At 62.0% G+C, this 57,671-nt stretch carries 42 protein-coding genes (1 of these 42 running past the window's edge); 15 read left to right on the top strand and 27 right to left on the bottom strand.

From position 1 onward, the window contains the following. Both sufB and HMPREF2944_RS06865 read right to left on the bottom strand, forming a co-directional pair. Positions 1-1,080 carry the 5' portion of a Fe-S cluster assembly protein SufB gene (gene sufB, locus HMPREF2944_RS06870; RefSeq protein WP_049342817.1) on the bottom strand. The gene continues 378 nt to the left of window position 1, outside the view, so only the first 1,080 of its 1,458 coding nucleotides appear in the window; its start codon is at positions 1,078-1,080; its stop codon lies beyond the left edge, outside the window. Positions 1,081-1,164: 84 nt separating this feature from the next. Next, a complete protein-coding gene (locus HMPREF2944_RS06865) occupies positions 1,165-2,064 on the bottom strand; it encodes a helix-turn-helix transcriptional regulator (RefSeq protein WP_070681827.1) in 900 nt (299 codons plus the stop codon). A 166-nt stretch (positions 2,065-2,230) separates the two neighbouring features. On the opposite strand from HMPREF2944_RS06865, the gene HMPREF2944_RS06860 reads away from it, so the two are divergent. From HMPREF2944_RS06860 to HMPREF2944_RS06825, 9 genes are all read left to right on the top strand, one after another. Continuing rightward, positions 2,231-3,319 (top strand): ABC transporter ATP-binding protein, encoded by a 1,089-nt coding sequence (locus HMPREF2944_RS06860; RefSeq protein ID WP_070484629.1) that lies wholly within the window; start codon positions 2,231-2,233, stop codon positions 3,317-3,319. Further along, entirely contained in the window at positions 3,316-4,173 is an 858-nt protein-coding gene (locus tag HMPREF2944_RS06855; protein WP_070681824.1) for an ABC transporter permease, read from the top strand. Before HMPREF2944_RS06860 ends, HMPREF2944_RS06855 begins: the two co-directional genes overlap by 4 nt. Positions 4,174-4,898: 725 nt before the next feature. Next, entirely contained in the window at positions 4,899-7,001 is a 2,103-nt protein-coding gene (gene tkt, locus HMPREF2944_RS06850; protein WP_070681821.1) for a transketolase, read from the top strand. Positions 7,002-7,147: 146 nt separating this feature from the next. Beyond that, positions 7,148-8,251 (top strand): transaldolase, encoded by a 1,104-nt coding sequence (gene tal / locus HMPREF2944_RS06845; protein WP_070681818.1) that lies wholly within the window; start codon positions 7,148-7,150, stop codon positions 8,249-8,251. 225 nt (positions 8,252-8,476) lie between these two features. Then, the gene (zwf, locus tag HMPREF2944_RS06840) at positions 8,477-10,024 is read left to right on the top strand and encodes a glucose-6-phosphate dehydrogenase (protein ID WP_070681815.1); all 1,548 of its coding nucleotides are present in this window, start codon (positions 8,477-8,479) and stop codon (positions 10,022-10,024) included. Continuing rightward, positions 10,021-11,007, top strand: coding sequence for a glucose-6-phosphate dehydrogenase assembly protein OpcA (locus tag HMPREF2944_RS06835; RefSeq protein WP_070681812.1), 987 nt, complete (start codon positions 10,021-10,023; stop codon positions 11,005-11,007). Before zwf ends, HMPREF2944_RS06835 begins: the two co-directional genes overlap by 4 nt. Beyond that, positions 11,000-12,091 (top strand): 6-phosphogluconolactonase, encoded by a 1,092-nt coding sequence (locus tag HMPREF2944_RS06830; protein ID WP_070681809.1) that lies wholly within the window; start codon positions 11,000-11,002, stop codon positions 12,089-12,091. The genes HMPREF2944_RS06835 and HMPREF2944_RS06830 overlap by 8 nt, the downstream gene beginning before the upstream one ends. A 130-nt stretch (positions 12,092-12,221) precedes the next feature. Next, positions 12,222-12,473 carry a toxin HicA gene (locus tag HMPREF2944_RS09040; protein ID WP_083313100.1) on the top strand — a complete coding sequence of 84 codons (252 nt, stop codon included), beginning with the start codon at positions 12,222-12,224 and terminating at the stop codon, positions 12,471-12,473. Continuing rightward, positions 12,466-12,810 carry a type II toxin-antitoxin system HicB family antitoxin gene (locus HMPREF2944_RS06825; RefSeq protein WP_070604265.1) on the top strand — a complete coding sequence of 115 codons (345 nt, stop codon included), beginning with the start codon at positions 12,466-12,468 and terminating at the stop codon, positions 12,808-12,810. Before HMPREF2944_RS09040 ends, HMPREF2944_RS06825 begins: the two co-directional genes overlap by 8 nt. Positions 12,811-12,924: 114 nt before the next feature. On the opposite strand, the gene HMPREF2944_RS06820 is transcribed toward HMPREF2944_RS06825, so the two are convergent. The 18 genes from HMPREF2944_RS06820 to leuS form a co-directional block, all read right to left on the bottom strand. Next, a complete protein-coding gene (locus tag HMPREF2944_RS06820) occupies positions 12,925-15,567 on the bottom strand; it encodes a hypothetical protein (RefSeq protein ID WP_070681806.1) in 2,643 nt (880 codons plus the stop codon). A gap of 421 nt (positions 15,568-15,988) precedes the next feature. Then, a complete protein-coding gene (locus HMPREF2944_RS06815) occupies positions 15,989-18,928 on the bottom strand; it encodes an endonuclease (protein WP_070681803.1) in 2,940 nt (979 codons plus the stop codon). A 78-nt stretch (positions 18,929-19,006) separates the two neighbouring features. Further along, positions 19,007-21,778, bottom strand: a complete 2,772-nt coding sequence (locus HMPREF2944_RS06810) for a DUF6493 family protein (protein WP_070681800.1) — start codon at positions 21,776-21,778, stop codon at positions 19,007-19,009. A gap of 69 nt (positions 21,779-21,847) precedes the next feature. Continuing rightward, positions 21,848-23,257: an SWIM zinc finger family protein gene (locus HMPREF2944_RS06805; RefSeq protein WP_070681797.1), complete on the bottom strand. Its 1,410-nt coding sequence runs from the start codon at positions 23,255-23,257 to the stop codon at positions 21,848-21,850. 191 nt (positions 23,258-23,448) lie between these two features. Further along, positions 23,449-23,706: a preprotein translocase subunit SecG gene (gene secG / locus HMPREF2944_RS06800; protein WP_005506130.1), complete on the bottom strand. Its 258-nt coding sequence runs from the start codon at positions 23,704-23,706 to the stop codon at positions 23,449-23,451. 108 nt (positions 23,707-23,814) lie between these two features. Continuing rightward, entirely contained in the window at positions 23,815-24,279 is a 465-nt protein-coding gene (locus HMPREF2944_RS06795) for a hypothetical protein (protein ID WP_070681794.1), read from the bottom strand. A 279-nt stretch (positions 24,280-24,558) separates the two neighbouring features. Further along, positions 24,559-25,335 carry a triose-phosphate isomerase gene (gene tpiA / locus HMPREF2944_RS06790; protein ID WP_070649467.1) on the bottom strand — a complete coding sequence of 259 codons (777 nt, stop codon included), beginning with the start codon at positions 25,333-25,335 and terminating at the stop codon, positions 24,559-24,561. A gap of 257 nt (positions 25,336-25,592) precedes the next feature. Next, positions 25,593-26,372, bottom strand: coding sequence for a DUF6318 family protein (locus HMPREF2944_RS06785; RefSeq protein ID WP_246826283.1), 780 nt, complete (start codon positions 26,370-26,372; stop codon positions 25,593-25,595). Positions 26,373-26,460: 88 nt separating this feature from the next. Continuing rightward, positions 26,461-27,051, bottom strand: coding sequence for a DUF6318 family protein (locus HMPREF2944_RS06780; RefSeq protein ID WP_070681788.1), 591 nt, complete (start codon positions 27,049-27,051; stop codon positions 26,461-26,463). Positions 27,052-27,534: 483 nt separating this feature from the next. Then, the gene (locus HMPREF2944_RS06775; protein WP_141755747.1) at positions 27,535-28,368 is read right to left on the bottom strand and encodes a DUF6318 family protein; all 834 of its coding nucleotides are present in this window, start codon (positions 28,366-28,368) and stop codon (positions 27,535-27,537) included. A gap of 10 nt (positions 28,369-28,378) precedes the next feature. Then, on the bottom strand, positions 28,379-28,984 hold the full coding sequence (locus HMPREF2944_RS06770) for a DUF6318 family protein (protein WP_070681782.1): 606 nt from the start codon (positions 28,982-28,984) through the stop codon (positions 28,379-28,381). Between the two features lie 358 nt (positions 28,985-29,342). Next, the gene (locus tag HMPREF2944_RS06765) at positions 29,343-30,218 is read right to left on the bottom strand and encodes a DUF6318 family protein (protein ID WP_141755746.1); all 876 of its coding nucleotides are present in this window, start codon (positions 30,216-30,218) and stop codon (positions 29,343-29,345) included. Continuing rightward, positions 30,215-30,802: a DUF6318 family protein gene (locus tag HMPREF2944_RS06760; protein ID WP_246826282.1), complete on the bottom strand. Its 588-nt coding sequence runs from the start codon at positions 30,800-30,802 to the stop codon at positions 30,215-30,217. The genes HMPREF2944_RS06765 and HMPREF2944_RS06760 overlap by 4 nt, the downstream gene beginning before the upstream one ends. Positions 30,803-30,885: 83 nt before the next feature. Further along, positions 30,886-31,785: a DUF6318 family protein gene (locus HMPREF2944_RS06755; RefSeq protein ID WP_070681773.1), complete on the bottom strand. Its 900-nt coding sequence runs from the start codon at positions 31,783-31,785 to the stop codon at positions 30,886-30,888. A 334-nt stretch (positions 31,786-32,119) separates the two neighbouring features. Continuing rightward, complete coding sequence (gene pgk, locus HMPREF2944_RS06750) at positions 32,120-33,343, bottom strand: phosphoglycerate kinase (RefSeq protein WP_070681770.1); 1,224 nt, start codon at positions 33,341-33,343, stop codon at positions 32,120-32,122. Positions 33,344-33,684: 341 nt separating this feature from the next. Beyond that, entirely contained in the window at positions 33,685-34,689 is a 1,005-nt protein-coding gene (gene gap / locus HMPREF2944_RS06745; protein ID WP_070681766.1) for a type I glyceraldehyde-3-phosphate dehydrogenase, read from the bottom strand. 353 nt (positions 34,690-35,042) lie between these two features. After that, a complete protein-coding gene (locus HMPREF2944_RS06740) occupies positions 35,043-36,065 on the bottom strand; it encodes a DegV family protein (protein WP_070681763.1) in 1,023 nt (340 codons plus the stop codon). A 177-nt stretch (positions 36,066-36,242) separates the two neighbouring features. Then, the gene (gene leuS, locus HMPREF2944_RS06735) at positions 36,243-38,738 is read right to left on the bottom strand and encodes a leucine--tRNA ligase (protein ID WP_070681760.1); all 2,496 of its coding nucleotides are present in this window, start codon (positions 38,736-38,738) and stop codon (positions 36,243-36,245) included. Positions 38,739-38,957: 219 nt separating this feature from the next. On the opposite strand from leuS, the gene HMPREF2944_RS06730 reads away from it, so the two are divergent. After that, the gene (locus HMPREF2944_RS06730) at positions 38,958-39,968 is read left to right on the top strand and encodes an alpha/beta fold hydrolase (RefSeq protein WP_070681757.1); all 1,011 of its coding nucleotides are present in this window, start codon (positions 38,958-38,960) and stop codon (positions 39,966-39,968) included. A 24-nt stretch (positions 39,969-39,992) separates the two neighbouring features. Further along, entirely contained in the window at positions 39,993-41,120 is a 1,128-nt protein-coding gene (locus tag HMPREF2944_RS06725) for a glycosyltransferase family 4 protein (protein WP_070681754.1), read from the top strand. Between the two features lie 267 nt (positions 41,121-41,387). On the opposite strand, the gene HMPREF2944_RS06720 is transcribed toward HMPREF2944_RS06725, so the two are convergent. The 7 genes from HMPREF2944_RS06720 to HMPREF2944_RS06690 form a co-directional block, all read right to left on the bottom strand. After that, on the bottom strand, positions 41,388-41,630 hold the full coding sequence (locus HMPREF2944_RS06720; RefSeq protein ID WP_049334121.1) for a hypothetical protein: 243 nt from the start codon (positions 41,628-41,630) through the stop codon (positions 41,388-41,390). A gap of 334 nt (positions 41,631-41,964) precedes the next feature. Further along, positions 41,965-42,216: a DNA mismatch repair protein gene (locus HMPREF2944_RS06715; RefSeq protein WP_070649616.1), complete on the bottom strand. Its 252-nt coding sequence runs from the start codon at positions 42,214-42,216 to the stop codon at positions 41,965-41,967. A gap of 225 nt (positions 42,217-42,441) precedes the next feature. After that, positions 42,442-44,817, bottom strand: a complete 2,376-nt coding sequence (locus HMPREF2944_RS06710) for an aconitase (RefSeq protein WP_141754235.1) — start codon at positions 44,815-44,817, stop codon at positions 42,442-42,444. 63 nt (positions 44,818-44,880) lie between these two features. Then, the gene (locus HMPREF2944_RS06705) at positions 44,881-47,289 is read right to left on the bottom strand and encodes a primosomal protein N' family DNA-binding protein (RefSeq protein WP_070681751.1); all 2,409 of its coding nucleotides are present in this window, start codon (positions 47,287-47,289) and stop codon (positions 44,881-44,883) included. A 34-nt stretch (positions 47,290-47,323) separates the two neighbouring features. Continuing rightward, positions 47,324-48,529, bottom strand: a complete 1,206-nt coding sequence (gene metK / locus HMPREF2944_RS06700; protein ID WP_070649609.1) for a methionine adenosyltransferase — start codon at positions 48,527-48,529, stop codon at positions 47,324-47,326. Positions 48,530-48,717: 188 nt separating this feature from the next. Further along, on the bottom strand, positions 48,718-50,661 hold the full coding sequence (gene uvrC / locus HMPREF2944_RS06695; RefSeq protein ID WP_070681748.1) for an excinuclease ABC subunit UvrC: 1,944 nt from the start codon (positions 50,659-50,661) through the stop codon (positions 48,718-48,720). A 122-nt stretch (positions 50,662-50,783) separates the two neighbouring features. Beyond that, complete coding sequence (locus HMPREF2944_RS06690) at positions 50,784-51,464, bottom strand: lysophospholipid acyltransferase family protein (RefSeq protein ID WP_049334117.1); 681 nt, start codon at positions 51,462-51,464, stop codon at positions 50,784-50,786. 610 nt (positions 51,465-52,074) lie between these two features. On the opposite strand from HMPREF2944_RS06690, the gene HMPREF2944_RS06685 reads away from it, so the two are divergent. The 4 genes from HMPREF2944_RS06685 to HMPREF2944_RS06670 all read left to right on the top strand — a co-directional run bounded on the left by HMPREF2944_RS06685 (position 52,075) and on the right by HMPREF2944_RS06670 (position 57,282). After that, positions 52,075-54,486: a nitric-oxide reductase large subunit gene (locus tag HMPREF2944_RS06685; protein ID WP_070681746.1), complete on the top strand. Its 2,412-nt coding sequence runs from the start codon at positions 52,075-52,077 to the stop codon at positions 54,484-54,486. 2 nt (positions 54,487-54,488) lie between these two features. After that, on the top strand, positions 54,489-55,319 hold the full coding sequence (locus tag HMPREF2944_RS06680) for a transposase (RefSeq protein ID WP_049334115.1): 831 nt from the start codon (positions 54,489-54,491) through the stop codon (positions 55,317-55,319). Positions 55,320-55,534: 215 nt separating this feature from the next. Then, complete coding sequence (locus tag HMPREF2944_RS06675; RefSeq protein WP_049334114.1) at positions 55,535-56,308, top strand: slipin family protein; 774 nt, start codon at positions 55,535-55,537, stop codon at positions 56,306-56,308. Between the two features lie 200 nt (positions 56,309-56,508). Next, the gene (locus HMPREF2944_RS06670) at positions 56,509-57,282 is read left to right on the top strand and encodes a YoaK family protein (RefSeq protein ID WP_070681743.1); all 774 of its coding nucleotides are present in this window, start codon (positions 56,509-56,511) and stop codon (positions 57,280-57,282) included. The last annotated feature ends 389 nt before the right edge of the window (positions 57,283-57,671 follow it).

Here is a 57,671-nt window from a genome sequence, read left to right as displayed (position 1 = left end):
CGAGGAGGTGTTCGGGGCGATGTGAACCATCTTCGAACCGGTGTCCTGGTGCTGACCCTCGCCAGCGAACGCGATGGACAGGGTCTCACCCTTGGCGTGCTCGCCAACCATGTAGACGGCGGGGTACTTCTGGGTGACCTTCGAACCGATGTTGCCGTCCACCCATTCCATGGTGGCACCCTCGTGCGCAACCGCACGCTTGGTCACCAGGTTGTAGACGTTGTTCGACCAGTTCTGAATCGTGGTGTAGCGAACGCGGGCGTTCTTCTTCAGCACAATCTCAACCACTGCGGAGTGCAGGGAGTCGGACTTGTACACGGGGGCGGTGCAGCCCTCGATGTAGTGAACGTAAGAGCCCTCGTCAGCAATGATCAGGGTGCGCTCGAACTGGCCCATGTTCTCGGTGTTAATACGGAAGTAGGCCTGCAGCGGAATCTCAACGTGAACTCCCGGGGGAACGTACACGAAGGAACCACCGGACCACACTGCGGTGTTCAGCGCGGAGAACTTGTTGTCACCAATCGGGATGATGGAGCCGAAGTACTCCTTGAACAGCTCGGGGTACTCGCGCAGACCGGTGTCGGTGTCGACGAAGATCACGCCCTGCTTCTCCAGGTCCTCGCGAATCTGGTGGTACACGACCTCGGACTCGTACTGTGCAGCCACACCCGCGACCAGCGAGTTACGCTCCGCCTCGGGAATACCCAGGCGCTCGTAGGTGGTGCGGATATCCTCGGGCAGTTCCTCCCAGGAGCCGGCCTGACCCTCGGTCGAACGCACGAAGTACTTGATGTTGTCGAAGTCGATTTCGGAAAGATCCGCGCCCCAGGTGGGCATGGGCTTACGCTCGAAGAACTTCAGCGCCTTCAGACGCATGTCCAGCATCCACTGGGGTTCGTTCTTCTTCGCGGAGATGTCACGCACGACGTCCTCGTCCAGGCCGCGCTTTGCTACCTGGCCTGCTTCGTCGGAGTCTGCCCAACCGTACTCGTAGTTACCAATGCCCTCGAGTTCGGGGTTCATCTCCAGGATCTCTGAAATGACGGTATCGTTGGCGTTCTGCCCAACTTTCTCAGTCATTACGGCCTTTCTTCGATGGTTATTACATTCTCTCCGCCACCTGCCGGATGCAGGCGCGGTAGTCCTTGGGGTTCGAGCCGCCGGCTAGACGCTCGGCTTCTCAGCCGGCGTGCCGTCATCGGGCTCGGTCAGCGTGGCTGGTTTCGTCGACTTCGCGTTCTCCGCCACGGTCTCTCGGTTCAGCGGCACGTGCGTGGTGCACACGTGCGCGCCCGAGGCCATCGTGGAGAGCCTGCGAACATCAACGCCCAGAAGATCAGAAATAATCCCGGTCTCCTGCTCGCAGAAGACCTGGAAGTCTTCGGCCAGGTCGCGAACCGGGCAGTGGCCCTGGCACAGCTGGATACTCGCGAGGAAGTGCTCCGGCACGCTACGACCCACGGGAGGCTCGGTTACCTGCGCGGTGGCCACGAAACCGTCCCTGCTCATGGCCTCGGCGAGCGCCTTAGCTCGGGCGGCCACATTGTCTCCGGCGGCTTCCACCACCGGGCGGTAACGCGCCTCCATCTCGGCCGCGCGGGCGGAGGCGAAGGCCTCCAGCGCCCCGTCGCCGACGGTATCGCGCAGCATCTGCAGGGCGTTACGCGCGATGAGCAGGTAGTCGTTGCCGAGCCGCTCGTGCCCCTGCGGGGCAATCACGTAGCGGCGGGCCGGGCGTCCGGCACCCGCGCCGTGCTTCTTAATGGGGGCGACCTCGATCATGTTGCTTGATTCGAGGGCATCCAGGTGACGGCGGACCGCGGCGGGGGTCAGGCTGAGCAGCTCCCCCAGGCTTGCAGCGGATACCGGTCCGTGGTTAAGAACGCCGCGGAGCACGCGGTCTCGGGTGCGTTCCTCAGCCTCGGCCTTACGCTTGGATGTGCGTGCCGCGGAGGACTTTTTGGTGGAAGCACTACAAGAGCCCGACGCTGCACCTCGGGTGCCGCCTCGGGTCTGTGCCTCACGCTCGGAGGAGCGCTGAGATGTCTTGTTCACGGAATACACAAATAAAGTATGTCCTAATTGTTTTTTCTTTGGCTAGTTAGGTCTTCCTACTTGATGACTTTTTTACCCGAAGCTGAATGTTGATCGTCTTAAAAATGTGTTGAGCACGTGAGGTAGTGCATAGAATATAGGGGTATATCACGCGAATAAATCGAAAGTTATGCCCATGGAGACCACCACCGCACGCGCGGACCGCTCAGAGGAGACAGCCTCCTCCCCCACGGCGCGCAGGCTCACCGTCGCCGAAGAACCGGCACTGAGCGTCAAGGACCTCATTAAAGAGTTCAAGCCCTCCCGAGCGTTCCGCAATAAGCACCCCGAACGACTCACCGCAAGCGGCTACTACCGCGCCGTCAACCGGGTGAATTTGCGTGTCTTCCCCGGCGAAGTGGTGGTTCTTCTCGGCGCGAACGGCGCAGGTAAAACTACGACCCTCGCCTGCGCCCAGGGCCTGCTCAAGCCCACCCGCGGTACCGTGCGCCTGCTCGGCGAGAACCCCCTCCTGGCAGACCCCGAGCTGCGCGCCAAGGTCGGCATTATGCTTCAGGATGGCGGCCTGCCCAACGCCATGCACCCCATCCCGCTGCTCGAGCACATCGCAAGCATGTACACCGACCCCTACCCGGTTGAAGAGCTCGCGCACCGCCTGGGCATTGATGCGTTCAACGGCACCACGATTCGGCGCCTCTCGGGCGGTCAGAAGCAACGTGTGGCGCTCGCGGCGGCCCTCATCGGCAAGCCGGACGTGCTCTTCCTCGACGAGCCCTCCGCGGGCTTGGACCCGCAATCGCGCAACGTCGTGTTCGAAATTATTCGCGAACAGCGCGAGCGCGGCGTGGCCATCGTGCTCACCACGCACCTGATTGACGATGCACAGAAGCTCGCCGATTACGTGTACATCATCGAGGACGGCACCACCGTGCAGGAGGGCACCGTTCCCGAGCTGATCGCTAACGACGGCACGAACCGCCTACGCTACACCCTGGATGCCCCCACCCCCAGCCGCGAGGAGCTGCTCCCGGCACACCTGCGGGCCGGCGTGAAACTCATCGAGACGGTCCCCTACGTTCCCGCCTCGGAGGAGCACCCGGCCGTGACCGGCGAGTACGAGCTCGTCGGTCCCCTGCGCGCGGAGCACCTGGCGGCCTTCACCGCGGCGCTGGCCGAACGCTACCTCATGCCAATTTCTCTCAAGATGGAACCGAAGACCCTCGAGGACGTCTTCCTCGATATTTCAGGACGTGATATTCGATGAGCCCCACCGCTTCTACCGACCGCGAGCAGAGCACGAGCGCTGCGGCGGATACCTCAGCCCGGGGCGTCGCCATCGACGAGGACGAGGAGTACATCCCGCCCCGCGCGAACTACCCGCTCGTGCGCGTGATTGAGCAGGGTCGTTACGAGACGATGGCGATGCTCCGCAACGGCGAGCAGCTGATGCTGAACATCATCTTCCCCGTCATGGCGCTTCTGGGCCTGCGCTTTACGGGCCTAATTGATGACTACGCCCATTCGGTGGGGGTTTCGCGTATGGATGCGGCGGTCCCCGGCGTGCTGGCCCTCTGCGTCATCTCCACGGCGCTGTCGGGCCAGGGCATCGCGACTGGTTTTGACCGCCGCTACGGCGTGCTTCGCTTTCTGGCGACCACTCCCCTGGGCCGCAACGGCCTGATTCTGGGCAAGTGCATCGCCGTGGTGGTCGTGCTGATCATCCAGTTCGTGCTCGTGGGCGTGGTCGGGTACGGCCTGGGTTGGCGTCCGGACGCCATCGCCCTCTCGCGAGCCTTCCTCACCCTGCTGCTGGGCGCGGCGGCCTTTACGGCGCTGGGCCTGCTGATTGCCGGTACGGTGCGCGCGGAGGCGACCCTCGCGATTGTGAACATCGCCTGGGTGGTTCTGGCCGGCGCGGGCGGTGTGCTGTTCCCGCTCAGTTCCTTCCCCGATTGGTACGGCGCGATCGTATCCTGGTTCCCCTCGGCGGCTCTGGGCGAGGCTCTGCGCGGCAATTTCATTCACCACCAGTGGATGGCGGACCCGCACTGGGTTCTGACGGTTTGGACCGTCATTCTCGGCCTGATTACCTCGCGCAAGTTCAAGTGGTCCGACTAGTCTGACTGCGCCCCTTAGACCTGCGCTTCATGGCTGGTGCTTCACGACCGGTACTTCACCCGATGCCCCGCGGCTTTCGAATACTTCGAAAGCCGCGGGGCATTGCCGTGTCCGGGTGCGGCTGTCAACGAGGGGTCGCTGGCAAGCCCGCTAGCGGGTAGAGGCAAACCGAGGAACAGGCGCGGGGCAGGTGGGGGTGTTCAGAGGCGCCCGCGCGGCCAAACCCGATAGCCGACGTTCGGGGTTAAATTCGGGGTTAAAAAGAAAGCCCCCTCCTGCCGAACCACGAGTCCAACCACCACAGTTGGACTCCATCACGTTCATGTTCGGAGGAGGGGCTTTAATCACCGAGGGGCGGACCGACCCAACCACTGTCTCGGTCCGCAACCTTCCCGCTCAACCTTAACATGAGCTTTACCACCCCTCAAAATCTCTTACAGCTGAAGGCAGCCCGCACCACGCCGGTTTCGCACCGATTCGGCACCGCCCCAACGGCGCTCCCGGGCGGGCGGCGTTCCATCCTGTGAATGTACACACCCTCACATCAGATAGTGCGGCGGAGTGAACTATCCTTGTTAAACGAAAAGGACGCAACCAGCCTCCGGGGCACCCGCCGGAACGCACCGCGCGGAATAAACACCCCCGGGGTACCGTTACGCCCCATGGACAGGGCGTCAGCACCTAGCCGCTGGCGCATCCACTCACCCTTGCGAAAGGACACCCACGTGGCAGAAAACCTCCAGTGGACAGAAACCGATCAGCGAGCCGTTGACACCGCCCGCATCCTTGCCGCCGACGCCGTAGAGAAGGTCGGCTCCGGCCACCCCGGCACCGCGATGAGCCTGGCCCCGGTCGCCTACCTGCTGTTCCAGAAGGTCATGAACCAGGACCCGGCCGACGACCGTTGGGAAGGCCGCGACCGCTTCATCCTCTCCCCCGGCCACACCTCCCTGACCCTGTACACCCAGCTCTTCCTCGGCGGCTACGGCCTCGAGATGAAGGACCTGGAGGAGCTGCGCACCTGGGGCGCCCTCACCCCCGGCCACCCCGAGTACAAGCACACCAAGGGCGTTGAGATCACCACCGGTCCGCTCGGCCAGGGCCTGGCCTCCGCCGTTGGTTTCGCCTACGCACAGCGCCGTATGCGCGGCATGTTCGACCCCGAAGCAGCACCGGGCACCTCCCCGTTCGACCACCACATCTACGTCATCGCCTCCGAGGGTGACGTGCAGGAAGGCGTCACCGCCGAAGCCAGCGCGCTTGCGGGCCACCAGGAGCTCGGCAACCTGATTGTCGTCTGGGACCGCAACCACATCTCCATTGAGGAAGACACCGACGTCGCCTTCACCGAGGACGTGGCCAAGCGCTACGAGTCCTACGGCTGGGACGTTCAGCGCGTGGACTGGACCCGCACCGGCGAGTACGTCGAGGACGTCGCAGAACTGTACGCCGCTATTGAGCGCGCGAAGGCCGTCACCGACAAGCCCTCGTTCATCGAGCTGCGCACCATCATCGGCTACCCCGCACCGCACAAGCAGAACACCGGCGCAGTGCACGGCTCCAAGCTCGGTGCCGAGGAAGTTGCCGCCACCAAGGAGGTGCTCGGCTTCGACCCCGCCAAGAGCTTCTTCATCGAGGAGAACGTGCTCGAGCACACCCGTCAGCTGCGCGAGCGCGGTGCCGCCGCCCACAAGGCCTGGGACGAGAAGTTCGAGGCCTGGGCCAAGGCTAACCCCGAGCGCGCCGCACTGTACAAGCGCCTGGTCGCGGGCGAGCTGCCCGCCGACTACAAGGCCGCCTTCCCCGTGTTCGAGGCCGGCACCTCCGTGGCAACCCGCGCGGCATCCGGCACCGTCATTAACGCTATCGCCGAGACCTTCCCCGAGCTGTGGGGCGGCTCCGCCGACCTGGCCGGTTCGAACCTGACCACCATCAAGGGCGCGGATTCCTTCAACCCGGCATCGCGCAGCACCGAAGACTGGACCGCGAACCCCTACGGTCGCGTGCTGCACTTCGGTATTCGCGAGCAGGCCGCCGCAGCGATTGTGAACGGCATCGTGCTCTCCTCGCCGACCCGCGCGTTCTCGGGCACCTTCTTCGTGTTCTCCGACTACCAGCGTCCGGCGGTTCGCCTCTCGGCCCTGATGGGTGTTCCCTCGCTGTACGTGTGGACCCACGACTCCATCGGTGTGGGCGAGGATGGCCCGACCCATCAGCCCATCGAGCACCTCTCCTCCCTGCGCGCTATCCCCGGCTTCGACGTGGTTCGTCCCGCGGACGCTAACGAAACCGCCGTCGCATGGCGCACCATCATGGAGAAGACGGACCGCCCCGCAGGTATCGTGCTCTCCCGCCAGAACCTGCCCGTTTGGGCTCGTGAGGACGTGCACCCCGACGCCGAGGGTGAGAAGTTCGCCTCCGCAGAGGGCACCGCACGCGGCGGCTACATCATGGCTGACACCGAGGGCACCCCGGACGTCATCCTGATTGCTACCGGCTCCGAGGTTGAGCTGGCCGTCCAGGCTCGCGCAACCCTCGCCGAGCAGGGCATCGCGGCTCGCGTGGTTTCTATGCCTTCGCGCGAGTGGTTCGCTGAGCAGAGCGAGGAGTACCGCGAGTCGGTTCTGCCCTCCTCCGTGGCAGCGCGTGTCTCCGTCGAGGCCGGCCTGGCCATGAGCTGGTACGACCTGCTCGGTTCCGCGGGCCGCGCCGTGTCCATCGAGCACTTCGGTGCATCCGCCGATGCGAAGACCCTGTACCGCGAATTTGGTATCACCGCCGAGGCCGTCGTGGAGGCCGCTAAGGCATCCATCGCCGCCGCCAAGTAAGCGATACTCGTGCCCTCGGAACGCAACGGTTCCGGGAGGCGCGACGCGAACAATCCGGGCGCCCCGCTACGAGGGGCGCCCGGGCCCGCTATCGCGTCCCTCCAATACTTTTTCATTTCCTCATTCAAGAATCGAAGGTTTTATCCATGTCTGAGTCCACTCAGAAGCTTTCCGACGCCGGTGTCTCCATCTGGCTTGACGACCTCTCCCGCGAGCGCCTGACCAGCGGCAACCTCGCCGAGCTCATCAAGACCCACAACGTGGTCGGCGTGACCACCAACCCCACCATCTTCGCGGGCGCGCTCTCCAAGGGCGCCGCATACGCCGAGCAGATGCGTGAGCTGGCCGCCGCCGGTGCCGACGTCGAGGAAGCCGTCTTCGCGGCAACCTGCGACGACGTGCGCAACGCCTGCGACGTGTTCGAACCCATCTACAAGTCCACCAACGGTTTTGACGGTCGCGTCTCCATCGAGGTTGACCCCCGCCTGGCACGTGACGCCGAGGGCACCGCAAAGATGGCGCGCGAGCTCTACGAGCGTGTGGGCCGCGAAAACGTCATGATTAAGATCCCCGCAACCAAGGAAGGTCTGCGCCCCATCGCAGAGACCCTGGCTGCAGGCATCAGCGTGAACGTGACCCTGATTTTCTCCCTGACCCGCTACCGCGAGGTCATCAACGCCTACATGCTCGGCCTGGAGCAGGCGCTGGAGAACGGTAAGGACCTGTCCACCATCCACTCCGTCGCTTCCTTCTTCGTCTCCCGCGTGGACACCGAGGTTGACGGCCGCCTGGAGGCTATCGGCGGCGACGCCCTTGAGCTGAAGGGCCAGGCAGGTCTGGCCAACGCACGCCTCGCCTACGAGGTCTTCGAGGAAATGTTCTCCACCGAGCGTTGGGCTCGCCTGCAGGCACACGGCGCGAACGTGCAGCGTCCGCTGTGGGCCTCCACCGGCGTGAAGGACCCCTCGCTGCCCGATACCCTCTACGTGACCGGCCTGGTGGCACCGAACACCGTGAACACTATGCCCGAGGCAACCCTAAACGCCGTTGCCGACCACGGCGAGATCACCGGCAACACCATCGTTCCGAACTACTCCGAGTCGAACAAGGTTCTGGACGCCATCGCCGAGCGCGGCATCTCCTACGCCGAGGTCGTCGAGAAGCTCGAGACCGAGGGCCTGTCCAAGTTCGATGTCTCCTGGGAAGAGCTGCTGCAGACCGTCCGCGAGGCACTCGACAACGCTCGCTAAGACGTTGGTCGTCTCCTTCGTGAGGCGACCGGATGTGCTCCCCTAATCCGCCGGGTTCCGCCGGGTCTCGCTGTTGGGCCCGACGGATTAGGGCGGCCCCCAGCTGACGAACCCAAAACGGTACAATACTGGGTACACACCTTCCACGATGCGGCATCGCCTCCGCGCGATATGGTACGAACCGCGCGCCGCACGAACCAACCAAGGCAATCAAAGGAATATATTGTGACTTTCGGTCATGAAGCGAACCCCCTGCGGGACCCTCGCGACCGCCGCATCACCCGCATTGCGGGGCCGTCCGCGCTCGTCTTCTTTGGCGTAACCGGCGACCTGGCCCGCAAGAAGCTGCTTCCGGCAGTGTATGACCTCATGAACCGCGGTTTGCTCCCGCCGAGCTTCGGCCTGGTCGGCTTTGGCCGCCGCCCCTGGAGCGACGACGACTTCCGCAACTACGTGCGTGAGTCCGTTGAGGCAAACGCCCGCACCCCCTTCCGCGAGGACGTTTGGAACCAGTTCCAGCAGGGTATGCGATTCGTCGAGGGCGCCTTTGATGACGACGCCGCCTTCGAGAAACTCAAGAGCACCCTCGCCGAGCTCGACGAGCGTGGCGCACACGGCAACCACGCCTTCTACCTCTCCATCCCCCCGAAGGCCTTCGAGCAGGTCCTCACCAAGCTCGCCGAGCACGGCCTGGCATCGCGCGACGACGACACCGTCAACCCCGTCGACGGTTGGCGCCGCGTGGTCATCGAGAAGCCCTTCGGCCACGATCTGAAGAGCGCGCGCGAGCTGAACTCCATCGTGGAGGCGGTCTTCCCGCCCGACGCCGTGTTCCGCATCGACCACTACCTGGGTAAGGAAACCGTTCAGAACATCCTGGCGATGCGTTTCTCCAACCAGATGTTCGAGCCGCTCTGGAACTCCCACTACGTGGACCACGTGCAGATCACCATGGCCGAGGACATCGGCATCGGCTCCCGCGCAGGCTACTACGACGGCGTGGGCGCGGCCCGCGACGTCATCCAGAACCACCTGCTGCAGCTGCTCGCCCTCACCGCCATGGAAGAGCCCCTCAGCCTGGACGCCAAGCACCTGCGCGCTGAGAAGGCGAAGGTCCTCGAAGCAGTCCGCATCGACGACCTGCCGAACTCTTTCGCGGTCGGACAGTACTCCGCAGGCTACCAGGGCGGCGAGCACGTCAACGGCTTCTTCGACGAGAAGGACATTCCCGCCGACTCCCGCACCGAAACCTTCGCCGCGCTGAAGCTCTCCATCGCCAACCGCCGCTGGGAAGGCACCCCCTTCTACCTGCGCGCCGGCAAGCGCCTGGGCCGCCGAGTCACCGAAATCGCCGTGATCTTCAAGAAGTCCTCCGACCGCCTCTTCGGCGAACGCGAGAACCCGCAGGTCGGCCAGAACGCCATCGTCATCCGCGTGCAGCCCGACGAAGGCATGACCATCCGCTTCTCCGCGAAGGTGCCCGGCACCCAGATGGAAATCCGCGACGTCAACATGGACTTCGGGTACGGCCACTCCTTCACCGAGGAATCCCCCGAAGCATACGAGCGCCTCATCCTGGACGTTCTGCTCGGCGAGCCGCCGCTGTTCCCCCGCCACGAAGAAGTTGAGCTCTCCTGGAAGATCCTCGACCCCTTCGAAGAGTACTGGGAAGAACACCACATTAAGCCCGAACCCTACGAGTCCGGTTCGTGGGGTCCGCGTTCGGCACACGAAATGCTCGAACGCGACAACCGCGCTTGGAGGCGCCCGTGATTTCGCATCTGCACCACACCACCGTTTCCGCCATCAACAAGGAACTGAGCCAGCTGCGCGCCAACAACGGCAGCCTCAGCAGCGGACGTGTGCTCACCCTCGTCGTGCTCGCCGAGAAGGGCCACTCCCGCGAGGCTATGCGCGCGGCGATTCGCGCCTCCCACGAGCATCCGAGCCGCATCATCGTGCACATTTCGCATGACCCGCTCGACCCCGACCAGCTGGATGCAGAAATCCACCTCGGCGGCGACACCGGCGCATCCGAGATGATTGTTCTGCGCGGCTGGGGTAGCGCATCCCGCCCGACCGAGGCACTGATTTCTGGCCTGCTGCTGCCGGACTCCCCCATCGTGGTCTGGTGGCCGCACTCGGTACCCGAGAACCCGGCACAGCACTCCATCGGTCGCATCGCGCAGCGCCGCATCACCGATTCTGCGCGTGCGGCGGACCCGAAGGCCACCCTGACTCACCTGGCCGAGGTGTACCGCGCCGGCGACACCGACCTGGCCTGGACCCGCCTCACCCTGTGGCGTACTCAGCTGGCCGCGCTCCTGGAGCAGATGCCCGCCTCCCCCGTGCGCCGTGTAGTCGTGTGGGGTTCGGGCAAGTCTCCGTCCGTGGTTCTGCTCGGTACCTGGCTCGGTTGGATGCTCAACGCACCCGTGCACCTGGCCACCATCGGTGCGGCAAACCGCGGCCTGTACCGCGTCAGCATTGAGCGCGAGGACGGTTCGGTGACCATGTTCCGCCCCGGCGTGTCCGTGGCGACCATTTCCACCCCGTACGCTCCGGATCAGCAGATTGCCCTGCCGGTACGCACCCTGGCGGAGTGCATCTCTGAGGAGCTGCGCCGCCTCGACCCGGACGACACCTACGGTGACGTGCTGAAGCAGGCGCTGCGCACCGTCACCCTCGTCGATGACACCTGCCAGCCTGAAGACACGCTGGACCTCGAAGAATACCCGGAGGTTTTCGATGCCTAAGATCCAGAACATGGGTTCCTCCACCCCCGTCCTGGTGGCGCACCCGACCCGCGAGGCCCTCGCCGCGGACGCGGTGACCCGCATCCTCGACATCATTGAGCATGTGCTCTCTGAGCGCACGATCGCCCACATTTCGCTGACCGGCGGCACCATGGGTATCGCCACCCTGAAGGCGTGGGCCGAGAACGAGCGTGTGAAGGATATCGACTGGTCGCGCGTGCACTTCTGGTTCTCGGACGAGCGTTTCGTGCCCGAGCGTAGCCCCGAACGTAATGACGGCCAGGCTATTGAGGCGCTGCTCGCTCCCCTGCTGTCGCACGGCCTGGTTGTGGGCAATGTGCACCGCATGGGTCCATCCGATATTTTCACCGGCCTTGAGGCTGCGGCTGAGCACTACGCTTTTGAGATGCGTGATTACGCCGGTTCTGCACCGGCTGTGAGCGTACAGATGCCCGAGGGCGCAACCGAACTGCCGCTGGCTGGCGGTCACGGTGGCGGCGCAGGTCATGAACACGGCGGCTGTGGTTGTGGTGGCGGCGGTTGCGGTTCTTCCGCACCCGAGCAGTCCCTCGAAGAGACCACTCTCGAAGACTTTGACGCTGCCGCTGAGGCTGCCGAGTCCGCCGGTGGTTGCGGATGCGGCGGCGGTGGTTGCTGCGGTGGTGGCGGTGGCCAGTGGCCCGCACCGGTCTTCGACATCACCCTGCTGGGCATGGGCCCGGACGGCCACATCGCTTCCCTGTTCCCGGGCCGCAAGCAGGTTCTGCTGGGTACCGGTCTACCGGAGGATCCGGTTGAGGGCGGTAAGGCCGTGACCGTGATGGTTTCTGACTCGCCGAAGCCGCCGGCTGAGCGCGTGTCGGTGACCCTGCCGATTATTAACAACTCCCGCAACGTCTTCTTCCTCATCACCGGTGAGGATAAGCAGGATGCGACCAGCCGCCTTCTGGCTGGCGCTAAGCTGGACGCTGAGGACCTGAACGCGGAGCTGCTGTTGGAGACCCCGGCGGTGGGTGCGCGCGGTAAGAAGCAGACCCTGATTTTTGCAACTGAGGAGTCGCTGGCTCCCGAGAACCGCCCGTAAGGTTCGGTTCTGGTTCGGTTCTGAACTGCATGAGATAAAGAGTGGAGCCCCGGATAGTTTCGGCTATCCGGGGCTTTTCTCTATGGTTTTAAACCACCCCGAAATGGTACTAGAAGTGGTACTATGAAGTATGCCGAGTATTGAAGATTTAGTTGCGAAGATGGCCTCCAGCCCTCAAAACGTTACTTTCACTCAACTTCAAAAGGTATGCACCCATTTCTTTGGAGCGCCGCGTATCCGCGGATCTCACCACTACTACAGCACCCCCTGGCGTGGTGACCCTATTGTCAACATTCAACAGGGAAACTCCGGTAAAGCAAAGAAATACCAAGTCAAGCAGGTTCTAACTGCCATTCGAAAACTGGAGAATAACGATGACTAGTACTCTCCCCCGCCAAGAGCTCTACACCTACCGCGTCGAGTGGTCTGAAGACGACCAGGAATTTGTCGGAACCGTAGCCGAATTTCCCAGCCTCTCATACCTGGCTCCGACCTCGACCGAGGCATTCGCAGGTATCCGAGAAGTCGTCGCCGACACCCTCGAAATTCTTGAAGAAGACGGCCGCGAGGCACCCGAACCGTTCTCTCTGCGTTCCTTCTCAGGACGATTCAACTTGCGTGTTTCACCGCAATTGCATCGTCGTCTGGTTCAGCAGGCAGCGCTTTCTCACCAGAGCCTGAACCAGTACGTGAGCCAACAGCTCGAAGCAGTCGCCTAAGTAAGCCAGTACATCTTCATCATCCGACGAAGATTCCAAAATGTTATGACATGACAAAAGAGTGGAGCCCCGGATAGTTTCGACTATCCGGGACTCCACTCTTGCTACGCCCGCTTACTTTTCAGCGGCGGCATGATTCTGCGGCTCTTGCTCCTCCGAAGATTCCTCCCTCTCGAAGCCCACGTACAGTGCCGCCAGCGACGGAACCGTCGCCTCCAGCACCTCCTGCGCCTCCTCGGGGCTCGCCGCAAGCTTCGCGCCGGTCAGCTGCAGGTACTCGCGCACCGTCATGGGCTGCGCCCAGTCAAAGTGCTCACGCACGGCGGTGATGTTCGCGCCAGACTGCAACACGTTAATACCGTGGGCAAGACCGATATCCGTCACCTTCACGATAGCGTCAGTCTCATCAGGAATGTCGTACGGGTCGCGGTTCTGCAGGTTCACGATAAACGGCAGCACGCCGCGGCTCTCAGCGCGCAAGGTGAACTTGGTGTGCACCTGGCTCACCTCGTGCACCTCACCCACGCCCACGGCGGGCACCAGCATGAAGCCCGCCTGCAGATCGTTCACCGCGGCCAGGGTGTGCGCCTCCCCGAAACCGGAGTACAGCTGCACCACCGGCACGAGGTAGCACACCTCCGCCTTGAGCGCCTTGCGAGCCTCAATGTCGATGTACTCCCAGGCGCCGCCGGTACCGTCCGTAATGTCGCCGGAGTGGTGCGCGTAAATGGCGCCCTGGCTGTTCTTCACGGTCTGCGACCAGTAGCTGATCTTGTCCATGTAGTTGCCTTCGGCGTCGAATATCATCAGCGACAGGTCAATGTCCACGCCCTCATCCCAGAAGCAGAAGAGGCGAATCACGCCGGTGGGCGGCAGGTGCACCGTGGAGGTGTTGTAGCGGCCCATGCCGTCCAGGGAGGGGCGGGTACTGCGGGGGTTCAACGGCATGACCATATCGCCCACCTGCTCGGGCAGGTAGATGCTGGTCTCGGCAAGGCGGCCGGACAGGCCAATCTCGACCAGGCGTTCCAGCAGGTCCAGCACCGCCGGGCTGTACTCGCGCGCCGGAATCATGGTGGCGATACCGGTCTTGGACAGGTTCATGCGCCGCGGCGCGGCAGGCTCAGCCTTCTGAGCGGAAGCCGCGCGGCGCTCCTCACGCTGGCTCGTAGAGGGGTCGGAACCGACCGGAATGGAAGGTAGCGGGTTCTCCGGGCCGGAATTATCCCCAAAGAACGAACCCAGCGGATTCGGAATGCCCGCGTTCTGTATGCTGTTCTGAACCCTGGCGACGCCCTCCGGGTTGCGGCGCGCATAGTCAGCCATCTCCCGATCCTCCTGCACCGCCACGGGGTTGGTGGGGCGTTCCTTCGGCGGATTCGCGAGCGCGTTACGCTGCAGGGTCACCAGGTTGCGAATTTGCACCAGGATGGGCGCGGAAACGCGCGGCGCCACGGCGGCAAACGAATCAAAGATGACCTGCTGGCCGGGGCTCGGTGCGGTGTCGATGCCGTAGCGCGGCACCTCAAACGCAGTCAGGGCGCGCACCAGCTGGCGCGCGAACACGCCCGGGCGCGTGGACAGCAGACGTGCCACGCTCTGCGCATCCCGGGTTGCGTAGGCGCGGTCCACCAGCGACTCGAAGCTGTACACCTCACCGCGGTACAGGTCGTCAGCCCAGCGGCTCAGCGCGGTCAGCGACGGGTAGTCGCCGGGGTGAATCGCCTTGACGAGGCGCTTGTACATTTCGGCGCCGGGCGCGCTGTCGTAGCGGGCACCGACCGGGTCAGCCTCAATGATGCGGTTGAGCAGGTGTGCGATGCGGGTGCGTTCGCTACGGCGCAGCTTCAGGCGCGGCGCGATGCTCAGGCTCAGGTCCCCCACCGTGCCGTTGAAACGCAGGCGCGAGTATGCGGCGGCGAGGGCGAGCGCCTCCTTCATGGTACGCAGGTGCTCAGCGTCTTCGGGGTGCAGGCAGGCGGCAATGAACACGCGGTTTTCGCGGCTGGTGTTCTCAGGTCGGTCACCCGGCAGGGCGTCATGCTGGGCGATGAAACGGCGCAGCGCCACAAGGTCGCGCTGGTCGGTCTGGTTGTACGCCTGCTGCTGGCCGAGTAGCTGCCGGTAGAGGGCGTCCGCCATGATCAGGGCGTTCTGAACGCCGCTGACCATCTGCAGGGGTCGGCGGTTGCGTTCCATACTGGTGAAGTTGGAGCGGCTCATCGGCTGCTGCCACTCGTAGGGCACATAGTTCTCGGGCAGGCCACCCACGATGCGTTCGGTACCGTCCGGGTTGTAGTACGGGTTGGAGAGGTAGTGCATGATCTGCTCGGTGTAGCGCTGCTCGTCGGTGAGCGTCAGGGCGCGCAGATCAAAGTCGCGGCGGAACACGCGGCCGGGACGGTACCCGTACTCGTAGGACCAGATGGTCAAGAACAGGGCAAATTCGTTGGCGCTGACCTTCAGCGCCTGGGCGAGGGATTCCTCGCTGAGGGTCAGACCGCAATTGCTCAGGACGGATACTCGCCCCAGGTCGGTGTCGAATACGCCGGCCTGGTGCCGCTCATTAATGCTCGAGTAGTTCGAGCGATAGGAGGGGTCGTACAGGTCGGTGAAGACGTACACGCCGTAGCGGCGCATCAGGATGAGGCGCACGAGGGGGCTGAGGCCTTCGGGGGCTTCACCCTGAAGGTAGGCGGACTCGTTGAGGTAGGGTGATTCCTGCAGGTAGGGGGATGCGTCGTAGGGGGTAGTCACGGGTCGTCCTTTCCGTTGGTCTCACCCGGCTGTCACCGTCGGTGGTGTGTCTATGTTCTTATCGTAGCGGCGTGGGCGCGGGTTGTCGCTGGGGTTGGTCATCGGTGACCTGCGGGGGTGTGTATTCGCGGGGAGCAGCCGGCCGTTACGTCATTCCGTGCGGGGCTCGCTAGTCATCTGCGCCCCGTCATCGCGGTAGGAACGGCGCTTAAAAGAAAAATGGCGGGAAGCGAAGAATCCGACAAATATAAGAAAAGATATTTCAGAAAGTAGGACTCTTCATGATCCGCCATTACCTATAGAGTACTCCCACCCCGCAACGACGGTCAAGCCGTTTCGTCACGGGGCGGTGAGTGGGGTTGGGTGCACGGGGTTGGGTGCACGGGGTTGCGCGCATAGGGGCGCAGTACGGGGTGCTCCCCTATGACTCCCCTGCCGTGAGCTGCCCTTCAGCGCCAGCCGGTGAGGTGCCTCCACCCGAGGTGTTCCCACCCAGTAGCGCGAGCGCGGCTTCGCGGGCGGCAAGTGCCTCCTCCGTCTCGCGGGCAGGCACGGCAGCCAGGGCACGTAGGCTCTTCGCCAGCACCGTGGAGCCCTTCATCTTCGGCTCCAGGACGGCGGGGACCTCAACCGGCGTGCCGTACAGTTCGGCAAGCTCCACGGCAAGGCGCACATAGTCACCGCCCTTCGTCAGCCCACCAATCATCGGCAGTAGCAGACGCAGAACCTGCAGCACACGCCAACCCGCCAGAACACCGATACCCGACACCTCACGCAGGGTCGCCACCAGACGGTTCGGAAGGACCATCCCGTCCTCCAGAGCCCACTTCAGGGTCTCCGCGAAGGTTCCTGTATCCAGCAGGCCCGCCTCAAAGAGTGCCGCAATGGCCTCCGCCGCCGCCAGACGGTACTCGGGGTTCTTCGCGCTCGCCACATAACCGAGCAGAGTGCAGGTCGGGGCGCCCACCTGCACGGTGGATTCCCTCAGCGCGCGCATCAGCACGGGGACGGGGGTTATGGTCTTCTCCTCAACGCACTGCGAAGCGGCAAACAGGAAGTATGCAGAGAGCAGGTCCGGGTTGTTCTGAAGCAGCCAGGACGACCACTCGGTGAGCGCCGGGAGGAAGTCACCCAGCCAGCTGTCAACCCTGCCGAGATTCAGCAGATATACGAAGGGAATAAACGCCGTGTTAAGAGCCTCGTAGGCGATGGACTCCTCGGGGCTCATACCGGCGGTTGCACGGCTCAGTGCCTCGCGCGCCTCATTCGCTGTATCCACGATGTCGTTCTTGACCTGCCACATGGGCTGGTACTCTACGAACTCCTCGGCGTCGAAGTTTTCGAAGCCTGCCTCGCGAAGACGACCTTCCTGGCTGGCTTGCCGGTATTCCTCAATTCGATCAAAATCGAGACCGCGGTTGTAGCCACTCCAGGGGATGTCCAGGCTGGAGACCATACGGTACGTCCAGTCGCTATAGGTAAGCTGACGGGCGGGTAGTGGGGCGCTCAGCAGACGCACCGTGCGTCCTTCCGTGTGGTACTCTCCCCCGGTGGCGACGGCACGCATCTGTTCCCGGAAAATCTCGTGGAGGTCGCGGTATCCCTTCAACGGCTTGTAGTCAGCATTCCAGAGATGGTGTTTATTCTGAATAGTCAGACGTATCATCTCTTCCTTGCTCAGGAGCGCGTTACTCGGGCAGGCTCGTGCAACCATCTCACTACGGTCGGAATACTGCAGGAGCGGCGTGAGCTCGGGTAGCTCCCATGACTCGTATCCTGCGGCCTCGGCGTTAGCTACCAGCACGGCGCACAGCGCAGGCATGTACGCGACGTTGTTGTAGTAATATTCGCTGGCAATCTTGCGCAGGGTGCGAAGCTGCTGCTGTTCCACTGGTGCCAGCTTGTCGGTCGCGGCAAAGTGGTAAAGACGCGACAGGTTCTCTCCCCGGGTGCTGGGAGATTCGTCCTCGGTAATTCGACCCGAGGTGGTGTTCGACTCTTCCGTCAGCAGAGTGCAGAACTCTTCCAAATTTGCGATGGATGCAACAGGTTCTCGATGCTCAACGCCGGGCAACAGCACCGGCGGCACCTCTACGGAGGCGCCCGCCGCCTCCGCCTCTTCCTGCTGGGGTAGGCGGTCTTCGGGCAGGCAGGCTTCCGCGGCGCCGCGCAGTTCCAGGGGTAGCACCTCGTAGGCTTCGAGGACGCGCTCAGCAATGTAGTTGGCGAGCGCCAGCTGCTCGGCGGTTTGCGCCTTCTTGCGCTTGGCCTTGCTCACGCCGGCGTACTGGGTGGCGATGAGCTTGAGCAGGCGCAGGGCGCCGCGCTGAATCTTCTTTTCGGTGCGGTAGAGGTTCGCGCCGAGTGCGTCGATGAGCTGTTCCAGGTCGATCTGTTCGAGGGGCTGCAGGTCGGGGGTCTTCTGCAGAGCGGCGGGTGCGCAGGCTTTGAGGACGTTCTGCAGCATGGTCTGCGCGAACCCGACGGAGGCGCTGGGCTCCGCAGTGAGAACAGCCATGAGCTGCCCGAATCGTGCCCGATTTTCTGCGTCGGTGGGTTGCAGGTCCGTGTAGACGGAGTGGAACGCAGCCGAGTTGAAGGCACTGAAATCGCTGGTCAGGCCGCGTAGCAGGGCGTCCAGAATCTCGTCACGAATATCGAAGTATTCGCCCATGAGGCGGCAGAGTTCCGCGCTTTCGCCCATGTGGTTGCCGTAGCCCTTGAAGAGTACCCCCTCGGTGCGGAAGACCGCCCAGAATTCCTGGTCGAGCAGGGTCATGTCGCGGGTGAAGAAGGTCTTGAGCTGGGCGTGGTTGCTGGCGCTTCCCTTCTTCACGCAGGGCAGGGCCTCGTGCAGGAAAAGAACCAGGTATTCGGGGGCCTCGCAGCTCAGGTTGCGGGCGCGAAGCAGCGTATAGCAGGTTTCCCAAATTTTCTTCGAGCGCGCCCAGGAGTTGGGCAACCCCTCAATGAAACGCAGAATCCACTCGTCGGGTCGTTCGGTGGCGCCGAGCAGGAACGCATCAATCAGCTGCTGATCCGGGCGCCCCTCCCAGAGCAGGGTGCGCATGGCGCGACCGGCGGAACGGTGATATTCCCACGGGTCGCCGTCGGGGGTGCGCACGAGCGCCCCGGCAACGTACGCGGCGAGCGGGGTGCGGTTAATATGGTCGCTACCGATGACGCTCCTGGGGGTGAGGGTTCGGGCGAGGGAGGCGCGTTCCTCCTCGGTGGTGCCGGTGATGACGGCGTGGTATTCCTGCACGTCAGTTGATTCTGCCGCCATGAGGGCCTTGAGGGCGGTGCGGCGCTCTTCGAGGGTGCGCTCGCTGGGGTTATGCGGCTGGGCGGTATCAGTCATTGGTACCTGCTTTCGGAGTTGATGGTGAATGGTTGTGAAGAGTTGAACGGAAGCGTTGAACGGGTGCGGGCGGGGCGGTTAGCCCTGCACCTGCTTGAGGATATTCCGGGCGTACCGCGCCTTCTGCGAAGAACCGGTCAGCGTACCCAACCAGGCACGCAGCGGCTCATCCACGAGCTGCGCACGGGTGGCAGGGTCGAGGGTCGCCAACGCCTGGCTGAAAGCGCCCAGCAGCTTACCGAGTGAGTTCGCACCGGTATCCAGGTGCGGTATGAGGCGCGCGAAGAAGCGCACCGCCGCCCGCGCATCCAGCTGGGCGAAGTCGGTGAGGGCGAGCGCCCAACGGTTCAGCATCGCCAGCGGCACAAAGTTCACGAACCCTGCGGTGGCATCCTCGAGGCTGAGCTGGTCATCCAGCACGCGGTGCATGATTTCCACGGCGAGGGAACGAATCTCGACGCGCTGCTCCGAGAATCCCGCGGCAAACACGAAGGCGCATGCGGGACCCCACACGCCGGGGTGCGCCGCCAACGCCAAATACAGGCTCCGGTCGAAGGCGCTGTGATCCAAGATGTACCAGTTGCTGCTAGCGCAGTAGTACGCCAGCGGTTCTGCCTGTGAGGGGTAGAGCAGGGCGTACTGTCCTTCTTCGTCGTGGTGGGCGGTGGCGAGGCCCCGGAAAGCATTCAGCTCGGGGGTGGATGCGCCGTGCGCCACTCCGTTCAGCTGAAGGCCCCAGCTTTTCTCCCTCTGGGATACCGTGATGGATTCCAGGTAGGGGTTGATGCGCCCGGTGGCGAGGGTGCCGTCGAGGGCGGAGCGGAGCACGCGGATCTGTGTAGGGGCAGAGCGCGGAGCGTCCTCCTGAGCGTTCTTCACATATTGGTCTTCGAGGCTTCCAAGCAGGGTCAGCGCCTCGGCACGGCGGCTCTGTGCGTCCTGCCGCTGCTCGTTGGTAACGTACGGAGGCAGCACCTCCGGCACGCGCACACGCAGTAGCGCCGCCGTGAAATCATGGCGCAGGATAGTGGCTCCATCAGCCAGGTTCTTGGCGTACCGACGCACCAGGGTATCCGGATGCACCCACCCGCCGAACAGTTCAGGGGTGGCGAGCGGGGTGTAGCTCTGCCTGCTCTGCAGCACGCCGAGGGCGTCCTTGAATCCGGTGCTGAAGAACGCGGCGTGGCGGGAGTACATGGTGTGCAGGTTCGGTACCGTACCGGGGTCTTCCTTCGGGGTCATCTCCGATGCCTTCGGGCGCTCACGCAGCTTCCCGACGGCGGCAAGAACCGTCAAGTGCGCGCGCATGTCGAACCATTCCAAACCCCAGTGGTTCAGCTTTTTCAGGCAGATAGGAACCAGCTGTTCGAGCAGGTTCGGACTCTGCGCGGTGCCGTCGGCGCTGAGCAGGTAGGCGGTGAGCAGTTCCAGCTCCAGCTCGCACCCGGCGTGCGTTTCGGGTTGGTCTGCTTCGCTGAGAGTGTCGGGGGTGGCGCAGGGCGCAACCTGGTGGTGCAGGAGCGCGCGGGCGCGTTCTTGCACGTCAGATGCGGTAACGGGGCGCACGGGGGTGTCCCAGTACCGGTGGATTACGGCGCGGGAGGCGGCGAGCGCCTCCGCGGCGGCGGCCTCAATGTCAGCAGCTTCAGTGAGGGCGGTGCTGTCCTCGCCGCTCCCCCGGCTATTCTCCGGGCTGTACCCATCTTCAAGCAGCGGCGAGCCCTCTTCCTGAATCTGCGCCACAACCAGCGGATCGAGCTGGGAACGGTAGTCGCGGTAGAGTTCGCGGGCACGCTCGGCAAACACAACAGCGTCGGCGCTCGCATCGTCTGCGGCGCCCGCCTGCACCCATTCTTCGAGGTGTTTGAGGGCGGCGGCTTGAACCTGCGCGTGGGTGTGGCTGAGCGCCATGACTACAGCGTCTTCGCAGGCGGCAGCATCGAGGGTGCCCTCCCGGTACAGCGCCTGGAGCATGGTCAGGATTTTGAGCGCGTTTGCTTTGGTTCCGGCGCATACGGCGGGTGCCGCGTAGGCGAAGGCGGTAGCATCCAGCGCCTGCGGGTTTTTGCTCCAGAGGCGGTGAATATGCTGCACACCAAGGGTTACGCTCGGGCCGATGGGCGAGGAGAACAGCGTCAGAAATTCGCTCTGACGTGCCGCAATTTCTTCGGCGGTGAGTTTGAGTCCGGTGACCAGGCGTGAGAACCAGCCGACCCGGTACGCCGGGAAGTCGCTCATGAGGGAGCTCAGGAGCGCGTCAATGAGGCGGTCACGGCTAATCAGCCCGGTTTCGGTGGCTTCGATGAGGGCGCAGGACCAGCCGGGGTTGTTGTCCTTCTGCCCGGGCTTGTAGGAATCGCGCTGGGTGAGGGATACGTCCCGGTTACCTTCGACGGCGAGCATACCCCAGATGAGTTCTTCACGGAGCTGTTCGTCCTCGCGCAGCAACGGAAGAATCAGGTCGGACTCACAGTTGATGAGGGCGGTGTAGTAGTCCTCGTCGTGCTCAAGGACCGTGCCGTCGTAGAGTTCGGCAAGCCGCATGGAGGCAGCGCCCGAGAACCAACCTGTCTCAATATAAGCTTTGACGCGGTCCTGGGTGACGGTTCCGGGCTTATTTTTGCCGACCTCGGAGCCGAACGGGGTGGTGACAATGTCGAAGTACTGCCAGCGGCGGTAAATCTGTTCGAAGGTACCGCCGACCGCCAGGATGTTGGCGAGGTTGCGGTTGAAGTGCATGATGTCGCTCCAGGTTTTCTGTTGCCTGCGGAGCGGGTAAATGACTTCACCGGGGAGCGGCTCGGTGATGACCCCTTCGGGGAAGGTGTGCGTTTCGGGGCGTTTGCTCATGGTGGTCTTTCGGAAGGAAGCTGAGGCGAGCTTTTGGGGCGTCGTCTTTTAGTGCGGTGCGTGGTGTGTCTAGCCGGCGGCGTGTTCGCGGTAGAGAATACTGACCGCCAGCGCGTGCTTGCAGGGGCCACGCGTACCGCGGTACTTCAACCACCAGGGGCAGGAGCAGAGGTACCCCTCCACGGCGTACGGGTCGGCGGACAGCACCACGGTGTACGTGTTCTCACCGCTGCGCACACTGTACTCGCCGGTGCCGTGCTCCCCCGCCCCGACCCGCTCAATAGCGCCGGAGTCGGCAAGCTTTTTCGCGCCGACCAGGCGCGGGTGCATGGCGGTCAGCGCATCCGGATGCACCGGCAGCGGGCGGTGGAAATACTCGCCGGCATGCGCGTCAAAACCAACTTGACCGGAGGAAGCCAGCAGGGCGAGCGCGTCGCGGGTTGCCGCCTCGTCCAGGCCGGCACGGGCAGACATGACGGGCACGTCAATGCGCGGCTCGAAGGAAAGCAGCACGCTGAGCATGTCAGCGTTCTGGGCGGTGTTCGGGTTAGACAGCGCCTGCAGCACGGATCCCTCACCGGAGAATCCGCGTGACTTTTCGGGGCTCAGACCGATGCTCAGGCGTGCGCCTGGCAGGTGCGCCACCCACACGCTGGGAACGGGCGCGTTACCGGCGCTCACGGGCTCACTGTACGCGTCCAGGCGCTGAATGTGGCGGATGAGCGGCTCAAGCACGCGCAGACGCTCGGGGCCCGCCACGCATACAGATCCGGCGGTGGCGCGGGTGGCGAGACGCAGCGAACGCACGGCGCGGGTCGCCCACAGGACCGCCTTAGTGCTGGAGTTACGCGGCAGGGAGTGGATAAAGGTTCGGGCGGCGGCAGCGTCCAGGCTGTGCACCGGGCTCATGCGGGATGAGAGCATCTGTGTTTCTGCAAAACCCTTGAGCCAGCGGATGGGCAGCGGCACTTTTTCTTCCATGACGGAGCCGTCAAGGGTGGTGGTAAGCAGCCCGTCGTCGCCGACGTTCAGGTGGATGGGTTCCCCTGCCATGAGGGAGGCGAGCGCGGCACGCAGAGGCGGGTTGACGTCTACATTGGTGACGCCTACGGCGCTGTGGCTGGCGTCGAGCGCGCTGGAGTCAACGTCGAGGCGCGCGTACACTCCGCAGCAGGCGCTGAAGGATTCGAAGCGCAGGCCTTCGGCAGTGCTGGTGACGACGGGGTCTGCGGCGCGTAGGGCTCCGGCGAGGGAGCTGGGCGGCACGTAGAAGCGGGTGCGGGCGACCCTGGCGACGACCAATAGTGCAGTGGCGTAGACGTCTGCTCGTTCGAGGAACCCGGAGAAGAAGTACGGGTGGGAGGCGGCACCTTCGGGGGTGCTGCCGCCGCTGGTGGCGAGGCTGAGCGCGCGGGAGTCGGCGCCGTCGATGAGGGCTGACGGGGCGGTGTACGTGTAGTCGAGGGTGTAGGCGCTCATGGCTTCTTTGCCTTTCGTATGTGGTGTATACGTCCTATCATGCCGTAAAGATTCGCGTCCCGCTACCGCTTTCGTCATTGCCGTTTGGTGCATAAAAAATCCCCGGCATTCTCGGTTGAGAAGTGCCGGGGAGAAGCTCTATTCGGCTCACCCTCGGTGGGGTGGGCGTGGGCTCTGACGAGAGGCTCTGACTAGACGACGATCTGGCCGTTGAAGCGCATTGCCAGGCCGTACAGGACCACTGCGATAACCCAGATAACGATCACGGTGACGGTCAGGCGGATCAGGTTCTTGGACGCCATACCGGAGGAGTTCAGGGAGTTGGTCATACCGCCGCCGAACATGTCGGAGAGGCCGCCGCCCTGACCGCGGTTGAGCAGCACAAGCATCACTGCGATCACGCTGGTGATGGCGATGATGACCATGAGTACGTTCATGATGACGTCCATGGGGACCTTCCTTCGTTGTCTTCTGGTGGGGTGCCTGGGCTGCGGGGCGCAGACAGACGAGTTTAACTATACGCTACAGCCGCCATTCGGTCACGTTGAGGCGGCTTTTTACGCGGCGCGGTTGCTGCGGCGCTGGTACTCGCTGGGGGTCAGCTGCAGGGCAGCGGGCCGGTCGGTGAGCACACGCTGGGAGGTGAGCTCATCGCCCTCAGTGTCGTAGGCGCGCACGTACCCGCCGTCGATGAGGTAGTAGGTGAACTGCTGCGCGGCCGCCCAGTAGGCGCCTCCTCCGGCGTAGAAGCCCTGGTCTACCCAGTCGCGCAGGGTGAGGGTGACGGGGATTTCGGGCGAGGAAGTGCGGCTGTAGAGCCGGTCGAGGAACTCGTCGCGGCGGCTCTCGAAGTACTGGTATTCGGGTGAGGGCTCCCTGTACTCTTCGCTGCCCGCGTAGCCGAGGTTGCCGCCGTCATTGCCGGGTAGGCGCGGGGCGCTGACCCTGCGGTTGCGGATGTAGAGGAAGAGCATCGTGCCGATGAGGCCTGCGATGATAAGGGAGAATCCGAAGCTGAACATGCCGTTAAGTGTACGGGGTGAACCGTGCGGCGGGCACGTTCCGGGCGGGTTTTGCGGCGAGGGGCGAACGGGCCCCGGCGTATCGTCCACCGGCCGCGCATCGCCGGTTAGCGGGACTCCCCTTAGCCCAACTCCCCCACCACTTTGCTGCCGAAGCTCACGGACTTACGGAGGTGCACCCGTGAAGAAGCGCGGTTAAGTTAAAAGGCGCGGCGCCCGGTCAGGTGGGTACCCGGCCGAGCGCCGTAACACTATGAAACGCCGTGATGCGTCGAAGCTTTATGCGTCGAAGCGTGCGATTGCTGCGAACTCTTCAGCCTGCAGGGATGCACCGCCGACGAGCACGCCGTCCACGTCTTCCTTGCCCATGATGGAGGGTGCGGAGGAGGACTTGACGGAGCCGCCGTAGAGAACGCGGACCTTCTCGGCAACGTCTGCGGAGTAGAGCTTAACGATCTCTGCGCGGATAGCTGCGGACATCTCCTGCGCGTCGTCTGCGGTTGCGACCTTGCCGGTGCCGATGGCCCAGACGGGCTCGTAGGCGACGACCAGGGTCTCTGCCTGCTCTGCGGTCAGACCAGCGATGGAGCCGCGCAGCTGCTCGAGGGTGTACTCGACGTGGGTGCCTGCCTCGCGGACCTCGAGGGGCTCACCGACGCAGAGGACGGGGGTCAGGCCGTGCTTGTAGGCTGCCTGGACCTTTGCTGCGCACAGCTCGTCGCTTTCGTGGTGGTAGGTGCGGCGCTCGGAGTGGCCGACGAGCACGAAGGTTGCGCCGAGCTTGGAGAGGAATGCGCCGGAGATTTCGCCGGTGTATGCGCCGGAGTCGTGGACGGAGAGGTCCTGGCCACCGTAGAGGATGTCCAGCTTGTCGCCCTCGACGAGGGTCTGCACGGAGCGGATGTCGGTGAAGGGCGGGAAGACGGCAACTTCGGTTGCGGAGAAGTCAAAGTTTGCGTCGTCGAGGGTCCATGCGAGCTTCTGGACGAGGGTGACTGCCTCTGCGTGGTTGAGGTTCATCTTCCAGTTGCCTGCGATGAGGGGCTTACGCGACATAGTTCGCTCCTTAGCTGTCCCGCGCGGTATGCCGTGCGGGGTTGTTGTTCGGAATTTTCCTTTCCCATTTTAGAGGGTTGGCGGCATATTTTCACTGGTTCGGCGCGGTTTTATGCTTCACGTTGACTATTCTCACCCCGCACTCATCGGTTTCTTTTAGCCCTCGCCGTTTTACGGGTTCTGGAGCCGTTTAAGCGAGCGCAGGGAAGCCTTATAGCAGCTTCCCTGCGGATGCGTGCCCTCGTTCTTGTCTCAGGCTATAGATTGCCAAAGCCCTTCGGGTAGATTGGTTCGTAGGTGTTACGGTTGCTGTAGCCGTCGCGGTCCACCACAATCACCCACTGCCCGCGCAGATGCTCCACAGCCAGCGAGAAACGCCCCAGGTACCTCAAATATTTGTGGATATCCTGCTTCTCACCCGTCTCAGTCACGTAAAACGCCAGGTCCGTAGCCTTAGTCGTGTACAGGGTGCTCACCAAAATATTTCGGCTCGTATTTTTAGCCTTTTCACCCGCAACAAGATCGTCAACAACGTTGGCGCTCAGCACATTCTTGTCAGCCGAAATAACCCACCCGCGCTTCTCCCTGTACAGGCGAAGAATATCGGGGTGTAGCACCTTTTCGGGGTCCGTGACCTTAGAAAGAGGCTCCGTGTCGCCCGTGTGGTAGAAGTAGTTCATCGACGCAAAGAAGTACGCCAAGAATGCGTACAAGCCGGCGCGGTCGTAGTTATCCATTCCGGGCTGCTGAATCGGGTACGGCACGTTTTGCGCCGCCTGCGCCTCGGTGGCAGGAATGAAGCGGCCCTTACGCTCAAACGCCGTGTAGACGAGCGGCCCGGAGGAAGGCCCCAAGCTGCGGAGCTCATCGTACTTCTCCGTGGGTTCCAGGCGCACAAATTCCTGGTCCCGCTTCTTATCGGCTTGGGAATCCGAGCTCATCGTATTGAGCAGGTTGACACCCCAGCCAAAAGCCACCGCGACGAGGGCGGCACCGGCGAATACGCCAGCCCGTATAAACTTGGCGCGAGAAAGCATAGACCTCATGTACGCACGTTGCTCGTTGTATCCGGGTCCGCCGTATCCGGGTCCACCAAAGTTATTCGTCATGTTGCTCTCCCCTCCCCTAGCTCAAACTATTTTCTAGGATGAATTGGACGGGCCTCCACTCATTCGTGAATTGTGTGCGTAGAGTCCCGTGTATCGCGCCGTCACGAATCAGGCCGCGCGTATCAAAATCGGTGATGGGATACACCTGATTAGTGTCCTTGCGGTACACCTGAACTTCGGGCAGGATATCGAACCGTACGTTCCATTCCACAATTTTTAGCGTCTCGTCGATGAGGCGCGGTTGCCCTTCCAGCAGGTTCATGGTCAGAATCTGAGGGTTGGGTGTGATGGCCCAGCCTTTACCCTCTTCGTAGAGGTCCTGAATGGTGGGGAAGAACATTTCCTCGCTGATATTGTCCATTCTCAGAACCGCAGGTTCCGAGGCGAGAATCATGTAATTCTGGCAGGCGTAGTAGTAGCCCAGGTAGGGGCGCAGGTTCCTCGCCGCATAGTGCCTCGGCCTGTACCTTACCCCCGGCGCCGGCGCCGAGTAGGCGGGGTGGTCCCGGTTTGCGGGCGTGTAGGGCCCAATCACGCCATCGGCAACGTACGGGTATGTTCCGGTGTAGTCTTTTTCGTCAAAGAGCGCTTGAGCGTCTACTGTCATTCTTTCCCTCCTTGGATTCGATGTTCACTAGTTGCCGTTTTCACGAGCTGCCGAGGTGGTTCTGGGCTGCTCGAGGCGGTTGGGTTCAGCACCTGGGCGTCTTCGCCCGCCTGTATTTGCTTGCCTGTATTTGTTTGCCTGTGGAGGTGCGTGCGCTCCCTGCTTCGCTCCCCCGCGGCAACTGTATGGGTACCGGGTGAGCGCAGGGAACCTGTACATTTCCAGTCTAGTAAAGCTGCTCTGTCCCTCTCGGATACAGGCCGCACATCTAGGGAATCCACAGCATATAGCCAGGAAACAGCCCCGCCCCCCCCCTGCCCGCGCAGGATTATCCGGGCATGAGCGGGCATGCAGAAACCTCCGTCGGAACGGTACCGAAATACCGCCCCGACGGGGGTTCCTGTTCTAAAACCATGTACTAATGCTACGCACTAAAGCTACGGAGTCAGGTGAGATGCACCCACATCAGGCACCCCGCACCTTTCATTCAGCCAAATCAGGGGCTTCAATGGGCTCAAACCCTGGCGGATACATAGGGGTATATTTACCTATTTCATACTTAACAAAGACCCAACGGCCGCGCAGGTGTTCTACGTGGAAATATGAGACATCCGAAAAAGGTATATTGATGGGGATTTTCTCTCCAGTATCCCGAATATAAAACACCTTATCTTTTGCTCCACGAAAATCTAAGTCGACTACAAAGATATTGCGCTTTGTATCTTTTTCAGAATCATATGTAAGTAATCTTTGCCTGACACTCGCACCGAGGATATCCTCTTTCGAAGATATAACCCACCCGCGCTTTTCTTGATAGAGCCGGAGCAACTCGGGGGTTAGCTTGTCATTCGGATTCACAACCTTAGAAAGCGGTTCAGTGTCCCCCGTATGATAAAAATAGTTCACCGCAGAACAAAAGTAAGCTATAAATATGTACAGACCACCCCTGTTGTAAGCATCAATTCCGGGTTGCATAACGGGGTATGGAACGTTTTGAGCTGGCTGTTCTTCAGTTGCGGGGATAAATCGTCCCTTACGCTCGTAGGCAGTATAAATAAGCGGACCGTACGAGGGCCCTAGAGAAAGAAGGGCATCGTATTTTTCTGCGGGTTCAAGACGAATGAATGGTTGATCTCGTTCTTCCTGAATTTTCTTCTTTCGTTTCTCGGTCCTCGTTTCGTCCGAATCAAACAGACCAACGCTCTGTCCAACAATCACCCCGGCAGCGCCCACGCTAAGCGTGGCTACTGTGCGGCGGGACATAAGAGGTGCTCTGCCTGCAGAATTCTCGGTTGTCTGCTCATCGTGGTTACTCATGGTCGTCTCCCTAGTTCTTAGTGTTTTCCGGGATAAATCGATGTTCGTCCTGCTCGTGCTTGCTACTCGCTGGGCGGGAACGGAATGTACCGTAAATTGCTCCGTCTCGGATAAGCCCACGCGTATCAAAATCACTGATGGGATAAAGCTGTCCGGTATCTTTTCGATACACTTTGGCTTCCGGAATAATGTCGAACCGAACGTTCCACTCCGTGATTCTTTCTTCCTGATTAATCATGCGCGGCTGAGGTTCAAGAAAATACATATTCAGAATCTGCTGGTTTGGGGTAATAACCCACCCTTTACTCTCTTCAAAAAGGTCCTGGATAGCCGGAAAGAACATATCCTGAATTACCGCCTCTTCTTTCAAGAAACGTGTTTCCGATGAAAGAAGTAAATAATTCTGACAGGAATAGTAGTATCTATACTGTTGCAATAGTTCCGCAGAGGTATAACGGTTAGTGACGAAGAGAAACCCACGATTTGGAGCGGGTGGCGAATAAGCGGGGTGATCGCGATTAGCCGGGGTATATAACCCGGTGACACAGTTAGCGATATAGGGACATTGTCCCGAGTAGTCTTCACCGTCAAAGAATTCTTTGTCATGCCTAGCCATTCTTTCCCTCCTGGCTTCTACCTAAGACCAGCTGCTGTATTCCTGGGCAGCTGGGCTGGATATACTCCTTCGCATATCCACGATGTAATTTTTAAGGGTTTACCCGCCCCGCGCTTAGCAACGCTGACGCCGCCAGCTATGGGAGCCTCTACGTTTCCAGTCTATTGGAAGCCATCCACACCGGCCTCAAGACGACCCTCCAAACCACAGAATCCACAGGATATAGTCAGGCGTGCACTCAGCGATGAGAAATCCCGCTGGAGCGGTACCGAAGTACCGCTCCAGCTGGGGTCTCTATCCAGCTCCATGCACTTGGGCTACCCTTAGATGGATTGTTCGGCGACTCCCACCCATCGATTTAGTATCTTATTTTATGAAAACCGGGAGGATATAGAGGCATCAAATCCTTTCCATTATTAATAAAAACCCATCGCCCTTTTAAATTTTCTACATACAAACCGGGAGAAGTTTCTTCCACCGGCTTATAATTTTCAAGATTAAACCTTTCACCTGTCTCAGGAACAAAGAAATACGGCATCTTAGACTTGTAAGCATCCGTAATACTGAATTCAAAAATATTTCGCTTGGTGGACTCGAATTCCACATTCGGATAGAAACTGCCTCTACTTATTGAGAGATTTTCATATACGTCACCATCAGCAACAAGCCATCCGCGTTTTTCTTGATAAAGTCGGAGAATTTCAGGTTCAATAACGTCTTCTGGCTTCACAATTTTAGAAAGAGGCTCAGTGTCCCCAGTGGCGTAAAAGTAATTCAGAGACGCATAATAGTAAGCGATAAAAACGTATAACCCAGACCTAGTGTACTTATTCATACCCGGGTGTAATACCGGGTAGGGAACATTCTGCGCCGCGCGCTTTTCCGTTGCAGGAACATACCGCCCATTACGCTCATACGCCGTGTAGATGAGCGATTCACTAGTTTTTCCGAGCTCCTCCTGATAGTCGTATTGCTGCTTCGGCTCCATGTCGATATATCTTTGGTGTTGAAGCCGTCGACGTGCTTCCCATTGCTCCTCGTACGTTCCCAGCACACCAGCACGATACCCGGCAGAAACAAGCAACCCAGCACCCAGAACGCCTACGCCCACTCTGCCTAAAAAGACACGGCGGTTAACGGGACGACCTTTCCAAGGTTCAGGCTGATAATTGGACCGGGAATATGGGTCGGAATACGAGGTAGGATACGGGTTAGGACCGCTGTTGATACTCATGATGCCTTCTCCTCTGACGCATTGTTGGTACCTTCTGGGATAAAACTGATTATTGGATTTTCTCCTTTTGTACTCACCGTTTTCATCGTGCCGTGTATTGATCCGTCACGAAGCAGATTTCGCGTATCAAATTCAGCGATGGGATGCATCTCTCCGGTATCTTTTCGATACACTTTTGCCTCGGGGTGAATATCAAATCGCACCTTCCACTCAGTCACCTCTTGTTCCGAATTCGTGATGCGCGGTCGACCCTCGAGAACGTGCAGGCTGAGAATCCTAGTATCAGGTGTAACTACCCAACCTTTACCCTCTTCGAAGAGATCTAGGATAGCTGGGAAAAAGATCTCGTCCTCACTCCACGGGTCTTTTAAACCCCGTATATCAGACGCTAAAAGCACGTAATTCTGGCAGGAGTAATAATAGATGTAATTGAAAAGCTCCCGCACAAAGCCAGTTACTGAATCATATAAGTAAGCGTAATCTGGGATAGGTGCAGAATATGCTGGATGATTCTGATCAGCTGGAATATACTCGCCAGTTAAACGAGTGGTTGCTAACGAATACTCGCCAGAGAAATCATCCATGTATATAAATTCCTTAGGCAATTTTTTACTGTCTATCATTGTCTTCTTCCTTACACTCATCTTTGGATGTTTAGAACCGAATCTTAGGATTCACCGGTATGGGAACCATCTGCGGGGTACATCGGTGTCCAGTCCTCGTCCTTCTTCAACAGGGTCCACCTGCCGTTCAGATGCTCAGCTTCCATCCACTCTCCATCGTCGTACGATGATTCTCGCCCCAGAGGACTCCGATATTTGTAGAGAGATAATTTTTCGCCGATGCTCGGAATATAGAAATACCCTCTATAGGATTCCTCAGATACCCCCAACAAGCACGACATGATGTGTCGTCCATTCCGCTCCAACATCGATATATGATCCGAATCACTCTCTGGGAAATAAATCCACGCCTTGCACACATCATCTTTCGATATAATCCATCCACGTTTCTCCCGGTAGAGACGAAGCATTATCTCAGGAAGGACAGCCTCCGGCTCAACAACCTTCGACAGCGGCTCGGTATCTCCCGTGTAATAGAAGTAGTTGAGGGCCGCGCAAAAATACCCCATGAAGGTCAGAAAACCCTGCAGACTATATTCGTACATCTCCGGTTGAGGTACAGGGTACGGTACATTCTGTGCAGGATGCTCCTCAGTCGCGGGCACAAACTCACCGCGGCTTTCGTAGGCGGTATACGTAAGAGGAACATCCTTATACAGATAAGACTTATCGATTACCCCCACGAATTCTTGATCCGGTTCAAGAGCCGCCAAAGCCCGATCTTTCTTGGCCTGCTGTTCTCTCTCCTCAGCTTCCTGCTTCTTTTGGCGTTCCTCTTCCAGCTCCTCCGGCGTCTTAATCAAACCCGTGCACCGGCTAACAACCGCTGCCGTCAGAACACCCACACCGGCATATCCCAGGGTTCGTCGGGAAAAGCGCTTTTTCTTCTTGGAGCGCTGGCCGGGAGCCGGGCTGGTTGAATCGCCGTTATTGTTCGTGGTCATTCGTGTTCCTCCACGGCTTTCGTAAAATACCGCGATGTATTTTCTGAAGTTGCGGTCCCCGCCGGGTGCAGCAGACGTCGCTCCGTAAACGGTGGAAAACCCCACATTCCCAGTATATTAGAGCCAGTTCCACGCGCCTCCGACACAAGCCGCACACCCAGGGAATCCACAGCAAATAGCCAGGAAACAGCCCCGCATCCTGCCCACATAAGATGGACCGGGCATGAGTGGGCACGCAGAAACCCCCGCCGGAACGGTACCGAAATACCGCCCCGACAGAGGTCTCACGCTAAAACTCTGCGCTCAAATCACGCAGTCAGGCTAGGCACCCAGATTAGGCACCCAGTGCCTCCAGGCCGGGCAGGGTCTTACCCTCGATGTACTCGAGGGAAGCGCCGCCACCGGTGGAGATGTGGCCGAACTGCTCGTCCTTGAAGCCCAGGTTACGGACTGCCGAAGCGGAGTCGCCGCCGCCGATGATGGAGAACGCGTCAGACTCGACGATAGCCTGTGCCACCGCGCGGGTACCCTCAGCGAACGGAGCGATCTCGAACACGCCAACGGGGCCGTTCCAGAAGATGGTCTTTGCGCCCTTAATCTTCTCAGCGAAAATCTCGCGGGTCTTGGGGCCAATGTCCAGGCCCTCAGCCTCTGCGCCGAGCTTGCCGCCGGTCAGGTCCTCAATGGGGCGAATCTCGGTGTTAGCATCTGCGGAGAAGTCGTCAGCCCAGACCACGTCCACAGCGGTAATGATCTCGGTGCCCTTCTCGGGGGCTTCCTTCAGGTAGCGCAGAACGTTCTCAACCTGGTCCTTCTCGAGCAGGGACTTGCCCACCTCGTAGCCCTTTGCGTAGGCGAAGGTGTAACCCATGCCGCCACCAATCAGGATGGTGTCAGCCTTACCAATCAGGTTGTCAATCACGGCGAGCTTATCGGACACCTTAGCGCCGCCCATGACCACCACGAAAGGACGCTCGGGGTCATTCAGGGTCTTAGCCAGAACGTCGACTTCCTTCTTCACCAGGTCACCCAGGTAAGCGGGCAGACGCTTAGCAACGTCGTAGACGGAAGCGTGCTTGCGGTGAACCGCACCGAAGGCGTCGTTCACGTAGGCACCGTTCTCGCCGGTCAGTGCGACCAGCTCGTCGGCGAATTCGCCGCGCTCTGCGTCGTCCTTGGAGGTCTCGCGGGCGTCGTAGCGGACGTTCTCGAGAACCAGGACCTCGCCGTCAGCCAGGGCTGCTGCCTTAGCCTTGGCATCCTCGCCTACCAGGTCGGTTGCAACCTTCACGGGCACGGATGCCAGCTCAGCCAGGCGTGCAGCCGCCGGTGCGATGGAGTACTGGGGGTCGACCTTGCCCTTGGGGCGACCCAGGTGTGCGGTCACGATGACGCGTGCGCCAGCCTTGGCAAGCTTCTCAATCACGGGCAGGGATGCGCGGACGCGGCCGTCGTCGGTGACGACGCCGTCCTTCAGGGGTACGTTCAGGTCGGAGCGAACGAGGACGTGGCGGCCTGCGACGCCTTCTTCGAGCAGTTCGGACAGTGCCTTAGCCATGGGATTTCCTCCTGGTTAGGTGGGTTTATATACCGTTTCAATCATACCGAAGAATAGGGGTTTTGACAGCCTAAAAAATAAGCTTTTATAAGGTGTTTCTCCGCAGAATACCGCGGATTTTCACCCTTTCTATCCCCTACTCCCTTACGGTATTTCTGACTCAAAATGAGCGATAGAAAATAGTATGTTTATACATCATTAAGGGTTTTATTCAAGACCCCTGCAAAAGAGTCTTGGTACAGCAAACCCCGACTCCCCCGCGTAAAGCGGTGGTGCCGGGGTTCACTATATGCGTTAGTCACGCTCTATGACGCTTAGCTATGCGTCGAAGCCCAGAAGGCTTAGAGGGATGCCACAACCTTGTTGGTGAACTTCACGAGGCGGGAAACGTAGCCGTACTCGTTGTCGTACCAAGCGATAACCTTCACCTGGTCACCGATCACCTTGGTCAGCGGTGCGTCGAAGACGGTGGAGATGGACTCGCCCTCGATGTCCTTGGAGACGATCGGATCGGTGTTGTACTTGATGATGCCCTTCATGGGGCCCTCAGCTGCTGCCTTGACCGCTGCGTTGACTTCCTCAACGGTGACCTCGCGCTCAGCGGTGAAGGTCAGGTCGGTGATGGAGCCGGTGATGGTGGGAACGCGGACTGCGAAGCCGTCCAGCTTACCCTTCAGCTCGGGCAGAACCAGGCCAACAGCTGCTGCTGCACCGGTGGAGGTGGGGACCATGTTCACGGCTGCGGCGCGCGCACGGCGCAGGTCGCGGTGGGGTGCATCCTGCAGACGCTGGTCAGCGGTGTATGCGTGGATGGTGGTCATCAGACCCTGCTTGATGCCGAATGCGTCGTTCAGGACCTTAGCCATCGGAGCGAGGCAGTTGGTGGTGCAGGAAGCGTTGGAGACGATGTGGTGGTTAGCTGCATCGTACTGGTCGTCGTTCACGCCCATGACGAAGGTGCCGTCGATGTTCTTACCGGGAGCGGAGAGGATAACCTTCTTAGCGCCGGCCTCGAGGTGTGCCTTTGCCTTGGTGCCGTCGGTGAAGAAACCGGTGGACTCGAGGACTACGTCAACGCCCAGGTCCTTCCAGGGGAGGTTCTGGGGGTCGCGCTCGGCGAGGATCTTGATTTCCTTGCCGTCAACAACCAGTGCGCCTTCCTTGACCTCGACCTCTGCGCCGAAGCGACCCATGATGGAGTCGTACTTGAGCAGGTGTGCCAGGGTCTCAACATCGGTGAGGTCGTTGATTGCGACGATCTCGAAGCCGACGCCCTCGGTCTGAGCTGCGCGGAAGAAGGTGCGGCCGATGCGGCCGAAGCCGTTGATTGCTACGCGTACAGTCACTGGAGTATCTCCTTGTCAGTGCGTTGGGTGGCGACCCGCCCAATTCGATGCCTTGTGGGCATTATGCTTACCGAATTATTCCGAGCTCTGTGGTGCCCGGCGCGTTCCGCCGTTGTTGGTAATAATCCTACCCTAGTTTGTGTGTGTTTTGGTATGCTCATTCGAGAATTTTTTGTGAGTTACCCCATAAAATAGGCGAAAAACCCTTTGTTTTCTGTTGGTTTACGTGGTGTTCACCCCGAGAAAATGTTGCGATATGGTCTAAATAACAATAAATACACACGATGCCCATTCGCAGAAAAACCCCGCCGTATCAAGGCACGATGAGAGGGTACAAACCACCCTTTCAACCGCTAATACACGACCATCGCAACCGCTCCCAACCCCGAATGGGCCGAAAGCACCGGGGGCAGAGAACTCACCAAAAACTCGGGTATGTTTAGCGCCACAGAACCCTCACCCGAGGCAGAACCGGTGGACGCACCCACGGAATGACTCAGCGAGCCCTCCCCCAGCAGACGTTGCACCCGCTCATACAGCTGCACCGCCTGCGCCGCATTACCCACGTGATGCACCGCGACCACCTCGCCGGGCGTATCGCTGCCCGGGACCGCATCCGTTGAAGCGTCGAGAGCGGCGGCATGACGGTGCTCGCGGCAGGCCTGCACCGTCAGTTCCACGAACCGATCCAGGGCGCGCGCGGCCGTGCGGGGCCGTTCCACGTAGGTGAGCTTCCCCTGGGAAATCGTGCCGATGGGCTTAATCTGAAACATCTGCCCCACCATCGCCAGCGCCGGGGAAACACGACCCCCGCGGCGCAGCGCATCCAGGGTGGGGATGTAAAAGTACAAGGTCGCGCGCTCACACACCCGCCGCATGCACTCCACGACCCGCTCGGGGTTCGGATCCTCCTCCAACAGCTCAAGGGCGCGAAGCACCGCATACCCGTAGGCGCCGGCCACCGTGCGGCTATCCACCACGCTCACGCCCTCGGCACCCAGGCGGCTCAGGCGCGCGCCGGTACGCGCGGACTCCACCGTGCCCGAGAGCTCGCCGGAGAGGTGAACCGACACCACGTGCGTAAAGCCGCGCGATGCCAGCTCGTCGTACACGTCAGCAAACGCGCCAGGAGCCGGGCCGGATGTACTCACGGTCTGCCCCATGACGTGCGCCAGCATAATGGCTTCGTCCACCTCGGCGGCGCCGAGGCCCTGCAAGCTACGGTCCTCCGCACCGGGGGTGCGAATCGTAACGGGCATGGGCACCACGACAAAGTTCCCGCGAGCGCTCAGCCGCTCCACCAGCTCCGGATGCAGTGCCGCGGCGCTATCGGTGACCACGGCAATGCGATCCTTTGCGTTGTTCTCGTGCCCCATATTCCGGCCCTTCTTCCGGTTCGTCAGCGAATGATTCAGCGACGAAGCCTCTCCTAGCGTTTCCTGAACATTATGGCACTCATCACTACCGCAGTACAGCAAAGCCCCGCCGTGCCTTTCGGAACGTTCCGCAGAACGAACCGAAGCCACAGCGGGGCTTGCAGATCGGCTAAGAGCCTAGATTACGATGTTCACGAGCTTCGGTGCGCGCACAATCACCTTGCGGATCTCGGCGTCACCCAGCGCACGCTGAACGGCGGCATCGGCCAGAGCCAGCTCCTGAAGCTCCTGCTCGGAAATATCCTTCGCAACCTCCAGGCGAGCCTTCACCTTGCCCTTGATCTGGACGATGGCGGTAACGGTGTCGTCCACCAGCAGGGCCGGGTCAACCTCGGGGAAGCCAGCGGTCAGAACCGGGGTGTCGTGACCGAGCACGTGCCACATGTCCTCGGCAGTGTACGGTGCGTACAGCGAGAGCAGGATGGCGATGGTCTCGGCGGCCTTGCGGACGGCCGGGTCAGCCGCACCGGCGCCGGAATCAATAGCCTTGCGGGTAGCGTTGACGAGCTCCATGGTCTTCGCAACAACCACGTTGAACTTGCCGCCCTCAATCAGGCCCTGCACCTCGTGCACGGTGCGTGCAATCAGCTTCTGCAGCTCCAGGTCACCGGTGGTTGCGTCCACGCCGGGTTCGCTGGTGACGTCCTGAGCCACGCGCCATGCGCGAGCCAGGAACTTCTGCGAGCCGGCGGGAGAAACGTCGGCCCAGTCCACGTCATCCTCGGGCGGGGACGCGAAAATCATGGTGGTGCGGATTGCATCCACACCGAACTTATCGAGCTGCTCGCCCAGGTTCACGCCGTTACCCAGCGACTTGGACATCGCCTTGCCGCCGTTGAGCACCTGGCCCTGGTTCATGAGCGCCTTGAAGGGCTCATCGTGCTGAATCAGGCCCAGGTCGCGAACAACCTTGGTGAAGAAGCGCGCGTACAGCAGGTGCAGAATTGCGTGCTCCACGCCACCCACGTACATGTCGACGGCACCCCACTCGCGCATGGCCTGCGGGTCGAAGGGAGCCTGGTCGTCATGCGGGGAAACGTAACGCAGGAAGTACCAGGAGGAGTCCACGAAGGTGTCCATAGTGTCCGAGTCACGGCGAGCCTGCTTGCCGCACTTCGGGCAGGGCACGATAGCCCAGTCATCGGCGGCGGCCAGGGGCGACTGGCCCTTGGGGGCCAGCTGCTCACCACGCAGGTTATCGGGCAGTAGAACCGGCAGCTGATCCTCGGGAACGAGCACCTCGCCGCAGTCCTCGCAGTGAATCACGGGGATGGGGGTACCCCAGAAGCGCTGGCGGGAGAGCAACCAGTCGCGCAGACGGTAAATGACCTTGCCCTCACCGGTGCCGGCGGCCTCCACCAGCTCGATGGCCTTGGCGATGGCCTCGGCCTTGGGCAGGCCGGTCATCTCGCCGGAGTTCACGAGCACGCCGTCACCGGCGGTAGCAACACCGCTGGTGGCCGGATCCTCGGCGCCCTCAACGTCCAGAACCTTCACGACGGGCAGGTCAAACTTCAGGGCGAAGTCCAGGTCGCGCTGGTCGTGCGCGGGCACGGCCATAATCGCACCGGTACCGTAGTCGGCCAGCACGTAGTCGGAGGCCCACACGGGCAGCTTCGCGCCGGTCAGCGGGTTAATCGCGTAGCGGCCGGTGAACACGCCGGTCTTCTCGCGCTCGGAGGACTGGCGATCGATATCGCTCAGTGCCTTGATGTCTTCGCGGTACTGCTCCAGGGCGGCCTTGTGCTCGGGTGCCACGATCTGCTCGGCGAACGCCGCATCCGCAGCAACCACGATGAAGGTTGCGCCGTACAGGGTGTCCGGGCGGGTGGTGAACACGGTGAAGGACTCAGCAGCCTGGTCCTCGGTCGCCTCAATCTCGAAGCGCACCTCAGCACCCTCGGAGCGACCAATCCAGTTGCGCTGCATGAGCAGAACACGGTCGGGCCACTTGCCCTCCAGCTGCTCCATGTCGTCCAGCAGCTGCTGGGCGTAGTCGGTGATCTTGAAGTACCACTGGTTCAGGGCCTTCTTGGTCACGGTGGTGCCGCAGCGCTCGCAGGCACCGTTGACGACCTGCTCATTAGCGAGCACGGTCTGGTCCTTGGGGCACCAGTTGACCATGGAGTCCTTGCGGTACGCCAGACCCTTCTTATAGAACTGCTCGAAGAACCACTGGGTCCACTTATAGTACTCGGGGTCCGAAGTGTGCAGGCGGCGGCTCCAGTCAGCGGCAATGGCGTAACGCTTGAACGACTCGGCCTGGGTGTCGATGTTCTTGTACGTCCACTCCTTGGGGTGAGTGTCGTTCTTAATGGCTGCGTTCTCTGCCGGCAGGCCGAAGGAGTCCCAGCCAATCGGGTGCAGAACGTCGTAGCCGCACTGCTTGTAGTAGCGGGCGTTCATGTCACCAATGGCGAATGCCTCCGCGTGACCCATGTGCAGGTCACCGGAGGGGTAGGGGAACATATCCAGAACATACTTGCGGCCCTTGGGTGCGTGACCGGTGGGCTGGAAAACCTTCGTTTCGTCCCAGTAGGGGCGCCACTTGGCTTCCATAGCGCGGAAGTCGTACGCATTCTCGGTGCGTTCGGTCTCTACCTGAGCAGACACAGCGATTCCTTAAAGACGGTTGATCAAAACTTAACCCTCCAAGTGTAACGCGAAAGCGGCGACGGGATGGATCCGGGCCCGCACTGATTAGTCCGTGGACGAGCCGAGGATGCGCGAGGGTCTCGGCACACACCACCCTCCAGGGGCTTTTCAGGCTTCTCGCCTAAAATTAGGGGTGGGACTCTCCCCTCCCCGCACCCGACCCCGTGAAAGGTACCCATGACCTCCACCGTTCCCTCGAACTCCCCCAGCGCCTCGGTTCTCGAGGGCGTACCCGGCCCGCTCATCCCCGGCACCGGTCACGAGGCGCGCATCGGCGCGGATGCGCAGGCGGTCACGACCCGCTACTGGCAGTACGGCGAGGGTATGGGCTCCGGAAGCTTCCCCGAGGGGTGCTACCCCGTGCTGCTCGTGCACGGTTTCCGCGGCGACCACCACGGCCTCGAAATCATCGCGAACTACCTACTGAAGCTCATCCCGAACGTCAGCATCATCAGCCCCGACCTGCCCGGCTTCGGCCGCTCCGGTGACCTGCCCGAAAGCGCCCCGGGCGAGGACAGCATCGACGCGTACGTGGCCTGGTTGCAGGATTTTGTGGAGCACACCAACCCGCTCGGACTGCCGCTGCACGTGGTCGGCCACTCCTTCGGCTCCATCCTCACCAGCGCCTTCGCGGCGGCGCACCCTGCCTCGCTAGCGCGCCTCTCACTCATCAACCCCATTAGCGAACCCGCCCTGGAGGGGCGTCAGCGCGTCACCTCGCGCTTGGCCTCGCTCTACTACCGCGCTGGCGCGGCACTGCCCGAGAAGATCGGCTACCCGTTGCTGCGTTCCCAGCTGATTACCCGCCTCTCCAGCGAAGTCATGATGCGCACCAAGGATAGGGCAATGCGCCGCTTCATCAACGGCCAGCACGCCGCCTACTTCGGCTCCTTCGGCTCGCGCCGCGGGGTGCTCAGCGCCTACGAGGCGTCCATTGCACACACCGCCGCGGAATACGCCGCCGCCATCCGGGTGCCGGTGCAGATGCTCGTCGCCGAAGACGACGACCTGGGCACCCCCGAAACGGCCCGCGCCATGTACGCGACGCTGACCTCCCGCAATCTGCCCGCCCCATCGGCCGCCCCCCGCGAGCGCCTGGACATGATTCCCGAAGTCGGGCACCTCATCCACTACGAAACCCCGCACCTGGCCGCGGAACTCATCGCCGATTTCGCCGCCGACCGCTAAGGGAACGAGAAGTAAGGAACCAACATGAAACTCATGGTTGACGCCCGATACACCCGTATCGGCTTCCACGACGGCATCAGCCGCTACACCGCCTCCCTGCTGGGCGCGCTCAAAACCCTCATCGACACCGGTGACGAAGCCGCCGCCGACCTCGACCTCACCATGATCATTAGCGACGAGCGTCAGCTGGACATGCTGCCGGACCTGCCGCACGTGAAGATCTGCTCGCCCACCGGCCCGCTCGAACCGACCGCCTCGCTGCAGCTGAATAAGTACGCGCCGGACGTGGTGTTCTCACCCATGCAGACCATCGGTTCCACCGGACGCAAGTTCAAGCTAATCCTCACCCTGCACGACCTGATCTACTACTCGCACCCGACCCCGCCCGGGTTCCTGCCCGCGCCGGTGCGCGTGGGCTGGAGGCTCTTCCACAAGACCTACACCCCGCAGCGTTTCCTGCTCAATCACGGCGATGCGGTCGTGACGGTTTCTGAGTCGACCGCCTCGCTGATTCGTCAGCACGAACTGACCACCAAGCCGCTGTTCGTGGTGCCCAACGCCCCGCAGCCCGGCAGCGTGGTCTCGCGCCAGACCGCCCTGGAGCGCGCCACCACCCGCGAGGAGCAGCCCGTCAAGCACTTGGTGTACATGGGTTCGTTCATGCCGTACAAGAACGTGGAAACTCTGCTGCTGGCGATGCGTTCCCTGCCGGATTACCGCCTGCACCTGCTGTCAAAGATGCCGCCGCAGCGCCTGGTGCAGCTCACCGACGAGCGCCTCATCGGTGAGAACGTGGAGGTGCACAACGGCGTGAGCGACGAGGAGTACCAGCAGCTGCTCCGCCAGGCGCACGCCCTGGTGACTGCCTCCCGCGAGGAGGGTTACGGCCTGCCCGTGGTCGAGGCGCAGGCTGCCGGTTGCCCCGCGGTGATTAGTGACATCCCGATTTTCCGTGAGATTGCGCCGCACGCCGTGTTCGCACCGGTGGACGGTGCCCCGGAGGCACACACCGCCGACTGGGTCAAGGCAATTCGTTCCCTGGAGGACACCGCCGCTCGCGAGCGTGTCATCATTGATGGCCTGTCGGATGTGCGCCGCTACTCCTGGCGCGACTCGGCACTCAAGCTGCTGGAGGTCGTGCGCGGGCTCTAGGGCTTGCGCGGCTTATACAACGCGGCACTAAATTACGGCGCTAGGTACAGAAATGCCGCCGCACTCCCCCGGTTCTCGGGAGGGTGCGGCGGCATTCTCATATTTGGTTTGTGGTTGCCGGGTGACCCGTGCCCTAATACGGGGGCGGCGAGGCTACACCTTCCGGAAGCGCCCTCAGGGTGCCCGAGCTCTGCGAGGGCGGGTTCCCTGCGTAGGCGCGGAGGAAGTGTGTAGCGAACCGCTCCGAAATCAAACCACGGAAACCCGCTAGACCGCGGTAAAGCTACCGGTGCGGGCCTCTTCTTTTGCCACCAAATCGTTGACGTGGGTGTAGGCGTAAATAATCTTCGCGTCATCCAGCTCAGCGAAACGCGCCAGGTAGCGGCAGACCGCACCGCGCTGGGCCATCGTCATGGCCGAAAGCAGTTCGGGGTTGGGGTGGGTGATACCGTTGCTACGCTCGGGAGCGGAATCGCCGAATCCGGGTTCGTAATCGTATGCCGGGCTCATCGTCGAGGGCCTTTCGTCAGGGCGTCGCTACAGTGCAAACGCCACGCGGAGTAACACGGCGAATAGGTTCGCAGCGATAACCGGATGCCTCTTCGCGGTGGTGGTTGTGATACCTCTAAAGTACCCAAGAGCCAATCAATGTTCAAGAACCGCTAGGGAACAACCTCATAATGGACACGTCCGCGGTTGTCAGGCGGAAATCAGGGGGCATAATGGCGGCAGACGACCGCCGGTTTTTCCCCACCGTTTGAGTCCACCGTTAGAAGCTTAAAAAGAAATGCCGCCGCACTCGTCAAGAGTGCAACAGCATTTCCTAAAGCTCTAATGATGCAGGCTACGCCACGCTTGCGCAGAGGCCGCGCTCGGCGTCCCTACGGGCCAGCTCATAGGCGTGGCCGTACGCGTAGAAAATCTTTGCGTCGTCCAGCTCCGCGAAACGCGCCAGGTAGCGGTAAACAGCTCCTCGTTCCGCAACGGTCATATCGGCAAGCAAAACGGGGTCAGGGTGCATGACGCCGTTATTGTGTACAGAAGCAGACCCGCCGCATGCAGGTTCGTATGCGGGGGTGATCATAGTCTGAGTCACCAGTATTCATCTTTCGTTGGTGCGCACGGTTGTGAGGCGTACGCGAAGTTGAGTGATAGATACCGCCGATACCCTCTCGACAAGCGCCGAAAAAGTGCCCGCGGTGCCGAATATATTACCGTGAATACGACGGCTAAACCAGTTGGGACCTCAAAGATTCAGCTATGAGCCATTAGATGCACATTGGTGCACGGATTGTGGGGGTAGCCCCAACGCGGCGCTACCCTAACCCGCATCGGGCCGAGGCGCGCTCGCCTCATCGACGACTCCCCCGGCGACGCTCTCTCGCGCCAGAGTGCGATCAATCTTCGTCACCATGAACCGTTGGAACCGACGCTGAGTCGCAGGAGACAGCACCACCACGAGCAGCACCTCCACCGCGAACAGAATCGCCAGCAAAGCGAGGCCGCCGCCGGGCGAATCCACCTGCTCACGCAGGTACCGGGCCGCGGCCACCGCCCACTCAAACCCCGCGGAGTCCAGGACCGGCACATCCAGCCCGGCCTGCGCCGAAACGTGCAGAAGCGACGCCGCATTCAGCAGCAGCACAAACAGCGCGGTCAACCCCGCATACAGGCCGTAGTGCACCGCACGCGCAACCCTTTTAGCTCGGGCAAAGGCACGGTTGAGCTCGGCGCCGATATCGTTCACGCCCTCCAGCAGGTGCGTGTCGGCCGGTAGAACGTGCGGCAGCAAACGGCGCGACAGCATGAGCGGAACCGGTGAACTGGCGTCAAAATACTGCATGTGGCTACTCACCGAAGGCCCCGGCAGGGTCGCGAAGGTAACCTTCACATCGGTCGGCTGCGTAATGTTCGAACGCCCGATGCTATCGCCGCGCGCCGCAATCTCACAGTGATCCGCCACGTTCATCTCGTGCAGCGAGGGCGCATAGGCGCGCACGAACAGGTGACAGCAGCTACGCACCGATACGACTATCGCCAGCATCACGACGCACCAGAACGCCACGCCCAATGCGGTGGGCGCAGGAACCCTCGCTTCACCGCTCAGGTAGGCAAGCACCAGCATGAGGGAGGTAAACATCATGAATACCCCGTTCACAAAGAGCGTCGGGATAAGCCACTTAATCAGGGAACGTGTGCCGTAGACATTCCAGAGGGCAGGGATCGCCCCCGTCTCCTGCGCAATGCGGCCCCGGCCCTTCAGCGCCGAGAGCACGGCGAAGACAACCGTGGCCGCGCCCAGCGTCAACGGAATCAGCATCATGTGGCGCAGCAGTGATGCGTAGGGGCCAACCAGAAGCAGGGCCTCCTGAACCCAGGCGAACCCAGCTACCGCTCCGAGGGCCAGCAGGGTCAGGCGGTTGCGGAACCCGCCGGAGCTATCGAGCGGAGCGGGAACGTCGTTGCGGTCACTGGCGATGATACTGATCGGCACCACACCGTTACCCAGCCCGTAGAAGAAACGCAGGGGTTTCTTTCCGGCCTTCGCACGGCGACGCAGCAGCTCATACCCCAGGTACCCGCCCTGCGAATGGGCAATAATACCCGGGGCATCACTACGGGCCGCCAGCAGATCCAGCTGACGGTCCAAACGCGCGTAGATGCGCTCCAAATCCCGAGACTCAGGGCTGGTCGCCGTCTGAATCAGCTGCGTGGGAATCGCCTTCACCAGCGCCCACAGCTCGCGGGCACGGCGAGCCAAAGCCCAACCCAAAATACCCAGGCTGAGCACGGCCACCAGCGCCGTCAGCAGACCGCGGCTCGTGCTCAGGGAAGCAACAAAGGCGTCGCGCATCGTCACGATCGTCACCACCGCCAGTACAAGCCACCCGGCCACGTTCACAAAACGCGCTACCGACCGGAGCAGCTGCCCGGCGCGATCGGTCCAGGTTCGGCCCGGACGCTCGTAGTAGAGACAGAACATGAGGAAAAGCGGCAGCACCGAGACCAGCCAGGGCAGGTGATCTCTGAGGGGACGATAGTGCTTCGGGCGCCAGAACCCCTCCTGAAGGAGGATGCTGCGACGCACCACCGAACGCTCCGGATGTTCCGGACGGCTCGAATGCGAGGCGCTGAGGCGCTCCTGCAGGCGTCGTTCCTGAGCGCGCAGCCCCTCCGAGATACGCGCCTGCAACGACGAGGCGCTCGGCTCGTCGACGGCTTCCCGGTCCTCCGGGGACTCGGGTACTTCGGTAGATTCGGAAACTTCGAGAGTTTCGGGGGTTTCTGGAGCCTCGGGGGCCTGCACGTACTCCAGCGTGAGCGCGTAGCTCAGCTCGCGGTGCTCGCTATGCGGGGTCACCTCCCCCGATGGCGGCTGAGTATCGCCGTCGGGGATGAGCGTGACGCTCCCCCGGGTCGCCTCCTCGGGGCTGTCCGCGGCATCGGAACCGGTATCGGATGCGGTCGCGCTCGCCATCGTGGCCAGCGTCTTCAGGCTGTGCGCCACCGGCTTGCCGAAGTAGTCCAGGGTCTCACCGAAGTTCTGGTACCCGATGCCGTGAATCAGCAGAACCGCGGCGTCGTGCCGGCGCCCCGTACTGTGCAGGGTGCTCTCGGGGTGCCGGGAAGCATACCCCAGCAGGGTCCGCTGCTCGTCCGAGGGCAGGGAACTGCCCTTCACCAATTGGCGATCCACGACGCCCCCTTTCTGCACTGTACCTCTGCGTTTTCTGCAGATAAATCCGCAAGACTGTGGGTTTTAAAGCACGTCCAAGCCGTCACAACGCACCTGGACGGGCCGCTCCCCCACGGTTTTCTTGAGGGCGGCCATCGTGGCGCGCGTGGCGCGTAACTCGTGCGTCACCTGCTGGGCAATACCGTAGGAGAAGAAGATCAGGGCGCGCCAATCCCCGCGCACCGGGGATTCCTCCGGATCATTCTCCAGGGTTTCGGACCAGGCGAGATAGCCGTGGTCCAGCGGAACCGGACCGACCACCCGCGATTGCTCGCGCACAGACTCGGGTAGGGCCGAAGAACCCAGGAAGATTTCCATAAAGGAGCGCACGTCAGCCTCCGCGCCGGTTACCGCGGCCGTGCGCACCGCCGGAGGCAAGCCCGTCTGGGAACGCTCCTCCAGCTCCTCACGAGCGAACCAGGCCGGATCCCAGCGGATGAGGGCCTGCTCCACGGGCGAGGGCGAGGCGGTCGTCACTACGGTCCCCTCCAGCGCCGCCGGACGCACCAGGGCCGCCGCGTTAAGCCAACGACGCAGGGCGGCCTCGGGGGCGCGCAGAGAATCGAAGTAGAGCATCTTATCGGCGTCCAGAAGCAGGGCCGCCGCGTAACCACCGAAAGCCACGGGCTCAGCCCCGGGAGTCGCCACGACCAGGGCCGGTTCCGGGCCGACCGTCGCGCGCACGTGATCGCCCGAGGAGGAAATCACCGGAACGTTCGGGAAGGCCCGGCCCAGCTCCTCGGCCGTGCGCATCGCTCCCACCGTCGAGGAACGCCAGCGGTTAAACCCACATTCGGGGCACCGCCACTGCTGGGCCAGATGGCCGCACCACGCACAGGAGGGCACCGAGGAACCGGAAGCCAACGAAAGCGGGCCGCTGCACACGGTGCATCGGGCTGGCATGCGGCACCGCGCGCACGAGAACGAGGGCACGTAACCACTGCGGGCCACCTGCACGAGCACCGGGCCTCGGGACAGGGCGCGGCGGGCGTGCTCGAAGGCAAGGTGCGGGATGCGCGCCACGGCAGCCAGCGGGTCGCGAGCCAGCTCGTACTCCGAACCGGTCGAGAAGATGCGCGGCGAATACTCACGCACGAGCGAGCGAGGAGCCCGCAGGTAGGTGGCCCAGCGGGTGCGTACCAGGCGTGCCGCCTCGCTACTCATCGTGAACCCTGCGAAGAGCGCCGCGGCGTTCTCCGCTGAGGCGCGCAACAGTAGCACGTCGCGGGCGTGGCAATAGGGGGCGCGCTGTTCGAGCAGCGACGAGTCGCCGTCGTCCCAGCAGACGACCAGGCCCAGGTTAGCGACCGGGGCGTAGGCGGCCGCGCGGGTTCCGATGACGACGGGCACGCGACCCAGGCGGGCCTTGAGGAACCCGTGGTAGCGCGCGTGCGGGCCCGAATCGGCGCTCAGGCGTGCGTAGGAATCGGTGGGAAGCACCCGCGCGAGGGCGCTCTCCAGCAGGTCGAGGCTCTTGGCGGTGGGAACCACGGCGATGGCGCCCCGCCCGGAGGTTGCCGCGGTGGCCAGGGCCACGGCGAGCACATCGGCCCAGGTGTGTTCCAGGTGGCCGGGAAGCACGGTCATGACGGCGCGGCTCGCGACGCCGGCGGCCACGTCCTCGATAAATTCGGGGCCGTTTTCGTAATCGGAGAAGACCGCGGCGGCATCGGGTGCGTCCTCCAGCGGGGCGGGAGGCTCAAGGGTGAAGGGCGCGGGTGCGCCGGGGGTAGCGAGCCAGGCGTAGGGGTCGGTCTCAGTACTATTTCCGCCGGTCAAAGAGTTTTTAGCCAATTCACCCTCAGCCTGAACCTGAGATTCGCAACCCTCACCTTCAATCGAAGGGTTACCGGCAGATTCGCCCTCAACCGGAGCTTGAGGTCCCACCTGGGAAGGCTCGTAACCCGGCAGGAACGGAGCGTACTTCTTATCCAGGGCGGCCACGCGCGGAGGAACCGCCAGGCGCAACACGTTCGCCACCGTGGAGGCGTAGCGATCGGCCAGCGCTTCCGCCACGCTGAAAATCTCGGGCGCCACCACCGGCACACGCGAGAGCACCCCCTTGAGCGGGGCAAGCGAGGACCGCGTCCAATCGGTCGTGGCCGCGCGCTCCTCAATGTAACCGCTCATCTCGTGCCCGTTGAACATGACGCGCACGCGGGCGCCGGGCACCGCATCCTCGCTCATCTCGGCGGGCACGCGATAGTCGAAGGTGCGGTCCACCTGCGGCAGGGTGCTATCCACACGCACGCGCGCCACGGGGTTCACCACGCCGCTGGCCCGCAACTCGGCGGCCACGCTGACCGGCTCGGGCGTCGCGGGAATCAGGGCATCACGAAGAGCAGGAAATCCCTGCAACAGGTCAAGCTGTTGCAGGGATTCCTGCTGGGTACCCGCGGGTACCCTTGGTTCATCAGAACGGTTCTGACTCACGCGCGCTATCGTGCTCTCGTTCGCTGAATTCGTTCTAGGAGGAGGACACTGCCGAGCGCAGGGCATCCACGCGGTTGAGGCGCTCCCAGGTGAACTCCGGCTCGGTGCGGCCGAAGTGGCCGTGAGCCGCGGTCTTGCGGTAGATGGGGCGGCGCAGGTCCAAATCGTTAATGATGGCCAGCGGGCGCAGGTCAAAGACCTCGCGCACGGCGCGCTCAATCTTCAGCGGGTCAACCTTCTCGGTGCCGAAGGTCTCGATATACAGGCCAACGGGTGCTGCCTGGCCGATGGCGTACGCCACCTGAACCTCGGCGCGATCGGCGAGGCCGGCGCCCACGATGTTCTTGGCGACCCAGCGCATAGCGTAGGCTGCGGAACGGTCCACCTTCGAGGGGTCCTTACCGGAGAACGCACCGCCACCGTGGCGTGCGGAACCGCCGTAGGTGTCAACGATGATCTTGCGGCCGGTCAGGCCAGCGTCACCGACGGGGCCGCCCTGCACGAAGCGGCCGGCGGGGTTGACGATGAACTTGGTGTTGGAGGAATCCAGGTCCACGGAGCTGAGCACGGGGGCAATCACATGCTTCTCAATATCGGCGCGCAGGTCGGCCAGATCGTAGCTGGCGGTGTGCTGGCTCGAAACAACCACGGTATCAACGGATACGGGCACGTTGTTCGAGTCGTAGCCGAGGGTCACCTGGGTCTTGCCGTCGGGGCGCAAATCGGTCAGCAGGCCATCCTTGCGCACCTTGGTCAGGCGCTCGGAGAGGCGGTGTGCCAGCCAGATGGGGGCGGGCATCAGCACGTTGGTCTCGTTCGATGCGTAACCGAACATGATGCCCTGGTCGCCCGCGCCCTGGCGGTCGTAATCGTCGGCGGCGATGCCCTGACGAACCTCGAGGGACTCGTACACGCCGGCGTTAATGTCCGGGGACTGCTCGCCGATGGAGACGGAGACGCCGCAGAACTCGCCGTCGAAACCGCGGGTCGAGGAATCGTAGCCGATATCGAGGATGGTCTCACGCACGATGGAGGGAATCTCGACGTAGCTGGAGGTGGTCACCTCACCGGCGACATGCACCTGGCCGGTGGTCACCATGGTCTCCACAGCAACGTTCGCTGCGGGATCCTGGGCGATAATGCCGTCCAGGATTGCGTCGGAAATCTGGTCACAAATTTTGTCGGGATGGCCTTCAGTCACCGATTCGCTGGTGAATAGGCGTAGATGGTTAGTACTCACGGTTTCCACTCTACTGGTTGAGGGCGCGCAAAGGTAGCGCGCCCGTAATGATGACGGTTTCCTTCAATTATGACACGTTTATGACGGCCGGTTACGGGCCCCATTCGCGGGTTCACGCCCCGGTCCTCGCACGCCGGTCACGCGCAGCCCGCACGCGAGAGGCCCACCGGCGGGGCCCAATCGGTGCGCTAAGCCAGCGCCGCCAGAATCTTCTGCGCAAGCGCCGGGCCGATGCCGGGCACCTGTGTCAGCTCCTCCTCGGTGGCCTGCTTAATCTGCGCCACCGAACCAAAATGCTTCACGAGCGCGGCGCGCTTAACCTCGCCCAGGCCGGGTATCTCGTCCAGGGCCGAGGCGACCATGGCCTTGCCGCGCTTGGAGCGGTGGAAGGTGATGGCGAAGCGGTGCGCCTCATCGCGGATGCGCTGCACCAGGTACAGCGCCTCCGAGGTGCGCGGGAGCACGACCGGGTAGTCGTCATCCGGCAGCCACAGCTCCTCTAGGCGCTTGGCGATTCCGGCCACGTACACATCGGTAATACCCAAATCGCTCAGAGCGGCGGATGCGGCGGCCACCTGGGGCGGACCGCCGTCCACGAGCACGAGGTTCGGCGGGTAGGCAAAGGTCTGCGGCTCGGGGGTGGAGGCGTCAATCTCCCCGGAGCGCGCGGGCGCCTCGGCGCGCTCGGCCTGCTGGGCCAGGTGCCGCTTGAAGCGGCGCGTAATGACGTCGTACATGCTGGCGGTATCGTCGCGGGCGGCGTCCCCGGTGATGCTGTAGGTGCGGTAGGCCTTCTTGGCGGGCATGCCGTCTTCGAAGACCACCATGGAGGCGACCACGTTCGTACCCTGCACGTGCGAAATGTCGTAACATTCGATGCGCAGCAGCGGGTCAGGAAGCTCAAGGGCCGTCTGCAGCTCCACGAGGGAGGCGCTGCGGGTGGTGAGGTCACCGGCGCGCCGACTCTTGTGCAGGGTGAGGGCCTGGCGGGCGTTTTCGGTGACGGTCTTCATGAGTTCGGCCTTGTCGCCGCGCTGCGGAACGGTGATTTCCACGGGGCCGCCACGCACCTCCGCCAACCAGGAGGCCAGCTGTTCCTTGTTCTCGGGTTCCACCGGCACGAGCACGGAACGCGGAATATCGTAGCTGTTCAGGCTTTCGGTGCCGCTACCCTTCTGGGCGGCCAGGCTGACCGCGATATCGCTGTACACGCGGGTGAGCAGCTGCTCGATGAGCTGCGCGTCGGTGCTGTCGTCCACCTTTTCCACGATCCAGCCGCGCTGGCCTCGGATTCGGCCGCCGCGCACGAAGAACACCTGAACGGATGCCTCGAGGTCGTCCTCGACGTAGGCGAAGAGGTCGGCATCCACGGTCGAGCCGAGCACCACGGCGTTTCGCTCGAAGGCCTTGGTGAGTGCCGCGATGTCGTCGCGGAGCACTGCGGCGCGTTCAAAGTCCATCTGGGCGGCGGCTTCCTTCATCTCCTTGGTCAGCCGCTCGATGTACTTCTCGGCGCCTCCACCCATGAAGCGGGTCAGGCCGCGGGCCAGTTCGCGGTGGTCTTCGGCGCTGATTTTGCCCACGCAGGGCGCCGAGCATTTGTCGATGTAGCCGAGCAGGCAAGGGCGTCCGCTGTTCTTGGCACGCTGGAACACGCCGTTCGTGCAGGTGCGCACCGGGAAGACGGTCAGCAGGGCATCCAGAGTTTCACGGATGGCCCACACCTGCGAGTACGGGCCGAAGTAGCGCACACCCTTGCGGCGCTCACCGCGGGTGACCATGGCGCGCGGGTACACGTCGTTGACGGTCACAGCCAGGTACGGGTAGGACTTATCGTCGCGGAAGGCGATATTGAAGCGCGGCGCGTACTCCTTGATCCAGGTGTACTCGAGCTGTAGCGACTCCATCTCGCTGGCCACCACGGTCCACTCCACGCTCGCCGCCGTATGCACCATCGCGTAGGTCTTGGGTCGCAGCGTCTCGGGCGAGGCGAAGTAGCTATTGAGGCGGTTGCGCAGGTTCTTGGCCTTGCCCACGTAGATGACGCGCCCGTCGGCGTCACGGAACCGGTAGACGCCCGGGTCGGTGGGAATTTCTCCGGGGGCGGGGCGGTAGCTGGAGGGCTCTGCCATGGGTGCTTTCTCCTCGGGCGCGGGCGGACATACGACAAACCGCGCATCCTGCGCCGACCCCGCGTGCGGGCCCATGCGTGGATGCGCGGTTAAAGTCTACGCGGTGCGCGCCGGAAGAAGGCTTAGCCGGCGTCGCGTGCGGCTGAGGGCGAAACGTTGTACTCGTTCTTTCGCGCCTGGCCGGACAGCTGAGCAATCTCATCCATAATCGTGTCGGTGGTGGCGCGGCGCTGCTTGCCGCTCATCTTCTCGCCGGTCTTCTCAAAGTAGAGCGGCTTGCCCACGCGAATCGTGAAGCGGCGCGGGTAAATCATGTTCGAGCCGGGCTTCTGCAGGCGGTCGGTACCGATCAGGCCGACGGGCACGACGGGTGCACCGGTCATGTGTGCCAGCCAGGCCACGCCGATCTTGCCGCGGTAGAGGTAGCCGTCGCGGGAGCGGGTGCCCTCGGGGTAGATACCGAAGACCTTGCCCTCGTTCAGCTTCTCCAGGGCGATATCGAGGGCCTTGAGCGACTCGGAGCGGTCGGCGCGGTTGACGGGGATGATGTCCACGGCCTCGAAGAAGGCCTTCATCATCTTGCCGCGCGGGCCGGGGGTGTTCACGTACTCGGCCTTGGCGAGGAACGCCACGCGGCGGGGCATCATGGCGGAAATAATGATGGAGTCCAGGAAGGAGAGGTGGTTGGAGGCGACAATCACCGGGCCGGTGGCGGGGAAGTTCTCGAGACCGGTCACGCGGGCGCGGAAAACGGTGCGCAGAATTCCGGTGACTGCTTTCTGGGATGCCTGATAAATCTTCATGTGAACTCCTGGAGGCTGTACCGACGGTGGACGACGGGCCGGCGGTGGGGTGCGCGGTGCAGAGGGAGGCTACTCCCCCGCTGCGCGTATGTACCGTGTTAGATAAGGGGCGCTGGCGTCCGCTACCGATTTCATTATTCCATACCCCGGGCCGCTCGTAGCTCCGTTCCTCCCGGGTTTATCGGGGGCCGGTCGAACGGGGTTCAGGAGGGTTACTTCGGCGGCGCTTTGCGGCGGGTGCATCGGGCTTTTGCGGGAATAATGCGTTTACCGCCGGTTGATATATAAGGTTGCGGCATATAAGCCTTTCCTTTGTTTTTGCCGCGAAGTGAATTTTGGTAGGGTAGAGGTAGGGTAGACACGAGGAACAACAACGGAATGTACGGGCGCTGTCGCCCCGGGAGCATCCTCCCCGAGTGACCTCGGCGTCACATTGAGACACCTCGTCACCAAAGTTTTATAAATGCGCATTTAATATGCAAAAATAGGGTAAGGGTGGGCTGTCGCACCTCCCTCTCCGGACGATTCGCTACCCAGTGAGCCGCCCTCCAGCGGATGTGCGTCGGTCCCATTCGAACCGCAAATCCACGCACACTGGAGACATATCACTATGGCTACAAAACCCGTCTCGCGTGCTGAGGCAGCTAAGATTGCCCGCCGCACAGACACGGTCGGTGCCTATGCCGGTAAGGGCTGGGTACAGGCTGTTGCGTTTGTGATGCTCCTGGGCTTCACCATCATGGCAGTCCTCGCAATGCGCACTTACGCACTCTCCATGCCGATGCCCGACAAGATTGTCGGCAACGACGGCAAAGTAATCGCAACCCAGGAACAGATCCTGCATGGTCAGGAACTCTTCCAGGCACGCGGCCTGCAGCAGTACGGAACCGTCCTCGGCCACGGTGCCTACCTCGGCCCCGACTACACTGCAGAGTACCTGCGCCTGACCACCGATGCCGCCATCAAGGAGTATCGTGAGCAGGGCAAGCAGGACCCCCGCGAACTCGTCAAGAACGAGTGGCGCAAGGAGAACAAGTACGATGAGCAGACCAAGACCCTGACCTGGTCCGCTGGTGAGACCAAGGGCTTCCAGCTCATGCTCAAGCACTACAGCGACACCCTGATGAAGGGCGACACCTCGCAGGGCCTGTTCCCCCACGCCATTAAGAACGACGAAGAACTGCACGACCTCGTCGCATTCTTCGGCTGGACCGCATGGGCATCGGCGGCAGACCGCCCCGATCAGCCTTACTCCTACACCAACAACTGGCCCTCCGAGCCGAACGTTGACAACAAGCCCACCGCAGACCTCATGGTCTGGTCGGCGCTGTCCCTGATTACCCTCATCGGTGGTACGGGTCTGATGTTCGCCATCTACGGCCGCTGGTCCCGTTCCATCGGTTGGCACGCTGAAGAGGCACCCGTCCTCGACTTCCGCCAGCCCGACGAAGTTCGCCTGACCCCCTCGCAGAAGGCAGCCTGCCTGCTCTTCGCAACCATCCTGGTGCTCTTCCTCCTGCAGGCTCTGGTGGGTGCACTCACCGAGCACTACCGTGAAGAACTCACCGGCTTCTTCGGAATCGATATGGGCCAGCTGCTGCCCTACACGGTATCCCGAACCTGGCACCTGCAGCTCTCCCTCTTCTGGACCGCAGGCGCGTTCCTGGCGGGCGGTATCTTCATCGCCCCGCTGATTACCCGCCGCGAACCCAAGAAGCAGGGTCTGCTGACCTACATCCTCATCGGTGCCGTGGTCTTCGTGGTCCTCGGCTCGCTGCTGAACGAATGGTTCTCGCAGAAGGGTCTGGTCCCCACCAACTCCATCTTCTCGCAGCAGTGGGAGTTCCTGGACCTGCCGCGATTCTTCCAGATTCTGCTCATCGTGGGCATGTTCATCTGGATTGTGATCGTCGCACGAACCCTCACCGCCCGTCTGAAGGGCTCTAAGAAGACCTCCCTCCCCTGGCTGTTCCTGTTCTCGGGCCTGGCCATCCCCATGTTCTACGCGGTCGGCCTTCTCGCCGGCCAGCGCACTCACGTGTCGGTCGCCGAGTTCTGGCGCTTCTGGGTGGTTCACCTCTGGGTGGAGGACTTCCTCGAGCTGTTCACCACCGTGATGGTGGCGTACATCTTCGTGCTGCTCGGCGTTGTCCGCGAGCGCATCGCTATCTCCATCATCATGATGGACGCCGTGCTCTACTCCGTCGGTGGCGTGGTCGGTACCCTGCACCACACCTACTTCGTCGGTACCCCCTCCGAGCAGATGGCATTCGGTGCATTCTTCTCCGCAGCTGAGGTTATCCCGCTGACCTTCCTGACCGTTGAGGCATGGGGCTTCATGCAGCTGGGTGCTCGCCAGTACTCCAACCGCACCAAGCCCTTCCCGCACCGCTGGGCCGTGATGTTCCTGATCGCCGTGGGCTTCTGGAACTTCCTCGGTGCAGGCGTGTTCGGCTTCCTCATCAACCTGCCGATCGTGTCCTACTTCGAAATCGGTACCGCACTGACCGCAAACCACGCACACGCCTCCATGATGGGTGTGTACGGTATGCTCGCAATCGCGTTCGCGGTCTTCGGTCTGCGCTACCTGGTTCCCGAGAACAAGTGGCCTGAGAAGGGCCTGAAGTTCTCCTTCTGGACCCTGAACATCGGTCTGCTGTGGATGTCCTTCATCTCGCTGCTGCCGCTGGGTATCGCTCAGCTGTACAAGTCCGTTGGTGAAGGCTACTACGAGGCTCGTTCCTTCGCGTTCATTCACGACGGTGCTTCCGCCGTGATGGGTTGGATGCGTATGCCCGGTGACGTCATCTTCCTGGTCGGCATCTTCCCGCTGATCAAGCTGGCTTGGCTGGGTATCAAGGAGATCTTCTCCAAGAACTCCAAGGAGACCGTCCTCGAGCTGCCTGAGCCCCCGCTGTACGAGGTGGTTGACGACGCTCGTATCGCCGAGTTCGCCGGCGCCAAGGCTGCTGAGGAGCTGCCCGAGCAGACCAGCCCCTACCGTAGCGATCGTCGAGGCTAACCATGCCCGAGCAGATTGCTGGAGTATCTTTCTTCGTGTGGCTGGCCTGCGTGTACGCGCTCGGCCTGGTCGCCGTGGGGTGGTGCTTCGATATTCTCGCTAAGCGCACCAGCCAGCGTGTCGTGGCGGCGCGAACCTTCGGGTTCACCTACCACGAAGAGAGCGATGCGTGGCTCTGCCCCGAAGACCAGTGGCTGTGGGCCACGGCCTTCGACTCGGACAACCGCGTCATGCGCTACCGCGCTAAGCCCAGCGTGTGCAACACCTGCCCGATTAAGGACAGCTGCACCGTCTCGGCAAACGGCCGTGAACTCACCCGCGAGGTGGACGAGTGGCCCTACTCCGAGTCGGGACGATTCCACCGCGGCCTGGCCGTGGCGGTCTCCCTGCTGGGCGTTGTGGTCATGATTGGTGCGGCCATCGTGTGGCACTCTCCCCTGGAGCTTCTGGTGGAGGCAGCCGCAGTGGTGGTCGTCCTATCGCTGACCTACCCGCTGGCGATTAAGCTCATGCGTTCCCCCGCCAACTTCGAGGGTGACCCGAAGCATATTCACGCATCCACCGCCGAAGAGTCGATGAACGTGAAGATGGATCGCTTCGCCGCGAAGTGGGGTGGCGTCTCGAACGAGCGTAAGCGCCGTACCGAGCAGGCCCGCAAGCAGATGATTGCGGATGCATCCCTGCCGGTTCGCACCTCGGTCCTCGACCCGGATCGCCCCGCCTGGAGCGGTACCGGCGCCTCGGTTAAGCGACTGCACAAGACCACGAACGAGGTCTTGCAGGAGCAGAACCTGGCCGAAGTTGAGGCCGCCGAGAAGCTGGCGAAGAAGTAGCAATGCTGATGGTCCCTCCGTCCCGGCGTTCCCCCGCCGGGGCGGAGGCCCATTGCGCATCACCCCCTGAACCTCCCCGCCGGAAGGACCGCCGCGAGCACCACGTGCCGCTGACAAACTTTCCGAACACACCCTCCCGTCGAGTCTGTACGAGGCGCAGTCGATGGGTGCACATGCCCCGAATGAACCATCCCGAATAGATGTGAAGGAAACCCATGGATCCCGTCACCCTGGCAACAATCCTCATCCCAGTTGCCGTTATTGTTCTTTTTATTCTGATTCGTATGTTCCGCGTGATCCCCGAATATGAACGCGGTATCTCCTTCCGTTTCGGCCACCTGCGTTCCGAGCTGAAGCCCGGCCTGAACGTGGTCTTCCCCCTCGTCGACTCCCTGCAGCGCGTTGACATGCGTGTTATCACCCTGACCATTCCCCCGCAGGAAGTCATCACCAAGGACAACGTTCCCGCCCGCGTGAACGCCGTTGTCCTCTTCCGCGTGACCAACGCCAAGAACGCTGTGCTTGAGGTCGAGAACTACCCGATCGCCACCAGCCAGATCGCCCAGACCACCCTGCGTTCCCTGCTGGGTCGCGTTGACCTGGACACCCTGCTCGCACACCGCGAGGACCTGAACGAGGACCTGCGCTCCATCATCGGCTCCCGCACCGAGCACTGGGGCATCCAGGTTGAGCTCGTCGAGATTAAGGACGTTGAGATTCCCGAGGCCATGCAGCGCGCCATGGCACGTGAGGCTGAGGCCGAGCGTGAGCGTCGCGCAAAGATCATTTCGGCACGCGGTGAGCTTGAGGCTTCGAGCGAGCTGAAGGAAGCATCCGACATTCTGAGCCAGTCTCCCGCTTCCCTGCAGCTGCGTTACCTGCAGACCCTGCTGGAGCTGGGTGCCGACCAGAACTCGACCGTGGTCTTCCCGCTGCCCATGGACGTGATCGGCCCCCTCGTGGGTGCGCTCAAGGGCGAAAGCAAGTAGGCTCCTCCCCCTAAGCTAAAAACCGAATAGTACGTAGGCCCCGAGCAGATAGCTGCTCGGGGCTTACGCTTTAACGGCGGCCGGCCCGCGGGGTTCCTCCCCCGATCCGCTAACCGCCGCCGTCCATGCCGTAGCATGGAACCAGAAGGCCCCCGCCGGCTGGGTCTTCAGACCTACCACCGACAGATGAGGGCGGTCACATGCTTCACCACCTCCGCGAGACTCTTAGACGTATTCCCGCGCCTCGCCGCTACGGGCGCATCATGGCGCTACTCCTCGCTTCCCTGGGCGGCGCGGTAGACGTCTTCTCGCACATGCGCTACGAGGCCCTCGTCGCCACACAGACCGGTAACTTTATTCTGCTCATCGCCGACTTGCACCGCGATACTCCCCACGCGGTGCACCTGCGCTGGTTCTCCGTCATCTTCTTCAGCTGCGGATACCTGGGAGGGCATCTTATCCATGATCTGCTGGGGCAGTGGGCCCGGATGCGGCACTGGCGCATCGGCACGCTCCTGCCGTTCCTGCTGGTATGCTTCGCGGTACCTTTCATGGATAGAACTCTGAGCAATAGCTTTCAGGTGGGCGCGCTGGCCTTTACGGTAGGCCTGATGATCCACGCCCTCGCGGACACGCGCATTGGCGAAAATCCCTTCTCGCTCTTCATGACCAGCGGCAACTGGCGCAAAATGCTCAGCGCCTGGTACGCCGCCGGTTCCCTGTACCTCCCGCTGAGAACCCCCGACGGAGCGTCAAAAGATGAGGCGAAGGCGCGACGCCGCGCGGCTCTACTCAAAGCGCTCGACTACTCGCTCGTGGTCATCTCCTTTATAGCCGGAGTGCTTCTCATGGCCCTTGTGTACCGATGGGCCGGTGTATTCTCCATCTGGCTGGCCGCGCTGGTGGCCGGCACGTCGTTCTGCCTCGGCTACCAGGCGGAGAAGAAGGAGAGTCGAGAGGGGCAGAGCGCATAAACTTTTGCTCCGACTGCGGCTATAGACGGCGGCAGATCAGAAAACAGAACAGCAAAATATCCCGTGCAGATGAGAGTATCTGCACGGGATATTTCTATGCGGAATTTATACACGAAATGCTTTCACACGGAGCCCCGAAACCCGGGAGGAAAGCATTTGGCCCGCCGGGGGGATGAGGTGGTTGCGGCGGGCCAAACTGGTCGGTTACACGCTGTAGAGGTGCGGGCACGGTAGGCTGCTCTGCCTTCTCGATAATCCTTCCGCTAGTTCGAACTAGAGCAGGTTCAATGGGTGTTTCTCTGAGCATTGAGTGTTCATACGCTGTTTCGCGCGCCTACTGTTCCGCGCGCCCATCGTTGGGCGGTCAGTTGGGCGGTCAGTTGGGCGGT

The organism is Rothia sp. HMSC072E10 (assembly GCF_001813965.1).
GTDB classification, from domain to species: Bacteria; Actinomycetota; Actinomycetes; order Actinomycetales; family Micrococcaceae; genus Rothia; species Rothia mucilaginosa_A.
Note: the sequence above shows the minus strand (reverse complement) of the source record. Positions and strands in the feature narration are given on the sequence as shown.

What these genes read in the sequence shown, in the direction of transcription:
- HMPREF2944_RS06810 (WP_070681800.1), bottom strand. Translation starts at nt 21,778, where the DNA reads ATGAGCAAACGCCCCGAAACGCACACCTTCCCCGAAGGGGTCATCACC.
- HMPREF2944_RS06770 (WP_070681782.1), bottom strand. Translation starts at nt 28,984, where the DNA reads ATGGCTAGGCATGACAAAGAATTCTTTGACGGTGAAGACTACTCGGGA.
- HMPREF2944_RS06670 (WP_070681743.1), top strand. Translation starts at nt 56,509, where the DNA reads ATGCTTCACCACCTCCGCGAGACTCTTAGACGTATTCCCGCGCCTCGC.
- tal (WP_070681818.1), top strand. Translation starts at nt 7,148, where the DNA reads ATGTCTGAGTCCACTCAGAAGCTTTCCGACGCCGGTGTCTCCATCTGG.
- HMPREF2944_RS06760 (WP_246826282.1), bottom strand. Translation starts at nt 30,802, where the DNA reads ATGGATGATTTCTCTGGCGAGTATTCGTTAGCAACCACTCGTTTAACT.
- HMPREF2944_RS06775 (WP_141755747.1), bottom strand. Translation starts at nt 28,368, where the DNA reads ATGAGTAACCACGATGAGCAGACAACCGAGAATTCTGCAGGCAGAGCA.
- HMPREF2944_RS06720 (WP_049334121.1), bottom strand. Translation starts at nt 41,630, where the DNA reads ATGAGCCCGGCATACGATTACGAACCCGGATTCGGCGATTCCGCTCCC.
- HMPREF2944_RS06675 (WP_049334114.1), top strand. Translation starts at nt 55,535, where the DNA reads ATGGATCCCGTCACCCTGGCAACAATCCTCATCCCAGTTGCCGTTATT.
- HMPREF2944_RS06780 (WP_070681788.1), bottom strand. Translation starts at nt 27,051, where the DNA reads ATGACAGTAGACGCTCAAGCGCTCTTTGACGAAAAAGACTACACCGGA.
- HMPREF2944_RS06690 (WP_049334117.1), bottom strand. Translation starts at nt 51,464, where the DNA reads ATGAAGATTTATCAGGCATCCCAGAAAGCAGTCACCGGAATTCTGCGC.
- HMPREF2944_RS06785 (WP_246826283.1), bottom strand. Translation starts at nt 26,372, where the DNA reads ATGCTTTCTCGCGCCAAGTTTATACGGGCTGGCGTATTCGCCGGTGCC.
- HMPREF2944_RS06685 (WP_070681746.1), top strand. Translation starts at nt 52,075, where the DNA reads ATGGCTACAAAACCCGTCTCGCGTGCTGAGGCAGCTAAGATTGCCCGC.
- HMPREF2944_RS06680 (WP_049334115.1), top strand. Translation starts at nt 54,489, where the DNA reads ATGCCCGAGCAGATTGCTGGAGTATCTTTCTTCGTGTGGCTGGCCTGC.
- HMPREF2944_RS09040 (WP_083313100.1), top strand. Translation starts at nt 12,222, where the DNA reads ATGCCGAGTATTGAAGATTTAGTTGCGAAGATGGCCTCCAGCCCTCAA.
- uvrC (WP_070681748.1), bottom strand. Translation starts at nt 50,661, where the DNA reads ATGGCAGAGCCCTCCAGCTACCGCCCCGCCCCCGGAGAAATTCCCACC.
- HMPREF2944_RS06730 (WP_070681757.1), top strand. Translation starts at nt 38,958, where the DNA reads ATGACCTCCACCGTTCCCTCGAACTCCCCCAGCGCCTCGGTTCTCGAG.
- HMPREF2944_RS06765 (WP_141755746.1), bottom strand. Translation starts at nt 30,218, where the DNA reads ATGAGTATCAACAGCGGTCCTAACCCGTATCCTACCTCGTATTCCGAC.
- tpiA (WP_070649467.1), bottom strand. Translation starts at nt 25,335, where the DNA reads ATGTCGCGTAAGCCCCTCATCGCAGGCAACTGGAAGATGAACCTCAAC.
- HMPREF2944_RS06795 (WP_070681794.1), bottom strand. Translation starts at nt 24,279, where the DNA reads ATGTTCAGCTTCGGATTCTCCCTTATCATCGCAGGCCTCATCGGCACG.
- secG (WP_005506130.1), bottom strand. Translation starts at nt 23,706, where the DNA reads ATGGACGTCATCATGAACGTACTCATGGTCATCATCGCCATCACCAGC.
- HMPREF2944_RS06740 (WP_070681763.1), bottom strand. Translation starts at nt 36,065, where the DNA reads ATGGGGCACGAGAACAACGCAAAGGATCGCATTGCCGTGGTCACCGAT.
- HMPREF2944_RS06725 (WP_070681754.1), top strand. Translation starts at nt 39,993, where the DNA reads ATGAAACTCATGGTTGACGCCCGATACACCCGTATCGGCTTCCACGAC.
- HMPREF2944_RS06815 (WP_070681803.1), bottom strand. Translation starts at nt 18,928, where the DNA reads ATGACTGATACCGCCCAGCCGCATAACCCCAGCGAGCGCACCCTCGAA.
- HMPREF2944_RS06860 (WP_070484629.1), top strand. Translation starts at nt 2,231, where the DNA reads ATGGAGACCACCACCGCACGCGCGGACCGCTCAGAGGAGACAGCCTCC.
- HMPREF2944_RS06830 (WP_070681809.1), top strand. Translation starts at nt 11,000, where the DNA reads ATGCCTAAGATCCAGAACATGGGTTCCTCCACCCCCGTCCTGGTGGCG.
- HMPREF2944_RS06825 (WP_070604265.1), top strand. Translation starts at nt 12,466, where the DNA reads ATGACTAGTACTCTCCCCCGCCAAGAGCTCTACACCTACCGCGTCGAG.
- HMPREF2944_RS06855 (WP_070681824.1), top strand. Translation starts at nt 3,316, where the DNA reads ATGAGCCCCACCGCTTCTACCGACCGCGAGCAGAGCACGAGCGCTGCG.
- HMPREF2944_RS06755 (WP_070681773.1), bottom strand. Translation starts at nt 31,785, where the DNA reads ATGACCACGAACAATAACGGCGATTCAACCAGCCCGGCTCCCGGCCAG.
- HMPREF2944_RS06805 (WP_070681797.1), bottom strand. Translation starts at nt 23,257, where the DNA reads ATGAGCGCCTACACCCTCGACTACACGTACACCGCCCCGTCAGCCCTC.
- pgk (WP_070681770.1), bottom strand. Translation starts at nt 33,343, where the DNA reads ATGGCTAAGGCACTGTCCGAACTGCTCGAAGAAGGCGTCGCAGGCCGC.